At 40.3% G+C, this 57,671-nt stretch carries 52 protein-coding genes and 1 pseudogene (1 of these 53 running past the window's edge); 29 read left to right on the top strand and 24 right to left on the bottom strand.

What is annotated here, in order from left to right:
- The first annotated feature begins 91 nt into the window (after positions 1–91).
- The 9 genes from E6139_RS02460 to E6139_RS02500 all read left to right on the top strand — a co-directional run bounded on the left by E6139_RS02460 (position 92) and on the right by E6139_RS02500 (position 7,979).
- Positions 92–613 carry a hypothetical protein gene (locus E6139_RS02460; RefSeq protein WP_316401460.1) on the top strand — a complete coding sequence of 174 codons (522 nt, stop codon included), beginning with the start codon at positions 92–94 and terminating at the stop codon, positions 611–613.
- Positions 614–1,008: 395 nt separating this feature from the next.
- A complete protein-coding gene (locus E6139_RS02465; RefSeq protein WP_316401461.1) occupies positions 1,009–1,728 on the top strand; it encodes an alpha/beta family hydrolase in 720 nt (239 codons plus the stop codon).
- 106 nt (positions 1,729–1,834) lie between these two features.
- Complete coding sequence (locus E6139_RS02470) at positions 1,835–2,719, top strand: MurR/RpiR family transcriptional regulator (protein WP_316401462.1); 885 nt, start codon at positions 1,835–1,837, stop codon at positions 2,717–2,719.
- 119 nt (positions 2,720–2,838) lie between these two features.
- Positions 2,839–3,357 (top strand): GNAT family protein, encoded by a 519-nt coding sequence (locus E6139_RS02475; RefSeq protein WP_316401463.1) that lies wholly within the window; start codon positions 2,839–2,841, stop codon positions 3,355–3,357.
- Between the two features lie 318 nt (positions 3,358–3,675).
- Positions 3,676–4,323, top strand: a complete 648-nt coding sequence (locus E6139_RS02480; RefSeq protein WP_316401464.1) for a response regulator transcription factor — start codon at positions 3,676–3,678, stop codon at positions 4,321–4,323.
- On the top strand, positions 4,304–5,677 hold the full coding sequence (locus E6139_RS02485) for a HAMP domain-containing sensor histidine kinase (protein ID WP_316401465.1): 1,374 nt from the start codon (positions 4,304–4,306) through the stop codon (positions 5,675–5,677). The genes E6139_RS02480 and E6139_RS02485 overlap by 20 nt, the downstream gene beginning before the upstream one ends.
- 73 nt (positions 5,678–5,750) lie before the next feature.
- Positions 5,751–5,882, top strand: a complete 132-nt coding sequence (locus E6139_RS02490) for a hypothetical protein (RefSeq protein WP_316401466.1) — start codon at positions 5,751–5,753, stop codon at positions 5,880–5,882.
- Complete coding sequence (locus E6139_RS02495) at positions 5,882–6,691, top strand: metallophosphoesterase (protein WP_316401467.1); 810 nt, start codon at positions 5,882–5,884, stop codon at positions 6,689–6,691. Before E6139_RS02490 ends, E6139_RS02495 begins: the two co-directional genes overlap by 1 nt.
- Positions 6,692–6,965: 274 nt before the next feature.
- A complete protein-coding gene (locus E6139_RS02500) occupies positions 6,966–7,979 on the top strand; it encodes a DUF4767 domain-containing protein (protein WP_316401468.1) in 1,014 nt (337 codons plus the stop codon).
- Between the two features lie 188 nt (positions 7,980–8,167).
- Here E6139_RS02500 and E6139_RS02505 read toward each other — a convergent pair whose 3' ends face one another.
- From E6139_RS02505 to E6139_RS02530, 6 genes are all read right to left on the bottom strand, one after another.
- Positions 8,168–9,904, bottom strand: coding sequence for an adhesin (locus E6139_RS02505; RefSeq protein WP_316401469.1), 1,737 nt, complete (start codon positions 9,902–9,904; stop codon positions 8,168–8,170).
- 224 nt (positions 9,905–10,128) lie between these two features.
- The gene (locus E6139_RS02510) at positions 10,129–10,752 is read right to left on the bottom strand and encodes a hypothetical protein (protein WP_316401470.1); all 624 of its coding nucleotides are present in this window, start codon (positions 10,750–10,752) and stop codon (positions 10,129–10,131) included.
- A gap of 48 nt (positions 10,753–10,800) precedes the next feature.
- A complete protein-coding gene (locus E6139_RS02515; protein WP_316401562.1) occupies positions 10,801–11,184 on the bottom strand; it encodes a hypothetical protein in 384 nt (127 codons plus the stop codon).
- 78 nt (positions 11,185–11,262) lie between these two features.
- The gene (locus E6139_RS02520; RefSeq protein ID WP_316401471.1) at positions 11,263–11,475 is read right to left on the bottom strand and encodes a DUF2922 family protein; all 213 of its coding nucleotides are present in this window, start codon (positions 11,473–11,475) and stop codon (positions 11,263–11,265) included.
- 18 nt (positions 11,476–11,493) lie between these two features.
- Positions 11,494–11,697 carry a hypothetical protein gene (locus tag E6139_RS02525; protein WP_316401472.1) on the bottom strand — a complete coding sequence of 68 codons (204 nt, stop codon included), beginning with the start codon at positions 11,695–11,697 and terminating at the stop codon, positions 11,494–11,496.
- Positions 11,698–12,276: 579 nt separating this feature from the next.
- Complete coding sequence (locus E6139_RS02530; protein ID WP_316401473.1) at positions 12,277–13,137, bottom strand: AraC family transcriptional regulator; 861 nt, start codon at positions 13,135–13,137, stop codon at positions 12,277–12,279.
- 181 nt (positions 13,138–13,318) lie between these two features.
- Here E6139_RS02530 and E6139_RS02535 point away from each other — a divergent pair, with 181 nt between their 5' ends.
- The 3 genes from E6139_RS02535 to E6139_RS02545 all read left to right on the top strand — a co-directional run bounded on the left by E6139_RS02535 (position 13,319) and on the right by E6139_RS02545 (position 15,197).
- Positions 13,319–13,981 (top strand): alpha/beta hydrolase, encoded by a 663-nt coding sequence (locus E6139_RS02535; protein ID WP_316401474.1) that lies wholly within the window; start codon positions 13,319–13,321, stop codon positions 13,979–13,981.
- Positions 13,982–14,329: 348 nt separating this feature from the next.
- Positions 14,330–14,863, top strand: coding sequence for a MarR family winged helix-turn-helix transcriptional regulator (locus E6139_RS02540; RefSeq protein WP_316401475.1), 534 nt, complete (start codon positions 14,330–14,332; stop codon positions 14,861–14,863).
- 4 nt (positions 14,864–14,867) lie between these two features.
- Positions 14,868–15,197, top strand: a complete 330-nt coding sequence (locus E6139_RS02545; protein ID WP_316401476.1) for a YciI family protein — start codon at positions 14,868–14,870, stop codon at positions 15,195–15,197.
- A gap of 150 nt (positions 15,198–15,347) precedes the next feature.
- Here the strand turns inward: E6139_RS02545 and xerS (E6139_RS02550) are convergent, their stop codons facing one another.
- The gene (gene xerS / locus E6139_RS02550; protein ID WP_316401477.1) at positions 15,348–16,457 is read right to left on the bottom strand and encodes a tyrosine recombinase XerS; all 1,110 of its coding nucleotides are present in this window, start codon (positions 16,455–16,457) and stop codon (positions 15,348–15,350) included.
- A gap of 215 nt (positions 16,458–16,672) precedes the next feature.
- On the opposite strand from xerS (E6139_RS02550), the gene E6139_RS02555 reads away from it, so the two are divergent.
- Both E6139_RS02555 and E6139_RS02560 read left to right on the top strand, forming a co-directional pair.
- On the top strand, positions 16,673–17,722 hold the full coding sequence (locus tag E6139_RS02555) for a trifunctional transcriptional activator/DNA repair protein Ada/methylated-DNA--[protein]-cysteine S-methyltransferase (protein WP_316401478.1): 1,050 nt from the start codon (positions 16,673–16,675) through the stop codon (positions 17,720–17,722).
- A gap of 409 nt (positions 17,723–18,131) precedes the next feature.
- Positions 18,132–20,330: a hypothetical protein gene (locus E6139_RS02560; protein WP_316401479.1), complete on the top strand. Its 2,199-nt coding sequence runs from the start codon at positions 18,132–18,134 to the stop codon at positions 20,328–20,330.
- A 49-nt stretch (positions 20,331–20,379) separates the two neighbouring features.
- Here E6139_RS02560 and E6139_RS02565 read toward each other — a convergent pair whose 3' ends face one another.
- Both E6139_RS02565 and E6139_RS02570 read right to left on the bottom strand, forming a co-directional pair.
- Positions 20,380–20,706 carry a hypothetical protein gene (locus E6139_RS02565; protein WP_316401480.1) on the bottom strand — a complete coding sequence of 109 codons (327 nt, stop codon included), beginning with the start codon at positions 20,704–20,706 and terminating at the stop codon, positions 20,380–20,382.
- 12 nt (positions 20,707–20,718) lie between these two features.
- Positions 20,719–21,117, bottom strand: coding sequence for a helix-turn-helix transcriptional regulator (locus tag E6139_RS02570; protein ID WP_316401481.1), 399 nt, complete (start codon positions 21,115–21,117; stop codon positions 20,719–20,721).
- Between the two features lie 234 nt (positions 21,118–21,351).
- On the opposite strand from E6139_RS02570, the gene E6139_RS02575 reads away from it, so the two are divergent.
- From E6139_RS02575 to E6139_RS02640, 14 genes and pseudogenes are all read left to right on the top strand, one after another.
- Positions 21,352–21,996, top strand: a complete 645-nt coding sequence (locus E6139_RS02575; protein WP_316401482.1) for a TetR/AcrR family transcriptional regulator — start codon at positions 21,352–21,354, stop codon at positions 21,994–21,996.
- Between the two features lie 114 nt (positions 21,997–22,110).
- Positions 22,111–23,349, top strand: a complete 1,239-nt coding sequence (locus tag E6139_RS02580; protein ID WP_316401483.1) for an MFS transporter — start codon at positions 22,111–22,113, stop codon at positions 23,347–23,349.
- A 141-nt stretch (positions 23,350–23,490) separates the two neighbouring features.
- Positions 23,491–24,246, top strand: a complete 756-nt coding sequence (locus tag E6139_RS02585; RefSeq protein ID WP_316401484.1) for an alpha/beta hydrolase — start codon at positions 23,491–23,493, stop codon at positions 24,244–24,246.
- An 84-nt stretch (positions 24,247–24,330) separates the two neighbouring features.
- Positions 24,331–25,086: an alpha/beta hydrolase gene (locus E6139_RS02590; RefSeq protein WP_316401485.1), complete on the top strand. Its 756-nt coding sequence runs from the start codon at positions 24,331–24,333 to the stop codon at positions 25,084–25,086.
- 51 nt (positions 25,087–25,137) lie between these two features.
- A complete protein-coding gene (locus E6139_RS02595) occupies positions 25,138–26,157 on the top strand; it encodes a LacI family DNA-binding transcriptional regulator (RefSeq protein WP_316401486.1) in 1,020 nt (339 codons plus the stop codon).
- Positions 26,158–26,266: 109 nt separating this feature from the next.
- A complete protein-coding gene (locus E6139_RS02600) occupies positions 26,267–28,471 on the top strand; it encodes an alpha-galactosidase (RefSeq protein ID WP_316401487.1) in 2,205 nt (734 codons plus the stop codon).
- A 12-nt stretch (positions 28,472–28,483) separates the two neighbouring features.
- On the top strand, positions 28,484–29,674 hold the full coding sequence (locus tag E6139_RS02605; protein ID WP_316401488.1) for an MFS transporter: 1,191 nt from the start codon (positions 28,484–28,486) through the stop codon (positions 29,672–29,674).
- Position 29,675: 1 nt separating this feature from the next.
- Positions 29,676–30,221 (top strand): sugar O-acetyltransferase, encoded by a 546-nt coding sequence (locus tag E6139_RS02610; protein ID WP_316401563.1) that lies wholly within the window; start codon positions 29,676–29,678, stop codon positions 30,219–30,221.
- A gap of 80 nt (positions 30,222–30,301) precedes the next feature.
- Positions 30,302–30,523 carry a type II toxin-antitoxin system RelB family antitoxin gene (relB, locus tag E6139_RS02615; RefSeq protein ID WP_316401489.1) on the top strand — a complete coding sequence of 74 codons (222 nt, stop codon included), beginning with the start codon at positions 30,302–30,304 and terminating at the stop codon, positions 30,521–30,523.
- A gap of 9 nt (positions 30,524–30,532) precedes the next feature.
- A pseudogene (locus E6139_RS02620) lies at positions 30,533–30,787 on the top strand (type II toxin-antitoxin system RelE family toxin); the annotation flags it as partial.
- 212 nt (positions 30,788–30,999) lie between these two features.
- Positions 31,000–33,453 carry a serine hydrolase gene (locus tag E6139_RS02625; RefSeq protein ID WP_316401490.1) on the top strand — a complete coding sequence of 818 codons (2,454 nt, stop codon included), beginning with the start codon at positions 31,000–31,002 and terminating at the stop codon, positions 33,451–33,453.
- 164 nt (positions 33,454–33,617) lie between these two features.
- Positions 33,618–34,820 carry a phosphoenolpyruvate hydrolase family protein gene (locus E6139_RS02630; protein WP_316401491.1) on the top strand — a complete coding sequence of 401 codons (1,203 nt, stop codon included), beginning with the start codon at positions 33,618–33,620 and terminating at the stop codon, positions 34,818–34,820.
- Positions 34,821–34,901: 81 nt separating this feature from the next.
- Positions 34,902–36,119 (top strand): Tm-1-like ATP-binding domain-containing protein, encoded by a 1,218-nt coding sequence (locus tag E6139_RS02635; RefSeq protein ID WP_316401492.1) that lies wholly within the window; start codon positions 34,902–34,904, stop codon positions 36,117–36,119.
- Between the two features lie 3 nt (positions 36,120–36,122).
- Positions 36,123–36,953: a phosphoenolpyruvate hydrolase family protein gene (locus tag E6139_RS02640; protein WP_316401493.1), complete on the top strand. Its 831-nt coding sequence runs from the start codon at positions 36,123–36,125 to the stop codon at positions 36,951–36,953.
- 137 nt (positions 36,954–37,090) lie between these two features.
- Here the strand turns inward: E6139_RS02640 and xerS (E6139_RS02645) are convergent, their stop codons facing one another.
- From xerS (E6139_RS02645) to E6139_RS02675, 7 genes are all read right to left on the bottom strand, one after another.
- A complete protein-coding gene (gene xerS, locus E6139_RS02645; protein ID WP_316401494.1) occupies positions 37,091–38,233 on the bottom strand; it encodes a tyrosine recombinase XerS in 1,143 nt (380 codons plus the stop codon).
- A 1,397-nt stretch (positions 38,234–39,630) separates the two neighbouring features.
- The gene (locus tag E6139_RS02650) at positions 39,631–40,047 is read right to left on the bottom strand and encodes a DUF3788 family protein (RefSeq protein ID WP_316401495.1); all 417 of its coding nucleotides are present in this window, start codon (positions 40,045–40,047) and stop codon (positions 39,631–39,633) included.
- A gap of 53 nt (positions 40,048–40,100) precedes the next feature.
- Positions 40,101–40,994, bottom strand: a complete 894-nt coding sequence (locus E6139_RS02655; RefSeq protein ID WP_316401496.1) for a YafY family protein — start codon at positions 40,992–40,994, stop codon at positions 40,101–40,103.
- A 268-nt stretch (positions 40,995–41,262) separates the two neighbouring features.
- Positions 41,263–42,009 carry an ABC transporter ATP-binding protein gene (locus tag E6139_RS02660; RefSeq protein WP_316401497.1) on the bottom strand — a complete coding sequence of 249 codons (747 nt, stop codon included), beginning with the start codon at positions 42,007–42,009 and terminating at the stop codon, positions 41,263–41,265.
- Positions 42,010–42,014: 5 nt separating this feature from the next.
- Positions 42,015–44,333: an ABC transporter permease gene (locus E6139_RS02665; RefSeq protein WP_316401498.1), complete on the bottom strand. Its 2,319-nt coding sequence runs from the start codon at positions 44,331–44,333 to the stop codon at positions 42,015–42,017.
- 33 nt (positions 44,334–44,366) lie between these two features.
- Positions 44,367–44,996 (bottom strand): TetR/AcrR family transcriptional regulator, encoded by a 630-nt coding sequence (locus E6139_RS02670; protein ID WP_316401499.1) that lies wholly within the window; start codon positions 44,994–44,996, stop codon positions 44,367–44,369.
- A 213-nt stretch (positions 44,997–45,209) separates the two neighbouring features.
- Positions 45,210–46,583 (bottom strand): M24 family metallopeptidase, encoded by a 1,374-nt coding sequence (locus E6139_RS02675; protein ID WP_316401500.1) that lies wholly within the window; start codon positions 46,581–46,583, stop codon positions 45,210–45,212.
- A gap of 176 nt (positions 46,584–46,759) precedes the next feature.
- Here E6139_RS02675 and E6139_RS02680 point away from each other — a divergent pair, with 176 nt between their 5' ends.
- Entirely contained in the window at positions 46,760–48,313 is a 1,554-nt protein-coding gene (locus E6139_RS02680) for a helix-turn-helix domain-containing protein (RefSeq protein WP_316401501.1), read from the top strand.
- Positions 48,314–48,350: 37 nt separating this feature from the next.
- Here E6139_RS02680 and E6139_RS02685 read toward each other — a convergent pair whose 3' ends face one another.
- The 8 genes from E6139_RS02685 to cydB form a co-directional block, all read right to left on the bottom strand.
- Positions 48,351–49,199 (bottom strand): class F sortase, encoded by an 849-nt coding sequence (locus tag E6139_RS02685; protein ID WP_316401502.1) that lies wholly within the window; start codon positions 49,197–49,199, stop codon positions 48,351–48,353.
- A gap of 231 nt (positions 49,200–49,430) precedes the next feature.
- Positions 49,431–50,621 carry a DUF6179 domain-containing protein gene (locus tag E6139_RS02690; RefSeq protein WP_316401503.1) on the bottom strand — a complete coding sequence of 397 codons (1,191 nt, stop codon included), beginning with the start codon at positions 50,619–50,621 and terminating at the stop codon, positions 49,431–49,433.
- Positions 50,618–51,049 (bottom strand): DUF6323 family protein, encoded by a 432-nt coding sequence (locus tag E6139_RS02695; RefSeq protein WP_316401505.1) that lies wholly within the window; start codon positions 51,047–51,049, stop codon positions 50,618–50,620. The genes E6139_RS02690 and E6139_RS02695 overlap by 4 nt, the downstream gene beginning before the upstream one ends.
- Before the next feature lie 420 nt (positions 51,050–51,469).
- Positions 51,470–52,510, bottom strand: a complete 1,041-nt coding sequence (locus E6139_RS02700; protein WP_316401506.1) for a peptidylprolyl isomerase — start codon at positions 52,508–52,510, stop codon at positions 51,470–51,472.
- A 173-nt stretch (positions 52,511–52,683) separates the two neighbouring features.
- Positions 52,684–53,214: a ClbS/DfsB family four-helix bundle protein gene (locus E6139_RS02705; protein WP_316401507.1), complete on the bottom strand. Its 531-nt coding sequence runs from the start codon at positions 53,212–53,214 to the stop codon at positions 52,684–52,686.
- A gap of 369 nt (positions 53,215–53,583) precedes the next feature.
- Positions 53,584–55,332: a thiol reductant ABC exporter subunit CydC gene (gene cydC, locus E6139_RS02710; protein WP_316401508.1), complete on the bottom strand. Its 1,749-nt coding sequence runs from the start codon at positions 55,330–55,332 to the stop codon at positions 53,584–53,586.
- Complete coding sequence (cydD, locus tag E6139_RS02715; protein WP_316401509.1) at positions 55,329–57,041, bottom strand: thiol reductant ABC exporter subunit CydD; 1,713 nt, start codon at positions 57,039–57,041, stop codon at positions 55,329–55,331. The genes cydC and cydD overlap by 4 nt, the downstream gene beginning before the upstream one ends.
- A protein-coding gene (gene cydB / locus E6139_RS02720) for a cytochrome d ubiquinol oxidase subunit II (protein ID WP_316401510.1) crosses the window boundary here: on the bottom strand, positions 57,038–57,671 show its 3' portion. 389 nt of this gene lie beyond the right edge of the window; 634 of the gene's 1,023 nt are visible here — the last part of the coding sequence; its start codon lies off the right edge, out of view — the gene reads right to left on this strand; the stop codon is at positions 57,038–57,040. The genes cydD and cydB overlap by 4 nt, the downstream gene beginning before the upstream one ends.

The following is a 57,671-nucleotide window of genomic DNA, read 5'->3' on the forward strand; positions in this document are numbered from 1 at the left end:
CACTATCTGGCAAACGATATTTCATAATTTCACCATATCGATTTTCAAATTGAGCCAGTCAGATTATTTCATCATGAAGGAGTGAATAAAGATGTACTATAAAAAACTATATGCGATTTATTCTAGCAATGAAGATTTTGGGTATGTTACAGGAATCAGTGTTATTGAGGGTTCAAAATTTCTGAATACAACAAGGGTACTATCAGAAACGTGTCAAAAGAATGAAATTCCGATCTTCGCTCACCTAGTCGCAAGTATAAAACTATATTCGGATAAACAGGCTGCCCAAGAGGCAATCAAGGAATTTGCGTTATGTTCCAATATTCCAAGTGTAAAAACTTTAGTAGCAAGAGAACTTGATGATCGCGAGCTGTTAATGATCGATCGCTGTCGCAGAGCTGTTAATGAACAAAATACGGCCTGGTCCTACCTGAGACAATTCAAACTTAGAAAGCTAAAATGTCCTTCCTGCAGTAACAAGAGTGTGGCTGATATGATCGTGGGCGAGACGAACTACCTTGTGATGTCAAATGAGACACCAATCCTCTCTGAAGAACAGTTTCAAAAACAAGTGAAGATATACTGCAACAAATGCGGGGAAAAGATAGTATAAAAATCTGTGTTTTCATTTATCAGCTGTTTAGCATTCAGGAGGGTGTGTGGGTGAAAAGAAGAACCTTTCGAAGAGAACCAATTGACTACGAACAGTATCGGGTTGGTCGGGTCATTTGAATCACCACGCTGAAGGACGAGACGTTAATCAAATGTGACAAACTAGAATTAGCGGGAAATGTCCTATACCGAAACATAGGAAGCATTAGAGAAATATCTGGTTTTAAGCTCATGATGAAGTATTAGACAACACAATCGAAATGAAATTTAGCAAAAAAAAAATATGGAACGGTATCGGCCTAGCGATTAGTCTTAGATTAGCCATGAGAAATCCTAAAGATTGCTGCTGAACTCGTGAAAATGATATGATGGCAACGATAGAAAGAGGAGATAACAGTGAAGAAATGGAAAAAGATTCTTCTGACTGTTCTGATCGGAATCGTTGTCGTGATGGTCGGGGGAGTAGCCTACCTAAAAACACAAACTTATGCTCCAACAGAGAGGGCACAACAGACAGCAGAAAAGGGGGAAAGCAGCAGAGATTGGCTTTACTTTCCTTCTAATGACAAGACCAAACCAATGATCATTTTTTATCCAGGAGCGCTAGTTGATCCGGAAAGCTATAGTCTATGGGCTCAAACTGTGGCTAAAGCAGGTTACCCCGTGTATATTCTGAAGATGCCCTTGGATTTGGCTGTTTTGGCACCGAATCGTGGAGAGAAGGTGCTTTCCGAACATCCTGATCGTGACTATGTGCTTGGCGGTCATTCATTAGGTGGAGTCATGGCCAGCCGTTTCGCGAAGGAGCATCCTGATAAATTGGCAGGGATGTTTTTCCTAGCTAGTTATCCAGATGAGAAGGGAAGCTTGGCTGGTACGGAGATCCCCATACTATCCCTGACTGGAGAGAATGATAAAGTGTTAAATCGCGAGACTTATCAGAAAGCCAAAGAAGATTTGCCGAAAAGTACGGATTATCAAGAAATAGCTGGAGGAAACCATGCGGGCTTTGGTGCTTATGGCGCACAAAAAGGCGATGGAACATCTACTATTGATAATCAAAACCAACAGGTCGCAGAACGATTGCTTGCGTGGTTAACAGAGAAAGTTGAATAGGTAGCAGCGCTGGTCAGATAATGTGATCAGCGTTTTTCGTGTTGCTGCTATCAAAAAATACTGCTACTCTGAGGATAAAGATACTGCTTTTCCATGAGGAGGAATTATGTTAGTAAACGAAAAGATAGAAAATTGTCCTGATCTAACCGCTTCTGAAAAAGTCGTTGCCGATTTTATTCTTAGTCTGGGCTTAGAGGTAAAAGAGCTTTCTACTGCGGAGATCGCAAAAAATACCTTTACCTCGCCAGCCACTGCGGTACGATTAGCACAAAAAATTGGTTTTTCTGGCTGGAATGAGCTTAAGGAGCGCTTATTTTCAGAGACGGAGTATTTAAATTCGCATTTTTCTGAAGTGGATGCCAATATTCCCTTTTCGGCGAATGACAGCTTTATGTCTGTCGCCAATAAAATCGGAGCACTTGAGATTGAAACAATACGCGACACGCTCGCTTTACTTGATTATAAAGTATTACACGAAGCTGCCCATCTATTGAACAATGCAAGGACAATACATGTTATCGGAACAAGCGTGTCATTAATGTTGGCAGAACAATTCAAATACAAAATGATTCGCATCGGCAGGAACGTGAACGTGTCAATGATTCATGGCGAACAGCTATACGAAAGTGAGCAGGTAAGTACAGACGATTGTGTGATCGTCTTAAGCTATTCCGGTGAAGATGCTTTTTTGAAAACGATCATGACGCGTTTAAATAAGAAGCAGGTAAACATGATTAGTGTGACGAATATCGGTTCGAACACCATCGCAAAATCCGCAAAACTGAATTTGTTTTGTTCAACACGTGAAAAGCTGAATCATAAAATCGGCGCTTTTTCGTCGGTTGGATCAATGGATTTTATTCTGGATGTCCTCTATTCCTGTATCTTTTCCATTGACTACAAGAAAAATTTGAACAAGCGCGTTGAATTAGCGAAGAAATATGAACTTAACCGGACTTCTGATACAAAGCAATTGATTGATGACGCATAAATAGTAAAGATTTAGAGCTTGATAATAGAAGGATTGACAGGTATTTTTAACAGACATACAATTCAATTAATAAATCATGAATCCGTTTTCTTAGATGCGGATTTGGAAAGAGAGCTAAAATGAAGTTGAATGAGGAGATTATTTATCGAAATCCCGTCGTAGAGGATGCGGAGGAGCTTGTCACTTTTTATAATCGTGTCGGTGGTGAAACAACCTATTTGAGCTTTACAGAAAATGAGTACCCGCTGAACGTGGAGGAGCAGAAAGCGAAAATTCTGAGTGTCGATCAGCAGCAGAATTCCGTCATGATTCTAGCGATCGCAGCAGATCAGATCGTTGGTATCGGAACAATTACTTCCAGTAATAAAATCAAGGCAAGACACTGCGGTGAGCTAGGTATTGTCGTTACCGAAAAATTTCAGGGACAAGGGATTGGCAGCGAATTGATTCGCCGAATGTTAGACTGGTCCAGAGCAAACGGTGTTACAACCAAAATTCAGTTAGACACTCGAACAGATAATCATGGAGCAGTGGAATTGTATCAGAAATTTGGCTTCGAAATTGAAGGCGAATTGAAGAATACCACCTTAATTGATGGAAAATACTACCATTTATATGTTATGGGATTGATGCTATAAGGCATTCTATAAACATAAGCGAGCGTCACGCAGCCTAATTGTGTGACGCTTTTTGTCAGTTTTGCTTTTAGCAGTTTAGAATGTATGACTGCTAAGTCATGATTTTAATCGAGTTAGTGATCAAACAGGTTAGCAGAATGATATTTGATCAGTAACGCCCGAATTTTTAGGTAAAGTATAAGATTCGTCACGTGTCTGCTCAATAGTGCAGATAAGGCTTCAAAATTTCATTGAAAAATTTATAATAGGGAAGGCCTATATCAAGAAATAGACAGTATACATAATTTTATTATCGTAATTTGCGAAAGGATTTTTTGAGTGAAGATTTTACTAGGTGAAGATGAAGATAAAATGCGGGAACTATTGCGGAAATTTTTCGAAAAGGAAGGCTATCAGGTAGTGGAAGCGAGTGATGGCGAAGCGGCTTTGGAAAAATTCTATGCCGAGACATTCGATTTGGCGGTTTTAGATTGGATGATGCCGAAGATGAGTGGTCTCGAAGTTGCGCAGCAGATGAAGCAGGAACGCAATATTAAGGTATTGATACTGACGGCAAAGGATCTGCCGGAGGATGAGATTAACGCATTGATAGCGGGTGTCGATGATTACTTGACCAAGCCTTTTCACGCGAAAGTCTTGCTGATTCGAGTGGCCAAATTATTAGGCGTCATCCAGCAGGATATCATGCAGCCGCTCGTTTTTGTTCCTAATGAAAAACGGGTTTTGCTAAATAATAGGGAATTAAATTTGACGAAAAGAGAGTACGACATGCTTTACTATCTCTATCAGAATCAAGGATTGGCACTGAGCCGCGAGCAGATTTTGCTTTCAGTCTGGGGATTGGATCATGAGAATGACGAAAGGACCGTCGACAGTTTTATCAGGATATTGCGGGATAAGCTTGGGAAAGACTTTATTCAGACTGTTTACGGGATAGGTTATCGCTTTGAACTACCGAAAAAATAGTTTGACTCGCTCCTTTATCCTGCGGGTTGGCATCATCTTTATCTTGATGCTTCTGCTTGCGGCACTGTTCTATCGCTGGATTTTTCCGACGTATTACTATTGGAGAATGGAGCAGCCAGTCAAGGATGCGCAGCAAGCTATTCAAAAGGGAGAAAACAAACAATTTCCAGATGATCTTATCGTTGTTTCCTTAGAAAATAAAGATGCCAACTCAGAAGAAGAACTGACGGAGGAGCTCACTTTTGGTCTAAATCGTGAAGGCATTTCACTGAATCGTTTCTGGGTAGATCGAACAACAATCAATGCGGTGAAATCGGGACGATCGGTACAGCGTCTATACCAGCAAAACAAACAAAAAAGTGATTTTTATACGATCTTTTTTAATCATGGGGACACCTTCTACTTAGTCGGTACTAGTATTCCCGATTTTAAAGCAGCGGTTCATACCCTGCTGCCAATTTTAGCCGCTGCCACGCTTTTATTTCTGCTGATCATATTCGGCTTGATGATCTTATTGGTTCGCAAGCAAATCATTGAGCCACTGCGGCGTCTGGAGCAAACAACCCGCAACATTTCTAAGTTAGATTTTGCGGATTCCGATGTTCATGAGGAAAATGAATTAGGCAGCTTAAGCCAATCGATTAATCAAATGAAGCATTCCTTGCAGCAGCACGAAAAGGAGATGCTGGAGCGCAACGATCAGTTGAAGGATTTTTCATCTAATCTTGCTCACGAGTTAAAAACTCCGTTGTCTGTTATGCAGCTGCTCGTGGATGGAGAAAATATGGGTTTGGAGAATCCGACATTCCTAGAAGATATTGATCAGCAATTAGCAAAGATGAATGACTTGGTCCGAGACATTTTATCCTACAGCCGACAGTTAAAAAAAGACATTCAGCTGGAAAAGGTGAGTATCCAAGAGGTCGTAGAACAGGAAGTGAAGCAGCAACAGCTGATCGATCCGAATTTCCAAATACGGCTTGAATTGGAAAAATCTCACATTCAGACGAATGAACAGCTGCTGAGGATGATTTTGGTCAACCTTCTGACTAATGGACTGAAATACAGCTTGGACAAACAAATGAAGATTTCGGGGAAAATTCGCGGCGATCACTATCAATTAATTTTTGAAAACACAGCCAAAAGTCTGACGAATCAGCAATTTTCCCAATTAGCCGAGCCCTTTGTCGTTGGTGAAGAATCTCGGAATGATCGTTTATCTGGTACAGGCTTGGGTCTTTCAATCGTCAATGAATCGTTGAAATCATTAGGCGGAGATTTGCTTCTACAGCAGGGAAATGATCACTTTAGCGTGACAGTAAATTTACCAATCGATCAAGAAACAGCACATTAATGCGTGCTGTTTTTTCTTTTGCACAAGTTTTGCATAATTGTTCGATATTCTTTGAGACACAGGAGGAGAGTATATGAACAATCAGACAAAACGAAAAGTGATTATTGGCGTGTTAATCCTAGCCTTGCTCCTGTCAGGTGGGGCATTACTTAAGCTGACGTTGCAAACGCCACTTAATAATTACTTAGAGAAAGCAGGAAAATAATGTTCAAAAAAATAATTGCGGCACTCATGCTGCTTGCGCTGTTCATCCCATTTTATGCCTTTAAGATCGAGCCAAACTTAGCCGTCGTCCATCAGCTGAAATTAGGTGATCAAAGCCAGCCCGCAGAAATAAAAGTCGTCCAGCTGTCCGATATTCAGGTATCTGAAAGCTATGAAACGAAGCGCTTAGACAAGGTAATCCGCAAAGTAAATCAGCAAAAGCCCGACATCATCGTATTCACAGGGGATCTGTTTGATAACTATTCCCAGTATCAGCATGAACAGGAGATCATCGAGAGACTGGGCCAAATGAAGGCTTCAATCGGAAAATATGCCGTTTGGGGAAATCATGATTATGGCGGTGGTGCTGCTAGAGTTTACGAAAGAGTCATGAATGCTGCTAATTTCACTGTTTTAAAAAATTCTGGAGAAACGATTTCGCTAAAGGACGGAAAAAAACTGTTCATTGGCGGACTGGATGATTCGCTGCTGGGAAATCCATCTGTCGACGAAACGTTAGCTTATCGGCAACGCTATGATTATTCGATCCTATTGACCCATGAACCAGATGTCGCAGACAAATTTATCGGAACAAATACCCAACTGATCTTAGCTGGTCACAGCCATGGCGGTCAGATTCGGCTGCCATTTTATCAAGTTAAGAATGTCTTAGCAGAGAAATATATCCGCGGACTATATGAACTGAGCGATCATACCAAGCTTTATGTCAATACTGGCTTGGGGACGACATCGATTCACGCAAGAATGGGGGTGCCGCCGGAAATCTCTGTCTTTCAAATCCATTTTTAAAGGAACAGATCATCACTTTAAAAATTATCTTCAACAAGGGATAGAGTCCATTGAATAATTAATGGTCTTTATCCTATTTTGGTTTTTGGGAAAGAAATCGTGGGTAACTAAAATTCCTCCCTAATGTAATACAGATGTTGCAGTATAATGAAAACAGAATGAAGGTTGGACTTTTAAGAAGCTAAACTTTTCTAATAGGGTAAAAAAAGCTTTCCTCTATCATCTTGTTTTAGTTATTATAACTATATAGTATTTATAAAACAGGAGTGATCACATGAAAAAAGCAATTATCAGTCTGAGTTTGTGTATGGGCTTATTAGGTTTAGCAGGGTGCAGCAAAGACGAGGCGCCAGCAAGTAAGAGTAAAAGTGAAGATACTATCAAAGTTTCAGAAACTTATTCCTCCAGTAAAAAGAACAAAGCAACAAGTGAAAAGGCTAGTACTTCAAAAACGACTGAACCATCTTCCGCGGAAACCGGTGAAAGCTCGACTGATACTAATATTGCAACTACCTTATGGGATACCAACAAATCTAGTGAACTTCAAAGCTTCATGCAGAGCTGGGGAAATACGATGGGTCAATCCTACAACGAATATCGCCCCGGGAATAATGTGAATTTTTACGGAATGCCGTTACCTGAAGCAGTTTTAGGAACGACTGACAGTCCATTGGCTGTAAATGACACCATTGTTTCGGCTGAGTGGTCTGATACAGGGGAATCATCTGCTCAATACAGTATCGTTGCAGTCTATTCTGATGCTCAAACGGCTTCTGGCATGGCTTCACGACACGTCTACTTCTTTGCCTTTACCAATAATCAGCCAGTGGTTTTAGTATCCATGCAGAATCAAGGAATGCCGGACAAAGCGCTGCACACCACTCAAACAGAAAACCAAGCGTTGAATAGTGGTTTCCAAGCTATTGCGGCAGGAAAATCGACGGAACCACCAGCGGCAGCTGCTCAACCAGAACCAGTGAACAACGATTGGACGTCAATGGAAGAAGCCATCGAATTTTATGAAGCGACTTACAAGAATCCAGCAAATGAAGTTAGCAAAGACATCGCCTGGGAAAATTACGATCGAAAATGCTGGAGTATGACAGAACAAGAGGGGAATCGCATCGTTCTTCATTGGTCTAATATCAGCGGAGCAGGCGGCAGCTATGTGAAGTTCATCAAATATGGCGACCGCACTGAAATCACTCATTACGATGGAAATATGTCTTATCCAGATAGTCCTAGTAAAAGATTCCATGTTCGAAACAGTGATCATCAAGTAATTTAAGCGGATATTTTTATTAATGCCTGTCGAATGATGGGCTTTTTTTAGACTCTAGCTTACCGATAGTCGTCCCAACTCAACTCTGACCATGAGTAACAAGCGGTAGACAAGTCGTATACAACATCTACAGCAAAATTACCTTTAAACAAATAGAGCGATGCCAGAAGACTCGATTAATGATTAAGCTCTCCCTAGTGTCTGCGTGTCGGTCTTCTTCTGTGCTGAATAAAAATGAACCCTCCAACAATGACAACAACTCCCACTAATCCGTACCATAAATAATGATTGCTCTTTTCGCTAGAAGCTGCCGCTTGATTACTACTAGTAATGGAGTTAGTTGTAGTGGCGGTGCTGTTATTTTCACTACTAGATTTTGTACTTTCACTGGTAGTCGTTTTGTTGGTAAAAGCTGTTGCCAGTTGAAAATGTTGGTCGAAAGCTGTTCGATCAATCGATGGATCACTTAATTGATTGGCATCATCAAGATTCACTTGGGTACTATAAGCCCCTGAAACAGTAACGGTAGTCGCTCCAGTTCCTTCAACGACTTTTTCTCCATTCGCTACAACATTAACAGTTTTGCCTTCGCCATCGACAATCTTGCCACCTGACGCCACATTCAAATTGGTTACCTGTGAATCCTCAGTAACCACCCATTTCGATGTTTTATCAACATTGATCGTAATAGGAGAATCAGTGGGATTGGTATTCACATCATTTGTAGTAATTTCAGTACTTCCACTATAAGTAGAGCCTTCAGTCAGCGTAAGGTTAAGGCTGCTGATCGAGTCCACACTGATCTTACCAGCTAGTTTTTGGTCGATCCCTGTGAAATTAACTATGCCCCCGTTGCTTCCGGCGGTTCCCCAATTATTTGAATTATTTCCTTGAATGGTCATCAATGCGGCTCTATCGTTATCAAAATCCAGCTTAGTATCCTGCAAAACGATATTCGCCTCAGTATTTGTGACATAAAACATGGTTCCCTCTGTAGCACTTTTTAAAGTGGAGTTGACCGCTTCAAAGGTTGCTGTTTCGCCAGTGGTTGATTCTGCGTCACCAGAAGTAGACTGATAAATAATCACGCCATTTGCGATAGGATCGCTGGCGGTTGCTTCGGTTAGCTCACTAGTCAAATCAGAATTGTATATCTGAATCGAATTAAAACCTTCCATTCCGGCAATCTGACTGCCCGTAGACGTTCCTTTCACATTATTTACTTCGATATCTCCAGTAGAATAAAGCAGGGGAGAACCTGAGCCATGCGTTGTAAACTGACTATCAGTTACGGAGATATTTCCGCCACCACGATCGGTTGCTAAAGCGGCACTGTGATCTCCTTTGGTATTAATCGTGGTTTTATTAGCGATAATGGTGCCGCCATAAGTCGCATCCATGCCGCGAGAGTTATCAGCTTCAGTCGCAATGGTATTGTCATTCGCGTAAATCATTCCTTTATCCGTTGCAAATAACCCATTACTTCCTTTATCACTGGCAGTCAATTGACTATTGGAAAGATAAGCCAAGGAGTTTTCATTTACTGATAATAAAATAGAATTCAACCCGTAAAAGTTACTATTATCATCATTCGCACTTTCACCGGACTTTTCCAAAGCGGCTTCGGTAAGAGTCAATTTCCCGCCATTTTTTACCAGCACCGTGTTTTCATCACCAGTAGTTGAACTGTGACTTTCACTTTTCGAGCTTGATTCCTGATTATCGGCTACTAAACTGCCTTTCAATTCTCCGCTGTAATCGTAGGTCATCGTATCTGCACCACCGGGTCCACCACCTCCTTCTGGCGGGGCTTCAGGAGCACCACCTTGTTCAACGGCGAACACTATGGCAGAGGACACATTTGTGGCGCTCATTACTAAAGTACCGATTAATAAAATCTCAGCCGTTCGTTTAAAAATTACTTGGACCATCAAAAATCCTCCTTTTTACTAACTTCAACGTCTACTATAGTTGTTGAAGCTTAAAACAAGCTAAACGTTGAATGGTTCGATTGATACAAATCCTAGAAGGGTTCATGTACATCCTTTCATAATTGATTGAATCAATATCTGTAATTTCCCTCGCAGGTGTCAGTGGAAATTTGTTCCCTACGCAATATTCAGTTTTCAAGGATCGGATTTAATCGCGAAAAAGGTTATTCCCGCGGGAGAATTGGAGGGTCCTCCTTATTGCGGTTCGTCCTGCTAAAGAATCGTTTCAGCCAGCCTTCTTTCCTGTTGGTTGGTGTATATACAGGCTGTTGTTGTGAGCTAGAAGTCGGCAGAACGGTCTCCTGTTCGTGTTTCTCAAGCGTTGGACAAGTAAGTTCCACACGAGGGAAATCCTCTTTCTCCGTATTTTTCACTTCCACCACTTCTGTTAATGGTCGTACAAGCGTTTGCTTCACTGAACCCAATAAAGGGATGCGAGGAGGCATCAACCTTTCTCTTTCTTTAGGCTGAGCTGTTTCTTCCTCCACCACTTCAAAACAGCGCACTTCTTCACACGTTGGTTCTTGAGCAGGTTTGCCATAATAAGTAAGCCCCTTTGTTTCATGTTCTGGATCAAATATTAAGGTATCGATAGTGGTTACAACCTTTGCGGTCACAATAGAATCAAATAGGTTTACGCCTTTTTCTGTACAAATGTCTAGTTTTGTTAGTAGTTCGCAAGCTTCTTTGATCTTTGGTACCGGCAGGTCGGGGTCGAGACCTTTATATTTCCAGTCATGCGTCCCACCATCACCTTTTCCAAAGGTTACGATTAAATCCTCGGTCATTGTTTTTTATCCTTTCTTTGATTATTTTTTCTGCGTAGCTAGTGATTATCAAGGTTCGTTGGTTTCTTCGGGACGGGCAAATGAAAAGAAGGAACGGACTTTTGACACGACTGTTTCACCGAATTTTCTTTGTGGAAGAACTTTTAAACGCAACGTTTTCCACTCAGGTGCCATAAAGTAATCTTCAAAGTAGTGGAAGAAACGCTTCATGGTGCGAGTCGCTTTCGTATTCATAAACAGTTCACGGACGAGATCCTTTAGAAAGTGATCAAACTCCGTCGCTCCCAGCTGGTTGCGAACCTTAAGAGTCAAAATATATTGAATCGTGACACTACTGTTTTGTGTAGCTTGATAAAAATTCGTGATACGGGTTTCCAGTGTTTTCGGTTTTAAATTGAATAGCTGCCGGAACGACAGGGGTTGGATCTGCATCATGGGTTCTCATCCTCTCTTTTTTAGTAGAGGAAGGCGGCAGCGCTGCCGGCTTTCCTCAATCGTTAATTTGTTGATTTAGAAAATAATTCGTTCAGTTGTTTCGACGTACTTGGCGGTCTCTACGGTGTGGAACATCTCGGCACCGTCTTTCTGACAAAGCTTCACGTCGGTCATTTGTCCTAACAGACCTTTGATCTCGGTGTCAGTTTTCAAGGTATTTGGATCTTTAAAGCTCCAGGTGTGGTTCTTGCCAGAGCTGTTTTTAAAGGTTGCGACGATTTTTAGCATGTAGTTTCTCTCCCTTCATTATTTGGTGTAGCGTGATTGGCTGGTTAGGACGACACCGTATAACTCGCTGCCTTCAACGGCTAATCCTTTCATGATCTCGCCTAGTTCAAGGACTTTTTCCTCACTTGGCTCTTCGATCACATTTGAGAAGGTGATCTTCTCGATTTTTTCTCCGCCTGCGTCGATCTCTATTTGTAGTTTGTTTCCGATGTGTTGAATCATTGTTGTTTCCTCCTGTTTGATTTTTTTGTTCCGGCCGTTGACTACAAGATAGCGGATTTCCCAAAAAAGTGCGAATCGCAAATTGACCAAAAAGGGGGGCAATTTGACCTGTTTTTGGGCAAAAAACGCGGTTTTCGGCTAAAAAGTGGTCAAATTGGGGGTATAACTGGTAAATTTGGGATTTGACAATTCGGATGGAAAAAGGAGATAATAAATAGTTTAGGTTTATTTGATGAAAATTAGGAATCACTCAAACAAAAAGTTTTTTTGGGGTGATAAACCTAGCTTAGACTATGCGATTAAGACAAGAATGTGGAAGAAGAAGCGGTAATTTGAACTTCTCCGAATTCTTTACGGACATCATAAGCAAAGTCTTGGTGTTAGGATGATTTGGTGGACACATTTTGAGAGAGAACCATAATACCCTCGAACGAAAGGAAGTTCACCAAATAAGAAAGTATATCCAAGAAAAAAAGAGCGCTCTCTAGTAAAAAAGCACTCCTAAAATTACTTTATTAGACTAAAAGCCTAAGTTAGCCTGGGAAAATCTTCCTAGCCCAACTTAGGCTTTTTGCTACTCTATTTTTGCTTTACAGCAATCCAAATTTCACTGTAAACGTTCTTTGGATCATCGCCAAATCTAATGAAGGAAATTTCTGGTGCTTCGACTAGTTCATAGTCCGAAGAGGGCAGCCATTCCGCATAGATTTTCCCCCAGTTTTCCTGTAATGTAGTAGGAAAAATTCCTTCACTTGGAAAGATTGCCCACGTATGACTAGGAATATGGATTTGTTCCAAGTCACTAAAAGGATTGTCCTTGGTCGTAGCAATCCCAATCATATGAGTCAGCTCACCGGTCTCTTGTGAACGGTCCTGATCAAAATTATATGAGGCATTTAGTACTTGATGGGGATATAAATCCTCCAGTTCATGCATTTCCGCTTTTTGATGCGAAGTAATGCCTTCCGCCAGCTGACGGATCGCTTCATTTTCACCTTCAAATTGATAAGGAACCTTTTTGGATACGCCAACTAAATGAAATGCCGCTTTTTCTTCAATTTTAAATTTCATTGAACTTCCTCCTTTAACATCAATAAAAAACGAGAGCTTAGGAAAGGATTTTTGAAGCTTGTTTTTGCTGACATCTGAAGGCGTATACCCGCTCCATTCACGAAAAGCCCGAGAGAAGCCTTCAACTGTTTGATAGCCATACATAAAAGCCACTTCGGTCACTTTTTTACCGGCTATCAGATCGGCATTAGCCAATGAAAATTTCCGGTTTTTAATGTAATCAAACAAAGTCATCCCCGCAATGAAGGAAAAGGTCCGTTTCAAATGGTATTCCGAAATCCCAATAGCTTTGGCTGCTTCAGCAATAGAAAACTCTTCTGTTAAGTGGGCCTCAATATACTCAATTAGATGATTCAAATCCTTTATCATATTTCCTCTCCTTACTCATGTTCCTATCTTATCAACGGAGCACCAAACGTACTTGATATATCTTAGACGGCATTCATCAACTCTTGTCTAGCATACAACAAAAGTCCGTTTCCCGCTTCTTGCGTATTTAGAACTATCCTCTATAATTAAAGCCAGCAAGATACTTGAAAGGAGCTTCAACATGAATATACACACAAACGGCATTTCACTTTTCTATCAAGTCAGCGGCAGCGGGGAACCGATGCTGTTACTCCATGGAAACGGGGAGGACCATCAAATATTTACTGAATTGGGCGCAAAGCTGGCTGACCATTACACAGTCTACGCTATTGACAGCCGCAATCATGGACAAAGCCAAAAAACCGAAGATTATTCTTACGAAACCATGGTGAATGACATTTTCGGATTCATCGAGGAGCTAGATTTAGGACCAGTGGATTTAGTCGGCTTTAGTGATGGCGCGATTATCGGGTTAATGCTGGCAATGAAGGAACCGATGTTGATTAAGAAAATGGCTTTGCTAGGGGTTAATTTAAAGCCGGAAGATTTTACCGAAGAGAGTTATCAATTCGTCAAGGAAACCTACGAGGAAACGAAAGATCCATTGTTCAAATTAATGCTGGAACAGCCCAACATTGAATTGGAGGAGGTTAGAAAAGTAGTTACACCAACACTGTTAATCAGAGCCGATGGCGATATTTTCAAACCAGAAACCTACATCAATCTGTTGGCGACCTTGCCCAATGCAACCTTGAAAATCATGAACGACCACGACCATGCCAGCTACATCAGTAATCAGGATATGCTGTATCCTCATTTAATGGATTTTTTTGGTAATAACTAACGAAAGCTATTAAAAGAGCATTCTTAATAAACTCAAGAATGCTCTTTTGAACTCTTTTTTCATCACAGTGTCAATCTTATAGAGGAGGGCAGACTCCGTAGTGTTCTTTTTTTACTTAGTTTCCAAATAAAGATCCGTTGCTTAATAACTGAATATTTTTGTACTTTTCCTCAATATCATGAACGTAGTGCTACATAAGGCATAAGCTGATAAAGGTCATTATGAACAGATGGTAAACAGCCTCCAAGAATTTCAAAAATACCATTTCGGTAGAGATATTGTTGCCTTATCTTTTGAGGTCCCGCCAATTACGTGTTTAATGCGGCAAAATACTTTAAAGCAGATTAGTTGCAAAGGAAACTAAATGAAGCTATACTCATAATAGTTTCAAATGAAACTATTTTTTGGATGGAGGGAAAAACGATCGGAAACCCTACTATTGGCTGGAGTAACACGGCAATTTATCGTAATTTCCAGTTGCTATTGAGTAAAAAATTAGACAACCTAGAAATAAAAAATGGTCAATATGATTTTTTTTATGTGATTGCCAGTAATGAAGGCATCACGCAAAAAGAAATTGCAGAGATATTGAGCATTGGTAAATCAACGGTTGCTAAAGCAGTAAAGAATCTAACTGACAAAGGTTATGTAGAAAAAAGAATCAATAGTCGTGATAAGCGAGTAGAGCATCTTTTTTTAACCGACAGCGGCAAAAAAATGGCTCCAAAAGTCAAAGCCATTTTTATTGAAAACCTTGAGGTAGCTGAAAGAGGACTCAGTGTAGCGGAAAAGGATTTATTGATCTCCTTGATGCAAAAAGTTTTACGAAATGTAGCAGATGAAAATAATCGTCTTGATACAAAAAACAACAAAGGAAGGTAACACAATGAAAACATATTTAGTTGATGGCTCATTTACAAGACCAATTGATTTTAAAGATCCAGAGATCGCTGAGTTAATGAAGGGACATATGGATTTTCTTGATCGTGGCATAAGTGAAGGCTGGCTGTTGTTAACAGGTGGAAAATTTGAAGAAGAAGGTGGAGGTATCTTGATAATCAAGGCAAAGGATAGAGAAGAAATTAATGCTATCATGGATACCGATCCTTTAAAAATAGAAAAAATCAATGACTATTGCATTAAAGAATTTGGTTTTGCAAAAGGACAAGATGCTGTAAAAGATTGGTTCGCAGATGCAATGCCAAGTATTGATTAGAAACAGACCAAAGGAACACTGAAGCTTACTAGAAGTAGTAAGCTTCAGTGTTCCTTCTTTATTAATTCCATTGGAAAAAATCGAAGCAAGAATAATGAAGTTCATTTGTCAATTTTTCCATGAAAAAACTTTTTTCTTATTGTTATGCCATCACGTCCACAAATCATTCATCGCATCGCGTTTTTTCTTCCCGGCGATATGGGTATACACCGTCGTAGCCGACGTTCCTGATTGCCCTAGTTGTTCTGCGACTTGAACTAGGGAGTTCGTTTTGCTGTAAAGCTGAGTAGCAACGGAGTGCCGCAGCTTGTGAGGCGAGATTCTGATTTTGAAGGCCTCGGAATATTTTCCTACCATTGCTTCAACAGCACCGCTGGCGATGCGTTTGGCTTTGCCGCGGTAACGAGTCAAGAACAGGGCGGTCTCCTTTTCATCTGGCTGATAAAGTTGAGCTCTTTGGGCTAAATACTCGTTTAAGTATTCGATAGCGATCGAAGAGATGACCACCATATCCCATTTTCCGCCTTTTCGATAGACACGCGCTTCACCTGCGTTCAGGTCAAGGTCTTGCAGATTCATATTTACTAGTTCGGACAACCGCATGCCGGTTCCAAGGAAAAGACCGATAATCGCGAGGTCGCGTACCTGATTCTTCTTAAAGGCTGTGATCGCCTGACGTGATTCTAACGTATCGATATAGCGTTTTTCGATAAAATCGAGAAAATCCAAGGCTTCTTCATCTAGGAAAAGCTTTTTCTCGATCGCGGCTCCGCGCTCCGCCATGGTTTTATTATCCTTGACATTTGCGACTTTTCCCATCATATTGTGTTCAAGATAAGGTTTGCCGGTGTCGCGGTCGATTGCTTCATTGAGATAGCTGAATAGGGAACGCAGAGCTGTCACTCCACGTTGTACAGTCACGTTTTGACGTAAGGGCATATCTTGTTCGCTCTCTTCTAAGCGTTTTTTTGTGGATTCTTTCAAGATTTTCGGTGCTTTGACTAGATGGGCTTTATAAAATTCCAAGTCCTCAGGCCACAGCTTCGCAAATTCATCCAAGGATATCTCTGATAGTTTGTCAGCTAAAGAAAAGCCTTCTTGGATCAGCCAATTCAAAAAGCGCCGATATTCTTTGGCATATTCATAGAGGGTGATGGATGAATATTGATCACCACTTTTTTTACGAAAATAATTCTGAACAAACCAAGGGAAAAATTGGATTTCCTCCTCCATCCGTCGATTGGCTTCTTGTTGATTCATACTGGTCAGCTCCTTTATAATTAGAAGTATAAATCAGAGAAGAAACGCTGTCAAACGTCAGTTATTTTATATAATATCATTATCGTTGAAACAAAATGCATACTCATTTTATAGTTATTTAATGAATAATGGAAATAAAAAATAGTTGTTCATTTTTCGAAAGAAAGGCGCGAGCTAACGGTCTATAATAGACGCAATAAAGGGGGAAGTCATTCATGATTACTTCGAAGAAAAAACAAACTGAATATTATCGTGCTTTGAAGGAAAGGGATCGTAATTATGATGGGATATTTTTTGCCGGGATAAAAACGACGGGTATCTTTTGTCATCCAACCTGTACCGCGCGTAAACCGAAGATGGAAAATTGTGAATTTTATCCAACGGCAGAAGAGGCGCTGTTGGCGGGCTATCGACCATGTAAAATTTGTCAGCCATTGTCGTTTCCCCACGCGATTCCTGAAGAGGTACAATTGTTAGTGAACGCAGTGGAGGAGCATCCAGAAAAACGCTGGAAAGAATCTGATTTTTCAGCAATCGGGCTGAATTCTGCCACAGCACGCAGAAAATTTAAAGACATTTATAATATGACCTTTGTTCAATATGCTCGTGCACGCCGTATGGGATTAGCTTTCAAGGAAATCAGTCAAGGCAGCAAGGTAATTGATCAGCAACTTGAAGCAGGCTATGAATCTCCAAGCGGCTTCAATGATGCCTTCACCAAAATCATGGGTAATCCGGCGAAAAAAGTGGCGACGCGACCATTGAATGCTTCATTCATTTCAACACCGATCGGTCTAATGTTTTGTTTAACAGATGAAGAGTATCTTTATTTACTGGAGTTTGAGGATCGACGGGGCTTGGAGAATGAGATCGAAGCCTTACGAGCGAAGTACAATTTCCGGATCATCTATGGTCAAACAGCCATCAATCAACAGGTCGAAAAACAATTGAATGAATATTTCCGCGGCGAACGAACTGAATTTTCATTACCGTTGTTCTACGATGGTTCACCTTTCCAAAAAGAAGTCTGGAAAGCTTTAGCGACTATTCCAAGTGGCGAAACTGTGAGCTATCGCGAGATCGCACTGCGACTAGGCGATAAAAATAAAGTTCGTGCGGTGGGACGAGCAAATGGCTCCAATAAAATAGCGATCATCGTTCCTTGTCATCGAGTGATCGGAAGCGATGGTAATCTGACCGGTTACGCTGGCGGCTTGGAGCGGAAACAGTATCTGCTAGATTTAGAAAAGAGAGCAGCAAATTAGTCAAATACGTTATGCTTTAGGCAAAAAAGCAGAATATCCTCCTATCGCCCTCTGGCTGGGTACTTTTTGATAAATTTGGTGTTTGGATTGGAAGATATATCCATGAAAACGAGTCGAATACGGCTCGTTTTTTTGCTCCATCGGAAATAAGAGCAGACAATCCGTTTCGACTTGATTCTGAGAAATTAGTCTGATGATTCATCATATTTGCTTTTCCTACAAAAGTTTAATCATTTCTTGATCTTCCTTCAATCCTTCATCTTTAAGTTTCATTTAAGTCGAACCGATTAGATTTATCTAAGATGAAAAGCATTATTACAAAAATAGATTGTTGCTAATTAAGGGAATAAGACCCATTTCCGCATCTTTTTGTAAGGGAGCTTTATTTTCAACTTAAGGAGAGAAGAGGATGAAGAAAAAAATTATCTTAATGGGGGCAACTATCTTTACAGCTTTCTTTTGCTTAGCTGGATGCCAAAGTGAGGAAACTACCACCGAGACAAGTAACAAGGAAGAAAAAAAGGAAAAATCTGTCGTGCTTAAGGATGCGGACAGTAAGAAAACCATCGAACAAACGTTAAATCTAAAAAACAATTCGGAACAGGAATGGACTTATTCACAGGAAGCCGATGCATGGATCCTATCAGTAGTCACTACCGTAACAAATCCGGAAATTGAAGATCAGCAGGGCGTTTCCGTTTGTGTTCCCGGGAAGTATGTTACTGGCATCGATACGAATAGCGACGGAAAATCAGATATAACCACGGAAAACTATTCTGATGTAGTCAAAGGTTCCTTAGTAATCGATTATGATGCCGAAATCACTAGTACTAATGGACAAAAATATACTGCGGAGGCAGCTCCGGTCATTCTAAATACTGGCGCTGCTGGTTATGGCTCGTCTAACAATTCAAAAGCAGCCACTACTTATGCTAAAGAAGGCTATATCAACGTTACATGCGGCAATCGGGGAAAACAAGATGTCGCTACGAATGAAGCTGGTGAAGAATATTATACTGGTGATGCGCCTTTATGTTTAGTAGATCAGAAAAATGCGGCTCGTTACGTTAAATACAATATCTTACTGGGAAATCTTCCTGGCAGCGCAGATCATTTTGTTGCTACAGGAGGTTCTGGTGGCGGAGCCCATGCGACCATGTTTGCAGCCACGTCAAACAATTCTGATTACTACGATTATGAAATAGAAGCTGGTGCAGTAGGTGTTTATGCAAACACAGATGGGAGCTATTCTTCTACGGTTACTATCGATGGAAAAGAACAAGAACTTTCAGATGGTGCTTGGGGATGCATCGCATATAGTGCCATCACCTCTTTATCTGAGGCTGATGCGGCAATGGCCTTTGAATACTTTATGGACAGCACTTATGATTTCAGTACCGCCTTTCAAAGTCAATTGGCAGAGTATCTATCAAAAAGTTATATGGACTACATCAACAAACAAGATCTTCACGTGTCAGAAAAGGACATTGATATCGACCTAAACGGTGATGGTGATAAGAAAGATAATGTTGCATTGACGATCAAATATGACTTAAATAAATATCCAGAAACAAATGGTTATTATGGAACATACTTAGATCTGTATCTAGCAGAATTTACTGAAAATCTACAGTGGTATTTGGATAATCTGGATTATACCGAAGGCTGGACTTGGTTCAATGCAGAAGGGCAGCCACTAAGCAATGAGGAAGTTGCAGCGATGACTAGCGAAGACCGTTCCAAAGCCTTTATTGAAGGTCGTTACGCAAAAAGTACGAACTCAGAGAGCGGACCTGGTGGTATGGAGGGTGGCGCGCCAACTGGTGATCTTCCTAACGGTGTGATGGGTGATGGAGATGGCCCACCGGATATGGCAGATGCTTTAGGCGAAGTTGGCACACCCGATGCTGGTACGACGCAATCTGTATCTGGCGGTGTAGACTCCGCAAATTATGAAACTTATGAAGAGATGTTGGAATCCTACAAATCCGATATAGCAGAAATCGAAAAGGGAGATAAGTACGGCAATAATATTGTAGATCTGTATGATCCGTTAAAATATATCGGCGCAAAAAGCACTGAGAATCCGACATGGACAAAAATTGTTATGGGAGCCTCCGAAGGTGATATGTCCATGTTCTCTTCACTGAATCTGCAAATTGCTTGGTTGAATACTGGTGTCGACGCTAACATCGAGTGGCAGTGGGACGGTGGACATGTACCGTCTGAGGTACTGGGGAATTCTTTCAGTCTATACGTGGATCAGATGTATGGTGAATACGTAAACGATTCAGCAACAATTAAAAAATCCGAGCCAAAAACACAAACTGAAAACGGTACTGAAACTGAAGCAACCGGCACAGATATAAGCAGCTGGGTTAATTATGACGATACAAATGAGGTTTCCTTTTCTCTAGCGGATATTGCTAACTATCGAACCAGCACAGCAAGTAAATCTGTTCCCGGCTTTGATGTGATTGATTACGGACAGGAAGACTATGTGTTCGGCAGTTCCACTCAAGACGCTCGCCACTGGAACCGAAGCTTATTAGATATCTTTGAGGAAAACAGTGAACAACTTTCAGCTCTATTCAATAAAAATGAGTAGTAAAAAAGCAGAACTGATTTAGTTCTGCTTTTTGTGTAGGTTGGTCCGTTTAAGTGAAGCGGAAAATGGTTGCAATAAACAATAAAAAGAGGAAAAATAGGACCACTAGCAAACAATAGATTTTCCGCTTGATTCTTAGAAATTGCTCCGTTTCTGCCGAATTCATTGTGCTAGTTGTTTTTCTTCGGGTAAAGAGATACAAAAGCAGGCCTCCGCCATTTTGACCGCCGGTAGCTATTAGTGACCAGAACTTTGGATTTTTGATCCCGCGACTTTTAGCATCAATCATCACTAATGAAAAAATGTAGTAGCACATGCAGGCCGCAGCCAAGATCAGCAAACTCATTAAAAGAATCATTATTGTTGTTTGGTTCATGAGAATCAGCCCCTAAATTTTTTTGATAATCAAGTAGAAGAGCGATAGACAATTTGCACCGATCAAAACAAAAATAACAAATAGAAAGGTTTCGCTCATATTTTGATTGACTAGGAGAAACAACATCAAAAGAACATTGACGAAAAGCATCCCAATAAAGATTTTCAAGAAGTGATTGACCACCGTATTCTCCTGTAAATGCTTGACCATTTCTTGATCTCCCTTCAATAATTCATCCAAAGACAGGCCATAGATTTCAGACAGGCGAATGATTCGCGCGATGTCAGGGTAGCTTCTGCCGTTTTCCCAGTTTGAGATTGTTTGTCGCGTGATGCCTAGTTCTTCAGCAACATACTCTTGTTTCAAATTCAGTTCATTTCTCCGCATTTTTAATCGTTGTCCAACATCCATTTTGCATCCCTCAATTACCAGTAGTCTTTCTTATAGCATAAAACAAATTGCCATTTACCGCGAGAAAAATCGGGTAAAAATGCTTTTACATCTTGTGGTTAAGGGATTTATTATTACTGACGAGCCGCAATCGCAAACAGAAAAGTTTACTTTTTTAAAGAAACTGTTTGACAATTGGCGTATTAAGGATTATATTTTAGATAGATACCAATGGTATGTAAAGGAGTTGAATCGATGGCTCGAGGAAAGAATCCAGAAGAGACTAGACGAAAAATTTTAGAAGTTTCGAAAAAATTATTTCTTGAACAAGGCTATGACAATACCTCAATTCAAGATATCGTGAACGGCTTGGATGGCATGACAAAAGGTGCTATCTATCAGCATTTCAAGTCGAAGCTGGAAATTTTCGAGACAATCATCGAACCGGCCGCCACGGCTGAGGAAAGCTTGAGCAAACACAAGGGAAACAACGGTATGGAACGATTGCAGAGTGCGATCCTGGATGCCTTCACTGACTATTCTCGCATGCAGCTGAATTATTCAGCGGCAGTCACACTAAGAAGTCCGCGCTTCATCGGTGAACAGTTTATAGAAATGTTTCAGGTTGTGATTCCAGAGATCAAGAAGATCGTGGAAACGGGCGTAGCCGATGGCTCGATCGAAACAGAGTTTCCCGAAGAGGTCGCAGATGTCTTAATGCTGAATCTGAATTCTTGGATTGGATTGCATTTGACTGTTTTTTCAGAGGAACAGTTAAAACGCAAGGTGCTTTTTACCAAGAAGCTATTCGATGGTGTCGGGATTCCCATTTTTAATGAAGAGATCATGACAGAAGCCTACAAGATGTTTGAGTTTATAAAAAAAGATAGCAGGGAATAAGCTATTTTTTTTAAATATATAGATACCAACGGTAGGTATGATAAAAATCACTTTGATAGATAGTTGCTGGTTTTTGAGGTTGTTGCATAAGGTTTAGGAAAGTAGGCGTTTATAATGAGAAAAAATAAAAATTTTAATCTATTAATCGGGAGTCAATTATTTTCAGTATTAGGAACCACCATCGTTCAGTTCGTCATTTCATTGTATGTATTAGATATTACGAAGTCAGCGTTGACATTTAGTGTAATTGCTTCATTGTCGATCGTCGGGCGTTTGGTTTGTTTACCTTTCTGTGGTGTGCTGGCGGACCGTTTGCCGAAAAGAAATTTGATGTTGTTGATGGATTGTCTGTATTTGGTTCTATCAGTTGGCTTGTTTTTAGTTACACGTTTGGCTAATCCTGTTACCGCGATTGGTGTACTGACAGTAATCATCGGTATGGTGTCAGCATTTGAAACTCCCGTTGTTCAATCAGCGATCCCTGTAATTTGTGAGGAAGAGGAGATTCCTCAGGCAAATGGCATCATCAGTTCGATTGGGACATTAGGTACGGTGCTTGGACCGATTATTGCCGGGATCATCTATCGTTTTGATGCCGTTTATCAAATCTTTGTCATCACTGGTGTATTATTCTTGATCGCAATCTTTTGTGAAGTGCTGCTGAATATTCCGGTTCAATCACAGGCAGCAATGGAGGGATCATTGTTCCAAGTAGTGGCAGGGGATTTAAAAGAAGTAACGCATTATTTGAAGGTGCAAAAAGTGATTGTAAAGGTTGCGGCAGTGGCATTCTTATTAAACTTCTTCCTTGCTTCTTTTATTCAAGTCATTATCCCGTATGTTTCGCGGATTCAATTAGGTGCTAGTGATGCACAGTTTGGTCTGATGAACACGATTTTTGCGATTGGCAGCTTGTTAGGAACGGTGATTTACGGAGTCATCGCCAATCGTTTGAATGAAGCTAGTATCACCAAGAATCTGATTTTTGTGGCAATTCTGTTCGGTTTGCTCGTTATTCCTTTCGGGTTGATCAAAGATTCTACAATGGCCTTTTGGATCATGACAATCATCGTTGCGTGTGCGATGGGGGTAGTAACGGTAATTTCGGTTCAATTGATCGTGTATATCCAATTAGTTTCCGCTAAAGCACTGCTTGGGCGAATTATGTCATTAGTAATGATCGTGACAACTTTAGCGATCCCTCTAGGACAAGTGATGTATGGTAGCTTTGCGGCGGTGGCCTCTACTCAAATGCTGCTTATGTTGATCATCGCGACTTCCGTTGTGACGGTTTTGATCGCGATTTTCTCTACCCGAATCTTTAAACAAATGCGTGTAGAAAGTGAAGTTTAATTAAATATCACATTATTTGTTAATTGTCCAACCCATATTTTTTATATTTTATAAAAAAACTTTTATAACCAATGACAGTTGTCGTTGGTTTTTCTTGTTATACTTGAAATGGAATGTATTAAGTTCTAAGGAGGGATTGTAGTGTGTTTCTTTAGCTATAATGGAAAGAATGTCTTTTACGAAACAATCGGAGAAGGAAAACCACTCGTATTTTTGCATGGTAATACCTCATCATCAAAGTTATTTAAACCCATGTTGCCCCTTTATAAAGATTATCAGGTGATTTTGATCGATTTCTTAGGTTATGGACAATCGGATCGTTTGGAAAAATTTCCGACAGAACTTTGGAAAGATGAAGCCCGTCAAACGATTGCCTTATTGGAACACTTAGACATCACAGAAGCAAACTTGGTAGGAACCAGTGGTGGAGCCTGGGTAGCAATAAATGCAGCATTTCTTAGACCAGACCTGATTGCTACAGTCACTGCGGATAGCTTCCATGGTCGAACACTGCCAGATGATTATGATGAAGAAATATTGGCAGAGCGTTCTTTAACGATGGAAGACCCTGAATTCTCCGAGTTTTACCACTGGTGTATTGGTGATGATTGGAAAGATGTGGTTAAACGCGATACGGATTCCATGTGGCGTTTAAGTATTTCTAGACGAGAATTATTCTTCGATTCCCTGCAAATTCTTCAAGCTCCTTTACTTTTAACAGCAACCAAAAAAGATGACACGATTCGTCCGAATATCGAAAGAGAATACCAAGCGATTGTCGGCGAAGTCATTCACGGACACTTCAAGATTTTTGATAAGCCTGGACATCCAGCGATCGAGTCAAGCTCCGAAGAAGTAGCAGAAACAATCAACCAATTTATTTATCAATATAGTTAAAACAAACAAGAATGGCGATCAAATGGCTGGGTAACGAAATTAATCCAACCTTTGATCGTCTTTTTTCCTACAGGAGGGTTCTGTATGAGTTTCTTCAATTACCACGACAAACAAATTTATTATGAAAGAATAGGAGAGGGCAAACCGCTGCTATTCCTACATGGCAATACCTCTTCATCGAAGCTTTTCTCGCCAATGTTGCATCTGTATTCAGATTTTCAAATCCTCTTAATTGATTTCTTAGGCTACGGTCAGTCTGATCGCTTAGCAGAATTTCCTACAGAGTTATGGAAGGACGAAGCTCGCCAGACAGTTGCGTTACTAGATCATCTTCAACTTGGAAGAGTTGATTTGGTTGGAACCAGCGGCGGTGCCTGGGCTGCGATTAATGCGGCATTATTACGACCGGACTTAATCGCTACTGTCACAGCCGATAGTTTCGATGGACGCTCGCTTCACGAGGGCTTTGGAGATGAGCTGTTGGCCGAACGAAAAGCTGTCGCAGCAAACCCGGAAACCGCTGTGATCTATCAGTGGTATCTCGGTGATGATTGGGAATCGATTGTTAAAAAAGATACCGATTCGCTGCTTCGCCTAATTCGATCAGAGAAAGGTTTATTTTTTGATTCTTTAAAAACGTTAAAATGTCCTTTACTGCTAACAGGAACTATTAATGATGGCATGATTCGTTCGAATATCAAAGAGGAATATCAAGCGATCGTTGATGAAGTCCCGCAGGTACGGTTCCAACTGTTTGAGAATCCAGGACATCCAGCGATTGGTACGAATATGGAAGAAGTTGCGGCAGCGATCATACAATTTATTACTGAATATAGTTGACGAGCGAAGAATTTCAAGTTATTGTTTAGTAAACAATTGAGGTGAACAATAATGGTTGGAATTCGAGATGTAGCCAGACGAGCGGGCGTCAGTCCGGGAACCGTCTCCAGAGTATTGAATAATGATCCTACGTTATCTGTTGCTGATTCAACGAAAGAACGGATCTATAAAGCAATCAAAGAACTGGATTACGATATTGATAAACGTAAGTATGTAAAACGTCGACTGCCATCGATCGGCGTCATTACCACCACCAGCCGCCAAAAAGAATTGGATGATCCTTATTTCAATGCCCTGCGGATCGGCTTAGAACAAGAAGCGCGGCGGCTGCATCTAGGGATGAATCGTGTCTACAATTTAGAAGACAATCCGAAAACATGGCAGGATTTCGACAAGCTGGGCGCGATCATCATCGTTGGGACCGTTTCAGAAACAGCTGTTAAACGTCTAAGTAAGCAAAATAAAAATATCGTGGTGCTGGATAATCCAGATATCAACCAAGAAGTCGATATGGTCTATGCTGACTTTGAACGCATGACCAAACGCGTGCTCCAGCTTTTCTATGAGAAGGGACATCGCCGCATTGGATATATAGGCGGGTTCAATATCGATATTGATGAAGATGGAAAGAAAATCTACAGTGATGATGAAAAACGTTTTCGCGCTTATCAAGCCTTTATGAAGGCCAATGATCTTTCTCCGCAAGCCAAGCTAGGTTTATGGGAACCCCTCGAAGGAAAACGAATGATGGATGAGTGGCTGGCATCGGGACAAGAACTCCCAACAGCGCTGCTAGTCGGCAGTGACCCATTATCGGTAGGTGTTTACCGTTCCTTGCAGTCAGCGAATATCACTATCGGCAAAGACATTGAGATCGCAAGCTTTGATGATATCGAAATTGCCGAATTTCTAACGCCGAGTTTAACGACGGTTCATATCAGTGCGCAGGAAATCGCTAAGGCTGCGGTACGGTTAGCCAAAGAGCGGATCGAAGAAGAACGACAGGAACCGGTGATCATGACTTTTCCTTCAAAATTAGTGGTGCGGGAAAGTTTTATTCCCAATAAATAGCGGTTTAGAGAGCTTTTGCAAAAAAGTTCTCTTTTTTTGCGAAATTCCCTTGACAAAAGTGTTTAGTAAACATTATAAGGTAAACAACAAGTTAAGGGAGGAACAAAAAATGAATCAGTCTTACATCGAATTTAATCAAGAAACCCAGGTATTCCACTTACGCAATAATGAAATCTCTTACATCGCCCAAATCGAAGAGAACGGAATCTTCAATCATCTGTACTTTGGCAAAGCCATCCAGCATTACAATGGAAACAAAAAGTATTTACGCCGAGATCGCGGTTTTTCCGGAAATGTACCGGGCAACGCTGAAAGGGCTTACTCAAAAGATACTTTGCCACAGGAGTATTCTAGTCACGGATCGATGGACTATCGCATCCCAGCCTCCATCATCCGCCGCGAAAATGGTTCGAACCTGCACGATTTACGTTACCATGACTATCGCATCGAAGCAGGCAAGCCAGAGCTTGAAGGCTTACCGCAATCTTATGTACTTAATGAAGAGGAGGCAACGACTTTGACCGTGGTTCTGAAGGATCGAGATCAGGAAATCTATCTGGAATTGGCGTATACGATTTATCATGACCGCCCGGTAATCACACGTTCAGCCAAGGTTCTGAATCAAACGAATGAAACCGTTGTATTAAAAAAAATTGCTTCGATGCAAATGGATCTAACCAATAGCGGCATCTATGACGAAGTGATCTCTTTACCAGGTGCTCATTTAAGAGAACGCCAAATCAATCGTGACAAAATCCATTCCGGTATCCAAAGCTTTGAAAGTCGGCGCGGTGCATCAAGTCATCATATGAACAGCTTCATCGCCTTAGTCAATCATGATACGAATGAAATGAGCGGCCCGGCGATTGGGATGCATTTGGTTTATTCCGGCAATCATGCCTTCCAGTTAGAAAAAGATCAGATTGACCAAGTTCGCGTGCTAGCCGGAATCAATGATTACAATTTCTTGTGGGAGCTTTCGTCCAAGGAAGTCTTTCAAACACCAGAAGTCATCCTGACTTATTCCGATCAAGGCTTGAACGGCATGAGCGGCAGTCTTCATCATTTATTACGTGAAAGAGTTGCCCGTGGTGAACATCAATTCAAGGAGCGTCCGATCTTATTAAACAATTGGGAGGCGACTTATTTTGATTTTGACAGCAAGAAAATCGAGCAGATCGTTGATGAAGCCGCGGATCTAGACATTGAAATGTTTGTCTTGGATGATGGCTGGTTCGGTCATCGAGATTCAGACAACTCGTCCTTAGGGGATTGGTTCGAGTACGAGGGCAAATTGAAGGACGGCTTAAAAGGAATCGCGGATTATGTTCATGACAAAGGCCTGCAATTCGGTGTTTGGTTTGAACCTGAAATGATCTCGGTCGATTCGAAACTCTATGAAGAGCATCCAGATTACTTGATGCAGGAGCCGAACCGCACACCATCTTCTTCTCGTGATCAGCATTTACTAGATATGGGACGCAAGGAAGTGCGGCAAAATATTGAAGAACAGATTTGCCAGATTTTGGACGAGGTGCCGATCGATTACATCAAATGGGATATGAACCGCAGCTTGTCCGATGTATACTCCATCGAGCTTTCAGCCAAAAATCAAGGCGAAACAGCGCATCGCCACATTCTTGGGGTCTATGAATTGATGGAAAATCTATTGGCGCGTTATCCGAAGATCTTGTGGGAAGGCTGTTCTGGCGGCGGTGGACGTTTTGATGCCGGCTTCCTGTACTATATGCCGCAATCTTGGCCAACGGATAATACCGATGCGGTGGAACGGTTGAAAATTCAATACGGCACGAGCTTGGCTTATCCAATTTCCTCAATGACTGCTCACGTTTCAGCGGTACCGAATCATCAAACTGGTCGGATTACTTCTTTGAAAACCAGAGGAGATGTTGCCATGAGCGGGGTTTTCGGCTATGAACTGGATTTGACGGAAATGTCAGAAGAAGAGAAAATGATTGTGAAGGAACAAGTTCAACAGTATCAAGAAATTCGTCCGCTGGTTCAATTTGGTGAATTCTACCGTTTAAATAGTCCTTTTGAAGGCAATTTGACCGCTTGGATGTTTGTTTCAGACGATAAAGCAGAAGCCTTAGTCATGATGGCTCGCACGTTGGCATCCGCACAACCGGTATTTCATGATGTCTTTTTGACCGGATTAGACGAAAATGTTCGCTACCAAGATCAAGCAACCAATCAACAATACTTTGGCGATGAATTAATGAATCTTGGAGTCAATGTACCCGATTTCTATGGCGATTTCCAAACAACGTTGCTACATTTGAAGAAAGTTTAGGGGGAACAAAAAATGATTAATAAAAACAGTATCATGACCCGTTTATCTATCTTATCCATCTCACTTTTACTGACGAGTGCCTTATCGATCAATGGGGCATTGCCGCAAATGCGCGCAGCCCTTGGCATGACAACGACACAAGTTGAATTAGTCGCAACGTTACCAGCTTTAGCTGTTGTAGTATTCGTCGTTCTATCTAGCTTTATCGCTGAAAAAATCGGCACCAAACGTACCGTCCAACTAGGTTTGCTCCTAGTTGGCTTTGGCGGCGGGTTAGCGCCATTATTCTTGAATAGCTATATTCCAATCCTGATCAGCCGCTTCATTTTAGGTGCCGGCTTTGGTCTATTCAATTCACTAGCTGTTTCGATCATCAACCTATTATTCCAAGACGAACCAGAAGAACGAGCTTCTTTACTTGGTTATCGCGGAGCTGCTGAAAACATCGGAAATGCCGGATTGACATTATTAGCAGGGGCCTTACTGGCATTTGGTTGGAGATTTTCTTTCAGTGTCTACTTAATCGCTTTTCCAATCTTGCTTCTTTTTACCATCTTTGTGCCGGAAATCAAAGAAGTGAAGAAGGAAAAGACTAGTGAAAAAGGCGAACTTAAAGCTTCTGTCTATTTGTTAGCGCTTTTCGCTTTATTCTTAGTCATGACTTTCGTAGCAATTGGCGTTCGCTTCCCAACGATGGTGACCGATATCAAGGGCGCCAATTACAATGCATCAAATTTCTTGGCGGTAATGCCGATTATCGGAATCGTGACTGGATCATTATTCGGTTTTGTGAATCGTTTGTTAGGGGATAAATGTCTGTACCTCGGACTTGCTTTGTTAGCTTTAGCAACATTTATGATAGCGATTTCTGAAAATAATTTCGCCTTGCTGCTGATCGGCTACTTTATCAGCGGAATTCCCGGCAGCCTGATTTTTCCTTTCATTTATAATTCACTGAATCTGTATGCATCACCAGCCAAAATGACCGCGGCAACATCGATCATCCTGATCGGCTGCAATCTCGGAAACTTCATCGCGCCATTTGGTTTGAGTACTCTGCAACTCGTTTCAGGAACCACGAATCTTTTCGCACCATTCAAATTATTGAGCGTCCTATTGGTAGTGATTTTGGTGGGAATCTTCCTGCATGGAAAACGTCCCATACAACGCAACGTCTTAAATGGAGGAAAGAACCTTGACTAAAATGAAGGAACAAATGGACTCTGGAGAAAACTATTTTGAGACCAGCGAACTAAAGGAAGAGCAGGCCTTTTATCGCGATTTACTTTTCCAATTCAATCACACCTTGCCAAGTAACACACAAGAAAAAGCCAGAATTTTAAAAGAACTCTTAGGCGGCTTTGAGGATGGAGCCTATATCGAACAGCCGTTTCACGCGAACTGGGGAAAGAATACGTACTTCGGTAAGAATGTTTACGCGAACTTTGGCTTGTCGCTAGTCGATGATACGAAAATCGAGATCCAAGATGAAGTCATGATTGGACCAAATGTCACCCTTTGCGCCGGAACACATCCCTTATCACCAGAGTTGCGCTTACAGAAAGCTCAGTACAATTTGCCGATTACAATCGAAAAAAATGTTTGGCTCGGTGCTGGTGCGATCGTTTTACCAGGTGTCACGATCGGGGAGAACTCCGTGATTGGGGCAGGGAGTCTCGTTACGAAGGATATTCCGAAAAATGTATTGGCGTATGGTTCGCCGTGTAGAGTGGTTCGTGATATTAATTAGTTTCTATGATTCCATTTTGTAAAAGTTTGTCTTACAATGATTTTGTTAGGTAAAGGTATGCAGATAAAAGAGGGAATCGTATGAATTCAATTACATTTCGGGTGTCTGATGAAGAAAAAGAATTTATACTGGCGATGGCCGATTTAAACGGTATGACTGTCTCAGAGTTGGCACGAACAAAACTAATTGAGTCACTTCAAGATCAAATCGATATCGACATTTATAAAAAATTAATGGTGGAACATATGGAACAGAATCAAAGTATTTCTCATGAAGAAATGAAGCGAGAGCTTGGTTTATGACAAAAAGTAAAAGTCAGATACGAAAAAGCCGCAATTAAAGCTTTAAAAAAGATGGACAAATACCAATCGAGATTGATACTTGCATGGATCGAAAAGAATCTACAAAATACCACTGATCCTAGAATTCATGGCAAAGGTTTGACCGCGAATAAAACTGGGCTGTGGCGCTATCGAATTGGTGATTATCGTTTAATTTCAGATATCAGCGATGAAACAATCACCATTTTGATTCTAAAAATCGGGCTCCGCAATGATGTCCATTAATAGCTTTAAAAAAGCCTTCTTGATTATTTCTATTTATTTGAACAAACACAAAAATATTTTTATTCAGGTATGTGATGTGATTTATAACATTGCATACCTTTTTTATGTAGAAATGATAGCCTTTTAAAAATTATATTCACTTTTCCTCTAGCTTGATTTCTTGTTATAGGTGATAATAATTAATAAATAAAGTTTTATCTGGAGGGGTTGGAATGAAAAAGGGGCACTTAATTATTTTGGGGATGTTGGTAAATCTCTTATTTACTCCGCAAGTCATCGCGGAAACAGAATCGAGTAGCGGGCTGGTTGCAGATAGGACCGTTGAAACTACGGTACAATCATCGAACAATTCCGCTTCAACTGACAATACCGCTGAAAGCACTTATGATAGTTCATTAAATAATTCAGATCAGATTAGAAACGAAGAGCCGCCATCGTCTCATACAAATGACACAGCAACCGGCTTACAAGAACAAAACACAATTGATTCGACAACAGAAACCTCTTCTTCAGAAACAGCACCTCCACCTGTGTGGGTGGCAAGAACAGAGTATTTCACTATCACTGATCCAACAAAGCTTTTTACAGATCCAGAAATGACCAAGCCGGCTAATGGCATTAAAAAAGGTACTACGGTAAAAATCATCCGCAGTCAAGAAACGGAAAATGGGGAAGTTCTGGAATTCCAATTTTCTAATGGCAAGCTATTTTATGGGAAAATCATTGCTGGTTCGATTGCCAATGATGCTTTCGGTATCCCAACCGCTAAAAACGGCTACTTAATCATCACTAATAGTAAAGCTTCAATCTTGCAAAATGGCGATGGCTCGCAAACACTGCCGGCAGCAAATTACTTAAAAGCGACACTTACCATCAAAGCTACTGCTCAGCATTTCAATGGTACCGCTTATTATCAGATCGCTAATGCTAAAGGGCAGATTCTCGGCTGGCTGCCACAAAAGGATAGTAAAACCACCGCTGCTCAGGGTGACTATCGTAATCACGGTCGTTACCTGAATCTAAAAGGAAATCAGACCGTTATTTGGACTAGCTTTGCTTTTACAGGTAAAAAAGATAACAAAGGTTTCCTAAATCGAACCTTGCTTGCTAAGGGAATCTATTATCATGCCAATGGCAAAAATTACCTCAGCGTATACGAAAGAAAGAACAATAAAGAAGCTTGGGTCGGTTATATTGAAGAGACGATGGCCTCCTATGCAGGCGGGGCGCAAGGAAACTATCAAACATACAATCGTTATGCGACGATTTCCAGAAACGACTACACTATATGGAACAGTTTCAGTTGGAATCCAAAACGCACTTCAAAATCTGTTTTTGGCAGAACTTATTTAGCAAAAGGACGTTATCTTCATTACAATGGTTCGACCTATTTGAGCTTGTATGATAGTAAGAATAACTGGATCGGCTACATCAATGATACTGGAACGAAAATCACCAATGCTCAGCAAGGCATCTGGCAAAATTTCAACAAGTATATCACTGTTACGACCAAAAACTATACTGTCTGGGACAGCTTTGCTTGGAAGAAAAAACAAGGCAGCTCTGCCTTATATGGAAAGACCTATCACGCCCAAGGACAATACAAGCATTACAACGGTTCGACCTATTACAGCTTGTACGACAATAAAAACAAATGGCAGGGGTACATCAATGCGACAGGTGTTAAGGTAGCGGGTGGAAAACAAGGAATCTGGCAAAAAGGCGGACAAAAGGTGATCCTAACCAAACAAAATTGGGATCTTTGGAGCAACTTTAACTGGACACCTAAAGCAAAAAGCAACAACTATCGCAGCAAGCTGTTTACTGCACAAGGATATTATCAGCATTTCAACGGCTCACGCTATCTTTCGCTATATGACGGCAATGGAAAATGGTATGGGTATATCAATTCTAGCGCCACCAGAGTTGAGGCTTCCACCAAAAGCAAAATTAAAAGAGTTCAGGGTCTGCTCAATCGAAAGTATCGATCTGGGAATTATGGCATCTATGTCACTAGTTTGATTGATGGCGAAACTGCTCAAATCAACGGCAGTAAAACCTTCATGGGGGCTAGCACTGGAAAGCTGCCTGTTTTATACTACACACAAAAAATGATCAATGAAAAGAAAGTGAACCCTAATAAGCTCTACACCTACACTGATCAGATCAATCGCATGACCTATTCCTATATGCGCGGTGGAGCTGGAATTCTTCAAACAAAGAGATTGGGGAATCAATACAGCCTCTATACAATCATGGATTGGACCTGCAAGTATTCCGACAATCAAGGCGCCAATTTCTTAGGGTATTATGGGGCTAACAAATACGATCAAAAGATGAGAAATGAGATCAGTCGAGTGATCGGTCGTCGCTGGGATGGTATCCGTTACGTCACCGCACGTGAAAATTCCTTACTATTGAAGGAAATGTATCATAATGGTGGAAACGTTCTAAATTACATGTCTAACACAACCTATGATAAACAACGTCTGCCAAAATATCTACCCGTTCATGTCGCTCACAAAATTGGTGATCTGTACGGCTACGCCCACGATTGCGGCATCGTCTACACGAATAAACCTTATATCATCAGCGTAATGACAAATAATTCTAATTATGAGACAATCTCCAGAATGTCTAAAGAAGTCTACGATATAATGAAATAGGATTTTTTGAAATACTTAAATCACATTAAGCCGAATAACTGCATAACTATCTTTATTGATAGTTATACAGTTATTCGGCTTTTTATATCGCAACTTGGATGCCCTAGTGTTAGCATAGAATTAGAAAAATCGACGATAGTAACTAGTGAAAGTGTGATAAATAGATGAAGAGAGAAGTAATACTAAAAAAGCTAAAACGACAAATTTATGAAGGAAAGTTTCTTCTAGGTGTTGCTACGGCTACAGGAATGAGTGCGATCAACGCTAAAGAAGGTGGGGCCGACTTCATTTTAGCGCTAAATTCGGGGAAATTCAGACAGATGGGCAGAAGCTCATTAGCCGGTTATCTGCCATTTGCCAATAGCAATGACTTAGTAGAAAATTTTTCCATCAGGGAGCTCTTGCCGATCCTCGAGGATTATCCAGTCTTATTTGGAGTGAATACCACCGATCCATTGATGAATTCGAACGAACTGATCGAACATATTCAAGAATATAATTTCGCTGGTGTTGTGAACTATCCGACTATTTGCCTGATTGATGGACAGTTCAGAGAAGCATTAGAGGAAGAGAACATTAAATACTCTCAAGAAGTAGACTTCATTGAAAAAGCGAAAAAAGCAGGTCTATTTACCATGGGATTTGTTACAAATACTAACGAAGCAGAACAAATGGATCGGGTGAGACCAGATGTATTATGTATTCATCTAGGTCTGACAGAGGGAGGAAATCTTGGTGCTAAAAAGATGCGTTCTTTTGAAGCGATGCTTGCTACAATCCAAGAAATATGTACAATCCTAGAAAAAAGAAAGTCCACTAGTATTATTACAGTATACGGTGGTCCGATCAATGATTTGACCGAAGTCAGGTATGTCTATAATAAGTTTCCAGAAATTAGCGGATATATCGGTGGTTCAACATTTGAGCGGATAAATTCTGAGCAAATTCTTTCAACCCAAATCAAATCCTTTAAAGATGCTGCCCATACAGAACATGACAATCTGACCATTCAAATTCTAGAAGGCGTTGAAAAATATTATGATTATGTAGAGTTTGTCAAAAAATACATTCACGAAAACTATTCCACCAATATTTTTATCAGTGAACTTGCCGAGTTCACCAACTTATCCTCTAGCTACCTGAGTGATCTCTTTAAAAAGAAAACAGGAATTAGCTTTACTGAGTATCTGATCAAATTTCGCTTAAATAAAGCGATTGAACTGATGAAATCAACTGATTTGCGTCTCGTTGAGATTGCACAATTAGTCGGCTACCCTGATTATGCACAGTTTAACAAGATATTTAAGAAGTACATGAAGAAATCACCAAAGAAATACAGAGAATCGAATATAGACACTATTTTTTAAAAGAATAAAACGTTTTCACCGATTGTTTGCACAGCTATAATTACTTTGTAATCAAAAAGTTTAATAAGGAGGTACGAACGATTGAAAACAGTTGCATTAGTCGGAACTTTTGATTCAAAAGGCGCGGAGTATCAATATATCAAAGGACTTCTTGAAACACTTAATTTGAACGTCTTCACTATCCACACTGGCGTTTTTGAACCAACATTTACACCTGATGTTGATGTAGCAGAAATTGCAGAACAAGTGAATGGGAATATCCAGAAAATTCGGGAACGAAACGATCGGGCGTATGCCACCGATATCTTGTCAAAAGGATTGGAGAGCCTATTACCTAAGCTCTTCGCAAAAGGATTATTTGATGGTGTTCTATCCTTTGGTGGTACGGGAGGAACTTCTTTAGTAGCTCCGGGAATGCGGCAATTGCCTATTGGAATTCCAAAATTGATCGTCTCAACAGTTGCTTCAGGTGATACTAGTGTTTATGTTGGAACCAGTGACATCATGATGATGCCATCGATTGTAGATGTTTCCGGCTTGAACAAGATTTCTAAACGGATATTTGGAAATGCAGTGTCGGCCATGGCAGGTTTATTGAATTATCGCTTTGAAAATGAAGAAGATGAACGACCGTTAATCGCAGCGACCATGTTTGGAGTCACTACACCAGCAGTCAATTTCGCCAGAGAATACCTTGAAAAGAACGGATATGAAGTATTAGTCTTTCATGCGACCGGTATTGGTGGGAGAACGATGGAATCGTTGGTATCTGATGGCTATTTTAAAGGAGTTCTTGATCTAACAACTACTGAATGGGCAGATCAACTAGTGGGCGGCATTTTAAACGCTGGTGAAAAACGATTGGAAGCGGCTGCTTTAGCCGAAATTCCTCAGGTTGTTTCCTTAGGTGCGATGGATATGGTTAATTTCGGTCCCTTCGATACTGTTCCAGAGAAGTTCAAGGATAGAGAATTTTACAAACATAACCCGACTGTGACCTTAATGAGAACAACAATTGAGGAAAATAAGAAACTGGGTAAAATAATCGCCGAAAAGTTGAACCTAGCGAAAACAGACACTATTATCATGATTCCAAATGCTGGTTTTTCAGCTATTGATGTGAAAAATGGCCCATTCTATGATCCAGAAGCAGATGCGGCTTTGATCAACACAATCAAAGAAAATTTAAACAATCAAAAAGTAACCGTGATCGAAAAAGAAACAGCAATTAACGACAGAGAATTCGCGGAACTTTCAGCACAACAGCTAATAAATCTTATGACTAAAAAGGAGAAATAAAGAATGAATAAGCTAACGAGAAAAGAAATCGTCGCAAACTTTAAAGAAAAAATCAACAAAGGAGATGTACTTGTCGGGGTCGGTGCTGGAACTGGGATCACGGCTAAGAGTAGCGAAGCTGGTGGAGCAGATATGCTGATTATTTACAATTCTGGCAGATATCGGATGGCTGGAAGAGGATCATTGGCAGGACTTCTTTCTTACGGAGATGCTAATCAAATCGTTGTTGAGATGGGGCAAGAAGTCTTGCCTGTAGTAAAAGAAACGCCTGTACTTGCTGGTGTTTGCGGGACCGATCCATTTCGAGTAATGGAAATCTATTTAAAGCAGTTGAAAGAACAAGGCTTTAGCGGTGTCCAAAATTTCCCAACAGTGGGATTAATCGACGGCGTGTTCAGACAGAACCTTGAAGAAACAGGCATGGGCTATGATTTAGAAGTAGACATGATTAAAAAAGCTCATGATTTGGACATGCTTACCACACCTTATGTTTTCGATCCGGAACAAGCAAAAAAAATGGCGGAAGCCGGTGCTGATATCTTAGTAGCCCATATGGGATTAACGACCAAGGGAACGATTGGTGCAAAAACTGCCTTAACCTTAGATGACTGTGTTGAAAAGATCGAAGCTATTATTAAGGCTGGAAGAGAAGTAAACCCTGATATCTTAGTAATCTGTCACGGTGGTCCAATTGCAGAACCTGAAGATGCTCAATACGTGATCGAAAAAACTGAGGGAATTGACGGATTCTTTGGCGCATCAAGTATTGAACGCTTTGCGGCAGAAAAAGGCATTCGTGAACAAACAGCCGCATTCAAAAATATGCATAAGTAAACTATTTATAGTTAAGGATACTCTAAGCTCAATAGGAGCAACCGCACCAATCGTTCCCTATATTACTCCAGAGAAATAAAAAGAAAACAGAGATCAATCTACATATTAGTGAGATTGATCTCTGCTTTTCTGTTTTATTACGTCCACAAATCATCGATTACGGAGCGTTTTTCTTTCTTGACGATATGGGTATAGATTTCTGTCGCGGAGGTTCCGCGTTGACCTAAGATTTCGCTAACAGTTTTCAAGTTTTTCGTCTTTCTGAAAGCCATCGTTCCAACGCTGTGCCGCAGCTTATGTGGGGTCGTTCGTTTACCAAAAGCAGTGGAGTATTTGTCGATCATTTTTTCGATTGATCCGCCCTCCATCCGTTTGGCAACATTCTTGTGCTTCGTTAAAAACAAAGCCGGCACCGAGTCATCCGCATTATATAAAACCTTCCGCTGATCAATATATTCCTGAATGTAATCGATAAAAATAGGGGAAATCATCGCATGATCTAATGTATCGCCTTTACGCTGAACCTGAACATACAGTCCATCATAGTTGAGGTCGCTGACATTTGTATTGACCAATTCAGATAAACGAATGCCTGATCCGAGGAACAAGGCGAGGATCGCGGTGTCACGAATGCGATTTTTTTCATAAGCGATTCTTGCTTGGCGGGAGGACAGATTGTTGCCATAGCCCTCATAGACAAATTCAACAAAGTCGATCGCATCAGAATCCAAATAAAGCATTTTTTCAATTTTATCTTTTCGAACGGCATCAGAAGCATCGACACCACCATTTTCGATATTGACCATAATATTTCTTCTTAGCATCGGCCGAATGATATATTCACCCGTTTGTTCATCAAACTCCTCGACTTCTTCGTTTGCTAGATATTTGAAAAGGGAGCGCAGGGCGGTAATACTTCGTTGAACTGTAACTTTCAGACGATGGGTATTTCTTTCAGCTAAAGGGGATTGAGCGACGTCATTTTCATTTTTTCCTTCAAAAGTTCGTTTCGGTGATTGATTTAAAAAGGACTTGTATAGAACGATCTTATCTTTATTTAGTCTTTCAAAATCTTCCAGCCGGATCTCTGAAATATCATCCACTTGAATGATACGTTCTGAGGAGAGCCAGGAGAGGAATCGCCGATATTCCTTTGAGTATTCATAGAGTGTATTAGTCGAACGGGGGATTGCCTCCAAGTAAAGCAAATACTTTTGGATGAAATCCGGTAATTTTTCAAATTCCTTTTCGTAGCGTTCTTTTAGCATTTCTCGACTCATTTCGATTCATTCCTTTCATTTTGAAGTAGGAGAGGGAACGAAACCTCTAAATCCATTATAATTGGTATATACCATTTTGTCAATCATAAAATAACGATAATGGAAATATATGATAGGAGGGGATAAATGAACGATTCGTTTAATATTACTGAAAAATGGTTCTTTCTATAAAGCATAACAACAGTTTTCCACCCCATTAAATAACTATACATCAAATAAATTTAAGAAGAGGGTTGCACTTTAAAAAAATTGAATTAAATTTATACACGTATTGAAAATCAGTATTTTAGCTAGCAAAAGTCATTTGAACAATCATAAAGCCAGCTAAACGATCAACAAAACCATTGATGCGGCAACGGATTCGCGTGATACCAACGAAATGTAATTTATAGCGCAATTAAAACGAATTACTGCAATTAGCATAGTTGTTGATCGATAGTAATATTTTTCAGCATCTATAATGATCGTTGAAAATGCCGCTTTTTACGATTTACAGCACGTAATAAATCATGCTTTCGGGAAAATAGATATTGTTACGAAAACATGATTTCTTAACCTGCGGCTTCTTCAGCAATCAATAGCTTGGTAAATCTCTAGTTGTCATATTAGACGCATCCCTTGACTGAAAAAGCCTGTCGCTATCGCTAAAATGAATTCTAACAATCACTTGTGATATCTTTTATAGACCTTTTTCGTTTAAAATCACTGTCAATCGTCGTCTGGTGATCAATTGATGCACACTGGATCATACAATTCATTTATGAACTCGTTTCAGATCATTCGCTTAAGTCTTGTTCGTAATCGTCGCTGCTTGCCGATTCAAAATGATTTCTTCTTTTGATTTATCATCATTCATGTTAAAAAATTTCCAGATCAATTCAGCAAAATATTTTTTGTGTATGAACAGATTCAAAAGAATGCTTTATAGTTGCTATGACAAGATTCTTGATTTAAAAGCCTCTTTTGTTTTACTCTTTTAAGGTTTGAGAAAAACTAACATTATTCTCAAACCTTAAACTACCTCTAACGTTTTCTTTATCACCAATACTCATTATGCAAAAAGAAAAAAGCTCTTCGATAATGATCATCGAAAAGCTTTTATAAATTAAATGGTGACTGTCTGTCTTTTCTATTATAAATGACCGACAGGAATTCAATTTAGTTTGGGATTAAACAGATTTTAGTTAACCATAAAGTTTTTTAGTTTCTATATCTAAATCTTCTAACTTTCTGTAATTTTCTGTAATCTCTTAGAGCCTTCCAGCATTTCATTTTCCGCATCTACAGTGTAATTAGCTCCATTTCTCTCAAATAGAATCGACCCATTCTCGCAACAAAAGCACTATTGTTCCAATTTTTCTCCACGGACAACTTTACACTATGAGATTTTTGATTATTTATTTGATGGATTTTTTTAAATTAACTAACTCGATAGCCGTTTGTAAGCTTTCTTCATCTTTAATAGGAACCAAAACTGCGTTAAGCTTCCCTGTTTTGTCAATCGATGCACCGTTAGCTTCAAGTTTGCTAAACAGCTCATGAGCTACAAGCTGCGGCCAAATTCTTTCACCAAAGAAAACACTTACTTTGATACCAGTCTCCCAAATCGAGATCCAGCCGAGATTTTTCTTTTTAAAGAGTATTTTACTTAACCAATTATTTCCGTCCTTATAGTAATTCCAATCCTCTTTGTAGGAAAATTTATGGATTTCATCTAATAGTTGCCGGTAAAGTGTTAAATCTTTAGTGGATAAATGCTTTGCTAAATTCTCAATAGTCGGAAATTCTGATTGGTCTTTTAAAATTGGTTTCATTAAAAACGCCTCCTTTTTTCCTAAGTTTAACAAGTGAAACTTGAAACCCGATGTCAAGTATTGTATTTCCTTCTCAGATTTTCAATTCGATTTACCATTTTTTCACGGTACTCCTTGGGCTCTAAAACTTCTAAATGGTCACCGAACGAAAACAAGTAATTCACTGTCGTTTCATCGTCAGGAAATCTTATGAAAACAAGCAAGCTGCCATCCTCGTTTTCCACGATATTATTGAACTCTTCTTGCACTCGATAGGCGACACCCTGATCGAATAGAAGCGTCAGCTCAACTTTTTTTTGCGATGATACTTGTTTTTCTGAGAACACTTTCTTCGGTGTTTCTCGAACGAAGGCTTCTGATAAAACCTGTAAATCACACATCCGAGCGATTTTGAAAAGACGAAAATCTGCTCTGACACGACAAAAAGCATAGAGATACCATGCTTTATTACGGAAAACAAGTTTTAGAGGTTCGAGTTCTCGCTCAGTAAATTGTCCCATACTGCTAAGATACTTCACTCGAATGACTTTTCTAGTAATAATGGCACGCTGAAGCGTATCGAAAAATTGGTTGCGCAGACCGGTCCAATCAGAAAAGTCGATCTCTAGCCAATCCAGACTGTCTTTTTTAAACAAGGTGTTGAGCTTAGAAACCAATGAACTGCTGAGAGTGCCATCGGTGAGATTGAAGTTTTGCAACGCAATCAGGATTTCCTCTTGTTCTTCATCTGAAAACACGGCTTTGTCTAGGACGTAGTTCTCTTGAATAAAGATACCGCCGCCTTTTCCTCGAACGGCATAAACTGGGATACCGGCAGCACTTAAAGCGTCTACGTCGCGATAAATCGTGCGGGCTGACACTTCAAATTTCTCAGCCAGATCGGGCGCAGTCGCAGAGCCAGCTTCTAGTAGGATAAAAAGAATTTGTAATAATCTGCTTTCGATCATAGGCTGCCCTCCCCTTATAATCAAGCATATCATGAGGAAGGGATAAGCGGAAGCTCAGAGCTAACGATTTCTTTTAGTACTCCTCTGCATTTGCTTCATAATAGGAATATTCTTCGGGAAACTGAAGCAATGATCTCCGCGAAACGGTATCTAGCAAAAGCGTCACTGAAGAACCTGATTACCGAACTGCGAGAAAAAGTATCCGATCTGCCAAAATAAAATAGGAGCGCACCCAGAACGTCGTTGGATATGCGCCTATTTTTTATAGTTAAATCTCGATTTCTCGCATTTTCTCTGCAACTTTTACCATACGCTCTTCTAAAGTTACAGCTTCACCCGGTAGAAACTGCAGTTCACTAACGATTTGTCCATCACTCATGAACAGCACTCGTTGGGTCTGCGCAGCGACTTTTGCATCATGAGTTACAAGACACACCGCTGTGCCTTGCTGATTGATTTCTGATAAGATGTCCATAATTTCTTGCGCTGATTTAGAATTCAATGCACCTGTTGGTTCATCTCCAAAGATCACTTGTGGGTCGCCCATCAGTGCGCGGCAAATTCCTGCTCGTTGTAATTGTCCTCCAGAAACCTGAGTAATGTCCCGCTGCTCTAACCCTGCGATACCCATCCGCTTCATCAATTCTTGACCTTTTTCCATTAAACTTTTAGCTTCTTTTTCGTTGCCTTTTTGTGCGGGTAAAACGATATTGTCCAGTACATTCAGATTTTTCAATAATGTCGGCTGTTGAAAGACAAAGCCCATTTGTTTGCGTCGCAGATCAGCCAAGGCGTTTTCCGAAAGACTAGATAATTCTTTGCCGTCAAACTGAACATTTCCCGCGTCAATCTCATCCATCCCACTGAGCGCAAACATCAAAGTCGTTTTTCCTGAGCCTGAAGGCCCCATAATCGAAACAAAGTCACCGGATTCAATTTCTACAGATACACTGCGTAAAACTTTTTCTTGTCCAAAAGATTTTTCTATATTGGTTCCAACAATCATTTTTTTCATCGTCATCATTCCTTTATATTATCGCTGATTTTTATTTTTTGTAATGAAGCAGTCGCTATAGTTGTCGCTAGTAATGTGACTAGCAGCATACCTAATGGACAGAGTACGAAGCTGACCAGCGGATTAATCGAAAAGCGGAAAGTGCTGACGCCCATCATAGACATAGCAATTCCTGCAACTTGTCCGCCCAGCGTACTGGCCAAGATCGTTCCGATGATTGTTCCTAATACGACAATCATAAGTGAACGCATAAAGTACTGCTGACGGATATCACGGCTGGTAAACCCTAATGCCTGCAGCACAGCAATCTCATGACGATCTTTGGCTAACAGCATCTTGATAAACAATAAAACGATTAAAGCGGTGATGACTAATGCAACGATCACAGCAACTTTTGCGGCAGTCGCAACAGTATGGATCGTGGAACCAAATGTTTGATTCATATAATGCTTGATATCTGAAACCTTTGCATAGGTATATTTCTTACTATACTTTTTCGCAGTTTGACTTGGTGAAATGCCCTTTTTCAAATTAGCACTGATGGTACACCACATCGTTCCAGCTTTTTGATCAGTAAAGACCGCTTTCGCCGTTTTTCCGCCATTAGTGACATCAGAATAGATTCCGCAAACCTTCAGCTTGCGATCCCCTTCAGATGTCCGAACGGTTAATGTGCTATTGAGCGGTTTCTCAAGGTCATCGGACAGAGAACTAGACAGAGCGATTTGATTTGTTTTGATTGGTGCTTTACCTTCAGCGTATTCCACTGGAAAAACATTATGATCACCTAGTTCGATCTTCAACTGATCCTCAGTTTTTCCTTTTTTGATTAAAGAGAAGGCTTTTGTTGTCAAAGCAACAGATTTGGTAACATCCGTGTCTTGGTCTAAGGCTTCCATAATATCCGCGGTTTTTTCAGGTATATTTTTCGTTTGCTGAATATCCAAACGCAGATCTGATTTTCCGATTCCCATATATCGAGAAAAGCTTTGTGAAGAAACCGTGCTATAAAGATTTTGCGGCATAATCAAAATAAACGATGACAGTAGTAAAACCATAAACAGGGTCAAATAGATTTTCTTGCGAGACAGCACATCTTTGATCCCTAATAAGCCGTTGATTCTCGGAAAGGAACGACCAGCAATTTTCAAACCTTTGCCGCCGCGAACTTTGTCTTGGGAAACGCCAAACCGAATCGCCGAAGCAGCAGAAATTTTACGGAAGCGTCGCAACACTAGATTGACATAAAGTAGGACGCCGAAGAAAATCAATACGGTGCCTAAAAGTCCGATAATCAATGACAATCCCTGATTGCCGCTTTCTCCCATATAAAGCTGAATGTTTTTTAATAAAATCCCACGGAAAGCAAACGAAAGGAGATACCCCAGAATACAGCCCACGATACCAATCGCAGCATATTTGGCCAAATACAATCGTTTGACATCAGAGTTCCTCAATCCAATCGCTTTCAATACTCCGATTTCAGGATAGTCGTCTTCAATTTTTGATAAGAGCGTGAACCGAATACACAAAAAGGCTACTGCCAGCATCAATAGGCTAACCAGTAAAATGATAGCGATCATGATCCCATCCGACAGGGCATTTATCATGCGAAAAAGCGTATCGGTTAAAGCTGGTCCATTCGCGGGCAGGTTCTCCTTAAGATAAGCTGTTTCCAAATCACTGATTTTATCCGTATCCTTCACTCGATATTCAATCAGATATTCGACGTTGCCGAAATTTTCCAAAGCTTGATAATCATTTTTATGAACAATGAAACGTTTCGATGAAGACAGCGATGCATTCATCTGAGAATCCCGTAAAAAGCCGGCTACCGTCAATCTATGACCATGTACTTCCAGCATGTCCCCTTTTTTTGCGATGCCTTCACGTTCATAAATGATTGGCAAGTAGACCTCACCAACTTGGGGCTGGATGATTCGATCCTTCGTGTCCACGAGAAAATCAAATTTTTCACTTTGAACCGAAAAACCATTATCCTGAACACTATCGGTCAAGGGTTCTCCTGCAATGAACAATTCACTATTATCGACATTCAGAAAATTCAGCACCTGCCAATCTGCTAGATTCTGTTGAGCGTCGGCGAAATCCTCCAGCTTGTTCTTATCCAGCTCTCCTGAATGCATCTGCATAAAATGTGGTGTTTTTGCCCGCTCCATCATACTGTCAATGGAGCCTGCCAAATTGATCACTAATATGGCTGCTAAAGAAACCAGCATTGCTGTAATCGCAATAAAGATCGTCGTCGCAGCTGTCACTAGTTTGCTTTTTTTGATATCATTTGTAATTAATCTACCGTACATTAAACCCATTCCTCCTTCATTTTTTCCCAAGTATTAATCAAACATACCTCCCATTTCTTTCGCTAATATGCCCTCTTCAACACCCAGCATTCGTTCTAATAGATAAAAGAAACTTTGAACTCGTACTTTTTTTTGCTCCTTGTTGTTTGGAACGATTTCCTGCTCATCAAACGCGGCAGTAGCGTAAACCACGACCATTTCCACTGACTGATAAGGAAAATCGGTTTGAAATAATCCCTGATGAATCCCATCTTTTATGATACCTGTTAAGACTGGTGTTATTTCTCGCACCAGAGCTGTCTGTATCTTTTGATGCATCAACGCATTTTGCGGCTTATGAACATAGTCCATCATCGTATCGTCAGTTGAGGTGTCCAAACGTAAAGCAAGTACAGTTTGCACAAAACGCTGATAAACTGGAATCGTTTGATCAGCCGCAACTTTCTTAGCAGCCGCGAACAATTGATTCGTTGACCGCTCGACTATTGCATCCATGATTTCTTCTTTTGAACGGAAGTGATAATATAAGGTTCCTCTGGCAATGCCTGCTTGAGCAATAATTTCTCCAGTACTGGTTTGATCAAAACCCTTTCGAGCGAACAATTTCTCTGCGACATCCAGAATTTCTTTCTTTCGAACCGTTGGATCCTTTGATACTCGCATAATTCTCATTCCTTTTTTTGTGACCGACAGCCTGTCTATATAAAGTATAACGATTCTTTGATAAAGATGCCATGTTATTATTTAAAATAATCAAATTTTTATTCGTTGGCGTTCATATATTTTAATAATTTCGATGTTTATTCTCTATTTTTTAAAAAAAGCACAAAAAAACACTCAAAGAATTGCTCCTTTAAGTGTTTGATTGGATTATATCTATTTAGCTGTTAGTGCTGCTTTCTTATTTAAAAAGAATGGACGATAATAAGCTGTAGCATTACACATCGGCAGCACTTCTTCACTCAAAGCAATACCGATTTCTTCTATTAAATAGCTGCGGCGCGCCTGCATTCGTACCCACATTTCTGGATAATTAGTCTGGATTGTTTTCCGCAACTGTTCATCAGCAATAACTACTCCGCCCTCACAGCTGGCTCCGGAATAACCAGGAACTGAGGGAATAATATCAAACTGGAAAATCATGCCGCTCTTAATTGTTTCCCGTGAACCAGGATAAATAGGAGAGGCTAACCATTCTTCATCGGCACATAGATGCCCCGGGTTTAGATGCCAGCCGTATTGTTCCTTCGGTAAGACCTCTTCAATTTTTTTGTAAAGATCAGCCCCGTTCATTCCAACAGCAATGGTTTCGAACCATGTTTTCACAGCATTGAAATAAGGCTTCGCCACACGATCCAGATAATCCTGCTCAGCTTCAGGAAGCTCCTCTTTCGTATTCACTGCATAACCGCCGCGACTTTGGAGGCCACCTTTGTAGCCGCATGTCATAGATATCCGATCACCTAGCTGAATTTTCTTGCCAGTAGGATAAAGATTGGCTTTTTCAAAACGCGCTCCTGTCGCCATGATTGTCACTACACTCGGAGTTTGTCCGAGATCATTCAAGTAAGCGCCGACTTCCATTTCATTTTTTCCCAGCTCTAACTGATCCATAGCATTCAACATACAGTTTCCCGCCACCATAGCCCCAAACTCATAATGCGCGATCTCATTGGCATTGTTTGTCGTGCGTAGACCTTTGTCTCCGATCATTAAATAGGTAGCGTTTTTAAAAATCGCTGCTGGTGCTGCTTGTTTCAGCCCATCCACTAAAAAGTATGGCAAATCATAAAGCGTGCGATTGTCTTCTTGCTGACTGGTAAAATTTTTCCAGCCAATCAGTCCAACCGTTTTAGCTTTATCTAGTCGAGTTTGCTTTAAAATATCCAGTACACTCAAGCTAGTTTCCATTGGTTGGTTCGGCAATGAAAAATGCGGCATGTGAACGGCCTTTGCTTCGATCCGAGCAAAAGGTACCTTATTTAAGTTTTCATTGCCTAATACTAAATACGCTTCGCCATTTTGGTGAACAACTAACAGCGCCTCTTCAAAGCGGGGAACGAACCCAGTGAAATATTCAAAATTCCCTCCGTGCTCTAAGTCCGCGTAGATAGCTACAGCGTCATAATTTTCTTGCTGCATTTTTACTAATAAATTGTTCTTGCGCGCCGTCATTGTTTCATCAGTCAGTTGAACTGGCAACACATTTTCATCGAATGTTGGTGAAGTTACTTTTTCTAATTTGATCACGATTATTTAATCCCTCCGTTTTTTCCTATCATACCATAGGCTATAACGGGAAAATACTCGCTTTAATCATTATTTCAGAAGGTTTTATTACTCACTGTAACTAAATAGCTCGCTTTTTTTTAAGAAAATCGGTAAAATTATAATGATAACTACTATTATTTTGAAAGGAGTGCGCTATGAAACAATTACTAAACTCCTCTACTTACCGACGCATTCAATTCGTGGAATTTTTAGACCAGTTGCCCTCTTGGTGTGATATCAAAGAAGCAGCTAGAACAGTTGATTGCTCGGTCAAAACACTTTTATCTGACATTGATTTTATCAATGAATTTTGGGGTGACTATATTTACATCGAATATTCAAAATTCCAAGGCGTGCGATTGAACAACATTACCTCAAATAAACTGGGAAATGTTTACGGTCAAATCTATCATGAATCTTTGGAATTTCAATTTGTAGAGAAGATGCTCTACGAATCTAATCAGGATGCGGATTATTGGATCAATGAGCTGTTTATGAGCGAGGCATCCTTTTACCGCATGGTCAATGCATTGGAAGAATTTTTGGAGCGGCGTGGACTGCAGCTTGAACGATCTCCATTTAGGATCATTGGTCCAGATGAACGCTGGGTACGCTTCTTTTACCAGCAATACTTTACTGAGGCCTATGGAGTCAATGAGTGGCCCTTCACTTTAGACCATGAAGAAACGACCTGTTTTATCATGCGAACATCAACGGACTTTGATGTTGCTTTGGATGATCGGGAGATTCAAGAAGCTGCTTATCTGTTCATGGTAACGCTAAACCGAATGCATCAAGGGTTTTATTTGCCAGAAAACGTCTATGCCGAAGAAGATGATACGATTGATAAGGTTTTAGACTTTAGTCGCCCCTTTGCTGAGCATCTTTTAGCAAAAACGGCTTTCACACTACCGAAGCAATGGTACAAAGAAGTTAGTCGAACAGTTTTCCATGAATTTTATAATTGGGATAATCCCGAACAGATTGTGCGGATCAATGGAAAAATCGAGACCTTTTTAAAAAATATCTCTCAGGCAATCGAATTTCCATTAGATCGAGATGATAAACGCAAAATCATTCAAGAAATGATGTCTTGGTATGTCGAATATAATTTCTATCCTTATCGTCAGATTCTGCTGTTTGATAAACACCAGAAGTTCGCGCGCGAGATCCAGCTAGTCTACCCAATCTTCTCAACCTTAGTAAAGATTCATTTGCAGGATATTGAGAAAAAGTCTCCAGAGCTGTGGACGGATATTCGTTTAAACAATGTCTTTTTCCTATTGATGAAGGAATGGACCCATTTGCCAATTCAATTAGAAAAACTGCGGCGTAAGGTAAACATCCTAGTCGTCAGCGATCTCGGACGAAGGCATGCAGAAATGCTGCGGGACTTCTTGATTGCTAACTACAATAAACGTATTGTTGTCGACACTTTTAATGAGCCGGTGATTTCCACCGGACCAGAAGATTTCAAGAATTTTGCTACGTACGATATTGTGCTTAGCAATAATCCGATCCAAGGCTACGAAAATGAGAACGTTCTGATCGTTAACAACTTCTTCTCAGCTTCCGATCGTGAGAATCTTCTGAACTTTATTGTTACGATTCAAAAAAATGAGTCACGTCGTCATTTAAAAGAACTCGGCAATATCAAAATGAGAACCGCCCAGGAAATCTATTTTTCTCAACAAGTAATGAACAAATAAGAGCAGTGCCGTATACAGCGGCACTGCTCTTTCGTGTTTATTTGTTCGCAAAGACAATCAGGTTGTAATCATCATTAATACATGTCTGCAAAGTAATGCGTTCTCCACCGCCAGTACCTGTGATCTGATCCCAATAGTCGGTACCATCCGCCGCCATGCCAGAGTCATCAACAGTGACGATTTGGGAAACTGTATATGAGGTTACATTGTTACCACTATCAGAAACATCGATAGTCGCACCATTTCCTAATGAGAATAGTACGTTGAAAATTCCAGGGTTATGCCCAATAAAATGAGTATTAGATCCATCATTTCCTGATTGGACAGAAGCTCCACCCCATGTTGCGACTTGATTTGGGTTGGCATCAATGATCGCTTGCCCGTTACTTTGGCCAGCATTTAAATAGGTAATGAATTGACCATTGATCTTCATTTGACTAGCCTGCATTGTTGTTGGTTCAGGGTTTGCTGCATTTTGCGTCTCGACTGGTGCGGCTGTTTCCTTCGTTGGCTCAGCTTCATTGACAGTCGGTGCCGGCCGACTATTTATCACAGCTGATTCATTAGTCGATTCAACAGTTGCTGGTTCAGGTTCTTCCGTGCTGTTTACCACCGGTGTTTCATCACTGTCTTGAACAGCTGGTTCACTTTCAACGGCAGCTGTGCTGCTGGTTGTTGTCTGACTGCTCGATTCTTCAGATGATACTTCAGACGATTTTATCGTTGAATTTTCCGAAGAGGTGCTGGCTTCTTTACTTGTAGATTGCTCTGATGTCTTTTGATCCGTTGTACTTGGTGAGTTTTCCTGAGATTGACCAAATACAGATGCAGCGCCGGTAGAAATAAAAAGCGCAGCGATTAACATAAATTTTATATAGCTACTCATGTTCCGTTCCTCCTAAGCAAAAAGCTGTTTGCTATTTGCCTACAAATTAACGGAAAATCGGGCTTTCTTCTTAAATCCCGCTCGTAAAATAACTATCGATATTATAATAATCTGGCAAAATCTATTAATAATGGGATTTCCGACAATATTTTCATAACTTTCTTTTGAGCAGACAAATCTGGTCGAGCAAATAATTAGGAAAATCATTAACTAGCAGCGTATTTTTATATATTACGAAAAATCGTTACGAACTAATTGATACTCTTCGATTGTGGTAAAAAGCTCGAAACGTTGCTTTGAATTTAAAGTTTTTATATAATCTTTTAAAAGGTTTAAAAGTGTGTCAGGAGCTGTCGTATCAACGATATCCTCATATGTTTTACAGCCATAATTATTCATTATAGCCAGCAAAAGAATCTTTATAAAATTCTTGTCAAACGCTTTAAAAAGACTTTTATAAAACTTTGATGATTCAGAGGTAACTTTTAGGTATTCCTCGAGATCTTCTGGGGTTGAAATATTTGTAGCAATTAGGTTGATTTTCCCCTTTTGATCCGCGACAGAATAGGCTTCCATTAATTGATTAAAACAGATTGATGACATTGTTGGAGGTAATTCTAATAGCTTCTTCTTAGGAGTTGTGATGATAAAAAAGTGAACTGCGCTCTCAGACACTATCAGTTGAAGAACCCTGCTTCGTAGCTGCAGAAAAACGCGACGATAATAATCATTCTTTTGAAAAAGCGGATCTAACTCAGGAAAATGAGTTTGATTTTTTATCCGTTCCAACACATATTGCGCTTCAACTCTATTTAGCAACAGTGAGTTGATCCCGCTTTTTCCGACTAATAGTTTCCCAATTATCTGTCTAAAGGCGATTTCAAACAAATTGTTCACATCCTTGCGGTAATCAAATCTTAGTTTTTGTTGATAATGGTCCATTAATTCATAGATTTGGTGCTCTGGAATACTCTTAAGAAAAAGGACCTCCGCAGCCAGATTCTGTAAGTAGCGTTCATAAAAATCAATACCAATAAAATCTGCTGGAACAGACTCAGCAAGCTGATAATCCAAAAACGCCTGATCAACTTCAGCTGCACCATACTCAATATCGTATTTAGTAAAAAAATTACCGATTTCACTCAGACTTTCTTCCAGTGATTCAATACCAAAACTTTGATAATTATCCACGATTCCCTGATAGATGTCCTGAAGCTCAGCTAATCGGTCCTTCAACTTCGCTTTGCCCTGTTCAAATCGTTCGGGCAACTTCCCCTCTTCGCCACTTTCTAGAACAAACTCGATTGACTGCCGAATCCTCTCCGCTTGGTCAATCGGCATGACACTAGAACCGCTTAAGCGTTCCTGTAATTTCTTCATAAAGAAAGGATAAAACGCTGGATCTAACAATACATTTTTCATTCGTCTTCCTCCAATTCTGGGAAATCTTCAAAGGAGCCCTGCAGCATTTCTAAATCGCTATCATATTTTCGATAACGTCGCTCGATTTCTTCAAGAATTTCTTGGTCCGTCACTTGGTAGGAATGGTACGCTCGTAAATAATAAAATATCGCTTGGCAAACTGATAAATGCTCAACATAATCACTTCTGTAAAGGATTGGTTCTGAAGCTAAGAAATTTGCTACCAACTGTGAGTTGTCCCAGCTAAAATCAATCAGATGATGTTCCTTAAAAAGTTGCTTCCTCTCTTCAGCTATTTCAGAGAAATCTGCAGCAGATAATTGATAGCTTTTATGATTCTTCAGAAGCTGTTGATTAATTTGGGTTCGTGATTCTTCTGTCTGTTCAGTTAAAAAATAGTTAAATAACGTTAAATCAAATTTTGTCATCTTTGAGTTCGCCTCCTTCACAGACTAAATAGCACATAGTTAGTAAAAAGACAATCTTGAAATTCTATCAAAAATGTGGTACTATAAAGTAAGTTAAGGAAGACAATTTAAGTCTTCCTTAACTTTTTTTCTTCTTATTTTTTATTATTGGCGGATAAGTAAATGTTTGAAAATAACAAAAATATTGTTATCAGTACAAGTTGATACTTCATACTAGCCTTCTTCGGAAAGGAGTTTTACATGGTCTACCTTACCTTTCTTTACCTGTTACTCGTCCTATTTGTTATTTGGGTATGGAGCCCGCCTGCTATCATTCGAATGATCATTTTGATTGGTTTAATTATCCTTTATTCATTGTCTACTCGATGGATAAAGCACAAAACAAAGAGTTGAAATAGAGCCAAAAGAAAGCAAGTCAGATTAACTCTGACTTGCTTTCTTAAAAGTGATTTGTCGAATCATGATCGGCTTCAATGGCGCATCTTGAGTATCAGTCACTTGGCTTGCAATCTTCCGTACAACCGACATACCTTCGATCACTTGACCAAAAACAGTGTATCGACCATCCAGCTCAGGAAGTCCACCAACCGCTTCATAATGAGAACGAACCTTCAACGGTAAATTCATTCTATATAACTGTTCCTTATCCACGTGATTCCGTTCCACAATGAAAAACTGATTGCCATTGGTGTTTGGACCATGATTTCCTAAACAAACTGCCCCATCAAAATGATACAATCCTTCATCTACTTCATCCTCAAAGTATCCACCATAAATCGATTGCGCCTCATCACCAGAACCGTCCAAGGCTCCGCCCTGAATCACAAAATCTTTGATTACTCGGGCAAATGGTGTGCCGTCATAAAAGCCTTGTTTTGCTAATCCGCGCCAATTCTTAACCGCTTTCGGGGCATCCTGCTGAAATACTCTCACAGTAATTGTTCCTGCATCCGTTTCGATCTGACAAAGCTCTTCATTCGGACGAACAGCTGTCAACTGCAATAAGTATTGATTTGGGTATTTTATCCCATGATCCTGTTCCACTACTTTTTGAATATACCAATCCAGCTTCTCAACACCTAGACGAGCAACTTTAATCAAATATGTGTACTCTTTTTTCGGCGTAGCAACACGATAAGATACTAAACCGCGTAAATTATTGTAACTATCTCCTTTAACTTTATATAAATTTATAAAGCGAGCTTCCAGGAAGGTTAATTCTTGTCCCTTTAAAGGTCTAAATCTTTTTGCTTCTTTCCCTAAAACAAACGGGTTGATATTATCGTCATTGCCAGTTGCTAATGCTTGAGTAAATTCGCCCAAACGCTCCTTTATCTCTGCCTCATCCCAATGTCGAGGAATCAAATGCTTAGTGATGGTCTCATCGATCAGCTTCTTTTTTGCTATTACAGACGCAGCACCCAAAATTCCCGCGGCTAAAACAACTTTGCTCTTTTTCATGTCCTACCTCCAACCTTTACTTTTGTTAATTGTACCAGAAAAATACAAAGTCAGTCATTCTCCTAGTGGTTGATGATATTGAAAATCACAATATTTTATTTGCGATATTTTTAACGATTAACTTTTATTCAAAAAAACAGCTTAACACTTATATATGCTAAGCTGATCGTGATTTATAATGATTTTTTGAACTTTCGTATTTTTTTCATGGCCCAATCATAGTGACTAGATGTGGCTGAGACAAAATAGCTTCCTAGCGTACTGCCCCCAACCCAAGAAAAGATTCCCGTTGAAAACAACTCTTCATTTGAAAAATCATTGGCAAGCTCCATCACTTGTTCATGACTTTCTGTTAAAAGCTCAAGTGCTGTTTCATAACTGGTAGTTTGGTGCTTTTCCCAGAATTCAATGTTCATTTCCCCATATGTCTTCCAATTATAGCCTTCCTTCAAAAACTGTTTAGTCTCTCCTGCTTGATTCGCCTGTACCCAGTTTAACAATAACTGGTGCCACTCATATAAGTGGATAAGCACATCACGAAGATTTTTATCACGTTTCCAATGCGCTTGCTTCTCATTTTCCAAATCAAAAGCAAACGTACGATTCAATTCTTCCTTTGGAATTGAATCCAAGACCATGATCATTTTCTCGTACATATCATTCCCCGCTTGAATCAAGTCGCGTTTTGTTGTTGGTCTTGCCATTATAACTACCTCCTCATATATCTGTTGTTACTGTTAGTATGGGCCAACACGTAACGTGGGAGTCAATAGAAATTCAAGCATTCTTTTTTTATGCATACCATCGTATTAGACGAGATTCTAATTAAAAAATTTTTTCTTGTTCTCTCATTTTAAAGAACCACGAAGCCAATTGGCAGCTAGCTCATTATTATCGTTGGTATTTTTCAAAAACCGAAAAATGTCTTTATTTTCGTACGCATACCATCGGACTATCCTCATTGAGCGAGATTATGCTCTGTATTGCTCTTTTCGCTCACTTACTTTATCGAACTGCGAAAAGTCCGACTTGCAAAAAAGCTTCTCCGGCGTTTTGCTGGAGAAGCTTTGCTTTTAAATAATTCCTTTATCGATTTGTTTCAACTTTCGATAATGAGCATTCGTTACTTCTAACTCCTCTGGACTACCTTGCATCGTCAAGTGACCATCCTCTATGAAGACAACTTGATCCATCGCATCGATTCCCTGCAAATGATGAGTAATCCAAATGACTGTCTTTCCTTCTAATTCATGGAAAAAGGTGTTTATCAAGTCTTGCTCCGTTACTGGATCGAGCCCGACAGTTGGTTCATCCAACAAGATGATCGGTGCTTCCTGTAAGAGGATACGAGCCAAAGCTAAACGTTGACGCTCACCGCCAGAAAAGCGTAACCCAGCTTCATCTACCATTGTTTCTAATCCTTCTGGCAAGCTTTCTACTAATTCACTCAACCCAACTCGGGTCAGCACCTGCCAAAGCTCAGCTTCATCCGCAGATTCATTCCCAATTCGCAAATTATTCGCGATTGTCGTATGGAATAAATATGGTGTTTGGTGAATCACCCCAATATATTTACTAATATCATCACCAAACTTGTATGTATCCTCTTCATTCAGTGTGATTGCCCCTTCAGTTGCTCGCAGATCCCCACGAATCAAATTAGCCAATGTACTCTTACCTGAGCCACTGCGGCCTAAGATCGCGATTTTTTCTCCAGGATTCAAGATTAAGTCAATTCCTGATAATACATTTTTCCTACTTTCAGGATAATGATAATGAACATTTTCGATTTTTAACGTCAAAGCACCTGAAACAGTAGGTATCGGCTCATTAGTTCTTTGAATTTCTGGCAGATCATTCAAGTTTCTGATTGAATCCTGATAGCTGTTCGTTTCCTGAGCCGCGACTGGCAATGGCGCAAAGGCATCAATCAATGGAAAGACGGATAGAACAAAAGCTGCTATCCAATTTGCTGCTCCCCCATGATTTCCAGGGAACTGTCGGCTCGTCCACAACAATAAGGCAATCGTTATGATACCAAACATCAACTGTAAAATGAAGTTGCGCTTGCGCTGAAAGCTTTGCAGCTTGCGATTGACAACTCGCAAGGCTTCTTCGGATTCCTCGTGATGGTTCACATAATCCTGCCCTCGTTGACTAAATATCCAGTCCGACACACCCAAAACATTATCAGTTAAGTCACTATACAGCTGATTCTTCATCTGCTTTTGTTGCTCCTGACGAGCACCGTTGATGATTACCGACCATAGCGGTAGTAAAAAGACAACGATTCCTAGCAACAGCAACATTGCTAAAGCAAAGAATGGTGAAAAGTAGCCGATCCCGATAATAATAAAGACATACAGCAGCCATGCGATAATCGTTGGAAATATCGTCCGCAGATACAAGTTTTGGATATGGTTGATATCCTCAGAAAGCAAACCAAGAATATCTCCTGTCCGATGATTCTGTTTGAAGAAAATGGCATCTTGCTCCAATGAATCATACAGCTTCACTCGTAAATTCGACGTCATCTTCAAAACCCAGTTATGGCTGACCAAGCGTTCGACATAGCGAAAGACTGGACGCCCAATCCCAAAAGCACGCGTCAATACGATGGGAATGTAGATCATCAAAATGTTTTCTGGCAATGAAGCGGCTCGACTAATCAAGAAACCTGAGTTAAACATCAAAGCTCCGGCACAGAAGAATGTAATGAACCCTAGCGTCAGGGCCAAAATCAACGATTTCTTATATTGTTTGAAAAAAGGTTTGACCCATTCATCGGTCTTTAATACTTCGAATAATCTGATCTGCTTCATTCTTCTTCACCTCGCAATGCCTGACTCAATTTAGTAAAGGCGCCATTTCTTTGTTTCAGTTCTTCTAATGTTCCCTGCTCAACAAGCTTGCCATGATCCATCACTAACAGATAATCCATTTCTGATAACCAATGCAGCCGGTGTGTCGCAAAAAACACTAGATGATTGTCCATCAATGGCAACATTCGTTCCTTCAGTTCTACCTCTGTCTCAATATCCAAATGTGCTGTCGGTTCATCAAATAGTAAAATTTTCCGTTCTTGATCCAAGAAGGCACGTGCTAAAGCGATACGTTGAGCTTGACCTCCACTAAGCGTCCGTGCTCCTTCACCTAGTTTTGTATCCAACCCTTCCGGTAATTCTTGAAGCAATTCTGTTAATCCCGTGACTTCTACCGCCTTTAGAATTTCTTCGTCGCTGGCCTGCGGATGATAGAAGGCAATATTTTCTCGAACAGAGCGTTGGAAAATATAAGGACTTTGCGGAATATAGATCAATTGCTCCTGCCACTGAGGCTGATCAAAAGCCGTCAAAGCTTGTTCATCAAATCTGATTTGACTTTCATCAGGCCGCAAAAATCCACTTAACAAATTGATTAGTGTTGATTTTCCCGATCCGCTCATGCCGATGATTCCAATTTTTTTGTATCCCTGTACCTCGAAATCGACTTCTGCACCGAGTTTATCTGCATAATTGTACTTCATTTTCACACTCAACTGACTGTTGGCTGACCACGTTGGCAACCCAATAGTTGCATCCCTATCCTCCGACAAATCTAGTATTTGATTCACATCATCCATTGCGTTTTTCCCGTCCAAAGTAGCATGATAATCACTAGAAAAATCACGAATGGGCAAGAAATACTCAGGGGCTAAAATCAATACTGTCAGTGCAGGAAATAAAAAGATCCCCTCATTGATTAGACGCAGACCCAACAAGACCGCCACGACTGCAACCGATAACGTCGTAAAAAAATCCAACGCAAACGTCGAAAGGATCGCGATCTTCAAGGTACTCATCGTCGCCTTACGGAAACGTTCACTGGTGGTAAAGATACTCTTACTGTACTGCTTACTGATGCCGAAAAATTTCAGCGTATCGATTCCCCGCAATGAATCAATAAAGTGGTTCGATAATACTTGGAAGACCTTGTATTGTTTGTCTGCCTTGCTTTGCGCCGCATAGCCCAAGATAATCATGAAAATAATGATCAATGGAAAGACGATCAATAAGACCACACCAGATTCCCAATCCAACAGAAAAATCGCCACTAATAAAATCCACGGAATGATCATCATATTCAGCATTTTCGGCAGAATTAAATGCAAATATTCTTCCACCTGGTCGATTCCATCTAGAGCAGTCGTAACTACACTCCCAGTTCCCTGCTTCTGCACCACCTGTGGACCTAAGTGAAAAATCTTCTGCAACAGTTGACTACGCAGATCCTTGGCCTGTTGATACGCATATTCTTCTAACACATGCTCCCGCAGATAAGTCATCAAATGACGCAATGCAAAGGATGCAAAAAACAGCAGCATCCAGTTTATTTGGTTGTTTAAGTTCTCCCCGTTCCACAAATGAGTGATCGTCATGGACAGACCATACGCTTGCCCAATTATAAAGATTGCTTGCAGGACCGCAGATCCTGCAAGCAACATTAGAATTTTTTTGATTCCGGGAAGTTGTAATAACTTCTTGTCGATCATGATTGTACCTCTACTCCAACCTCATGCGGATGTTTGATCCGTTTGCGGAAAATGTAATATGTCCAAGCTGTATATCCTAGAACAAATGGTAAGATCGTCAATGAAATGTACGACATAATCTTCAAAGTATAAGGACTTGAAGACGCATTTGCGATCAATAGATCATTGCCTGGGATCGAACTGATCAATACACGTGGGAACAATCCGCTAAATAATAGTGCAACCAATGCGATCAACGTAAAGCCGCTCATCATAAACGCCAGCATTTCCTTATTTTTATAAATAGAGACATTCGCGATTACTGTCAGTAACACGATCACGGCTAATAAAATCAACGTTACCGCAAAATTGTTTTGGAAGAAATCTGTTTGAAAATACATCAAGATAGCGAAAATAATCAAACCGACGTACAACACCCAATAGAGCATTTGGGCATAGTTCTTAGCCCGATAACGTACTGGACCCTCTGTACGCAATGCGATGTAATTCAAGCCATGTAAATAGCATAATAATGTCAAGGCAACGCCGCCGACCACTGAATACAAGTTGATATAGTCAGTAAAAGTCGCCATCATATTATGATCTGCATCCAACGGCATTCCTTGAATCATACTAATGAACAAGACACCG

Origin of the sequence: Enterococcus sp. (genome assembly GCF_032555305.1) — a bacterium.
Taxonomy (GTDB): Bacteria; Bacillota; Bacilli; order Lactobacillales; family Enterococcaceae; genus Enterococcus_A.

Excerpts from the sequence above, each read along its gene's own strand:
- E6139_RS02640 (WP_316401493.1), top strand. The coding sequence starts at position 36,123 with ATGAATAAGCTAACGAGAAAAGAAATCGTCGCAAACTTTAAAGAAAAA.
- E6139_RS02650 (WP_316401495.1), bottom strand. The coding sequence starts at position 40,047 with ATGAAACCAATTTTAAAAGACCAATCAGAATTTCCGACTATTGAGAAT.
- E6139_RS02660 (WP_316401497.1), bottom strand. The coding sequence starts at position 42,009 with ATGAAAAAAATGATTGTTGGAACCAATATAGAAAAATCTTTTGGACAA.
- E6139_RS02490 (WP_316401466.1), top strand. The coding sequence starts at position 5,751 with ATGAACAATCAGACAAAACGAAAAGTGATTATTGGCGTGTTAATCCTA.
- E6139_RS02690 (WP_316401503.1), bottom strand. The coding sequence starts at position 50,621 with ATGAAAAATGTATTGTTAGATCCAGCGTTTTATCCTTTCTTTATGAAG.
- E6139_RS02630 (WP_316401491.1), top strand. The coding sequence starts at position 33,618 with ATGAAGAGAGAAGTAATACTAAAAAAGCTAAAACGACAAATTTATGAA.
- E6139_RS02590 (WP_316401485.1), top strand. The coding sequence starts at position 24,331 with ATGAGTTTCTTCAATTACCACGACAAACAAATTTATTATGAAAGAATA.
- E6139_RS02670 (WP_316401499.1), bottom strand. The coding sequence starts at position 44,996 with ATGCGAGTATCAAAGGATCCAACGGTTCGAAAGAAAGAAATTCTGGAT.
- E6139_RS02495 (WP_316401467.1), top strand. The coding sequence starts at position 5,882 with ATGTTCAAAAAAATAATTGCGGCACTCATGCTGCTTGCGCTGTTCATC.
- E6139_RS02545 (WP_316401476.1), top strand. The coding sequence starts at position 14,868 with ATGAAAACATATTTAGTTGATGGCTCATTTACAAGACCAATTGATTTT.
- relB (WP_316401489.1), top strand. The coding sequence starts at position 30,302 with ATGAATTCAATTACATTTCGGGTGTCTGATGAAGAAAAAGAATTTATA.
- E6139_RS02600 (WP_316401487.1), top strand. The coding sequence starts at position 26,267 with ATGAATCAGTCTTACATCGAATTTAATCAAGAAACCCAGGTATTCCAC.
- E6139_RS02565 (WP_316401480.1), bottom strand. The coding sequence starts at position 20,706 with ATGAACCAAACAACAATAATGATTCTTTTAATGAGTTTGCTGATCTTG.
- E6139_RS02515 (WP_316401562.1), bottom strand. The coding sequence starts at position 11,184 with ATGCAGATCCAACCCCTGTCGTTCCGGCAGCTATTCAATTTAAAACCG.
- E6139_RS02555 (WP_316401478.1), top strand. The coding sequence starts at position 16,673 with ATGATTACTTCGAAGAAAAAACAAACTGAATATTATCGTGCTTTGAAG.
- cydC (WP_316401508.1), bottom strand. The coding sequence starts at position 55,332 with ATGAAGCAGATCAGATTATTCGAAGTATTAAAGACCGATGAATGGGTC.
- xerS (WP_316401477.1), bottom strand. The coding sequence starts at position 16,457 with ATGAATCAACAAGAAGCCAATCGACGGATGGAGGAGGAAATCCAATTT.
- E6139_RS02605 (WP_316401488.1), top strand. The coding sequence starts at position 28,484 with ATGATTAATAAAAACAGTATCATGACCCGTTTATCTATCTTATCCATC.
- E6139_RS02530 (WP_316401473.1), bottom strand. The coding sequence starts at position 13,137 with ATGATAAAGGATTTGAATCATCTAATTGAGTATATTGAGGCCCACTTA.
- E6139_RS02520 (WP_316401471.1), bottom strand. The coding sequence starts at position 11,475 with ATGCTAAAAATCGTCGCAACCTTTAAAAACAGCTCTGGCAAGAACCAC.
- cydD (WP_316401509.1), bottom strand. The coding sequence starts at position 57,041 with ATGATCGACAAGAAGTTATTACAACTTCCCGGAATCAAAAAAATTCTA.
- E6139_RS02705 (WP_316401507.1), bottom strand. The coding sequence starts at position 53,214 with ATGGCAAGACCAACAACAAAACGCGACTTGATTCAAGCGGGGAATGAT.
- xerS (WP_316401494.1), bottom strand. The coding sequence starts at position 38,233 with ATGAGTCGAGAAATGCTAAAAGAACGCTACGAAAAGGAATTTGAAAAA.
- E6139_RS02665 (WP_316401498.1), bottom strand. The coding sequence starts at position 44,333 with ATGTACGGTAGATTAATTACAAATGATATCAAAAAAAGCAAACTAGTG.
- E6139_RS02685 (WP_316401502.1), bottom strand. The coding sequence starts at position 49,199 with ATGAGTAGCTATATAAAATTTATGTTAATCGCTGCGCTTTTTATTTCT.
- E6139_RS02475 (WP_316401463.1), top strand. The coding sequence starts at position 2,839 with ATGAAGTTGAATGAGGAGATTATTTATCGAAATCCCGTCGTAGAGGAT.
- E6139_RS02505 (WP_316401469.1), bottom strand. The coding sequence starts at position 9,904 with ATGGTCCAAGTAATTTTTAAACGAACGGCTGAGATTTTATTAATCGGT.
- E6139_RS02560 (WP_316401479.1), top strand. The coding sequence starts at position 18,132 with ATGAAGAAAAAAATTATCTTAATGGGGGCAACTATCTTTACAGCTTTC.
- E6139_RS02500 (WP_316401468.1), top strand. The coding sequence starts at position 6,966 with ATGAAAAAAGCAATTATCAGTCTGAGTTTGTGTATGGGCTTATTAGGT.
- E6139_RS02580 (WP_316401483.1), top strand. The coding sequence starts at position 22,111 with ATGAGAAAAAATAAAAATTTTAATCTATTAATCGGGAGTCAATTATTT.
- E6139_RS02680 (WP_316401501.1), top strand. The coding sequence starts at position 46,760 with ATGAAACAATTACTAAACTCCTCTACTTACCGACGCATTCAATTCGTG.
- E6139_RS02460 (WP_316401460.1), top strand. The coding sequence starts at position 92 with ATGTACTATAAAAAACTATATGCGATTTATTCTAGCAATGAAGATTTT.
- E6139_RS02570 (WP_316401481.1), bottom strand. The coding sequence starts at position 21,117 with ATGGATGTTGGACAACGATTAAAAATGCGGAGAAATGAACTGAATTTG.
- E6139_RS02575 (WP_316401482.1), top strand. The coding sequence starts at position 21,352 with ATGGCTCGAGGAAAGAATCCAGAAGAGACTAGACGAAAAATTTTAGAA.
- E6139_RS02610 (WP_316401563.1), top strand. The coding sequence starts at position 29,676 with ATGAAGGAACAAATGGACTCTGGAGAAAACTATTTTGAGACCAGCGAA.
- E6139_RS02470 (WP_316401462.1), top strand. The coding sequence starts at position 1,835 with ATGTTAGTAAACGAAAAGATAGAAAATTGTCCTGATCTAACCGCTTCT.
- E6139_RS02510 (WP_316401470.1), bottom strand. The coding sequence starts at position 10,752 with ATGACCGAGGATTTAATCGTAACCTTTGGAAAAGGTGATGGTGGGACG.
- E6139_RS02655 (WP_316401496.1), bottom strand. The coding sequence starts at position 40,994 with ATGATCGAAAGCAGATTATTACAAATTCTTTTTATCCTACTAGAAGCT.
- E6139_RS02525 (WP_316401472.1), bottom strand. The coding sequence starts at position 11,697 with ATGATTCAACACATCGGAAACAAACTACAAATAGAGATCGACGCAGGC.
- E6139_RS02625 (WP_316401490.1), top strand. The coding sequence starts at position 31,000 with ATGAAAAAGGGGCACTTAATTATTTTGGGGATGTTGGTAAATCTCTTA.
- E6139_RS02535 (WP_316401474.1), top strand. The coding sequence starts at position 13,319 with ATGAATATACACACAAACGGCATTTCACTTTTCTATCAAGTCAGCGGC.
- E6139_RS02700 (WP_316401506.1), bottom strand. The coding sequence starts at position 52,510 with ATGAAAAAGAGCAAAGTTGTTTTAGCCGCGGGAATTTTGGGTGCTGCG.
- E6139_RS02595 (WP_316401486.1), top strand. The coding sequence starts at position 25,138 with ATGGTTGGAATTCGAGATGTAGCCAGACGAGCGGGCGTCAGTCCGGGA.
- E6139_RS02695 (WP_316401505.1), bottom strand. The coding sequence starts at position 51,049 with ATGACAAAATTTGATTTAACGTTATTTAACTATTTTTTAACTGAACAG.